The 53,061-nt window shown below is 69.4% G+C and carries 60 protein-coding genes (2 of these 60 cut by a window edge); 33 read left to right on the forward strand and 27 right to left on the reverse strand.

The genetic code is table 11. The annotated features are described in order from the left end of the window. Together ACLQ2O_RS27180 and ACLQ2O_RS27185 are read left to right on the forward strand one after the other, a co-directional pair. Positions 1-1,800 carry the 3' portion of a M4 family metallopeptidase gene (locus ACLQ2O_RS27180; protein WP_425836290.1) on the forward strand. It extends 453 nt beyond the left edge of the window, so 1,800 of the gene's 2,253 nt are visible here — the last part of the coding sequence; the start codon falls outside the window, past its left edge; its stop codon occupies positions 1,798-1,800. Positions 1,801-1,881: 81 nt separating this feature from the next. Next, positions 1,882-2,610, forward strand: a complete 729-nt coding sequence (locus tag ACLQ2O_RS27185) for an SRPBCC family protein (RefSeq protein ID WP_425836292.1) — start codon at positions 1,882-1,884, stop codon at positions 2,608-2,610. On the opposite strand, the gene ACLQ2O_RS27190 is transcribed toward ACLQ2O_RS27185, so the two are convergent. Beyond that, a complete protein-coding gene (locus ACLQ2O_RS27190; protein ID WP_425836295.1) occupies positions 2,553-4,865 on the reverse strand; it encodes an ATP-binding cassette domain-containing protein in 2,313 nt (770 codons plus the stop codon). The genes ACLQ2O_RS27185 and ACLQ2O_RS27190 overlap by 58 nt on opposite strands. Positions 4,866-4,980: 115 nt before the next feature. Between ACLQ2O_RS27190 and ACLQ2O_RS27195 the strand changes: the two genes are divergently transcribed. The 5 genes from ACLQ2O_RS27195 (at position 4,981) to ACLQ2O_RS27215 (ending at position 9,715) form a co-directional block, all read left to right on the forward strand. Then, positions 4,981-6,018: a LacI family DNA-binding transcriptional regulator gene (locus ACLQ2O_RS27195; protein ID WP_425836298.1), complete on the forward strand. Its 1,038-nt coding sequence runs from the start codon at positions 4,981-4,983 to the stop codon at positions 6,016-6,018. Positions 6,019-6,110: 92 nt separating this feature from the next. After that, positions 6,111-7,412 carry an extracellular solute-binding protein gene (locus ACLQ2O_RS27200; protein WP_425836300.1) on the forward strand — a complete coding sequence of 434 codons (1,302 nt, stop codon included), beginning with the start codon at positions 6,111-6,113 and terminating at the stop codon, positions 7,410-7,412. Between the two features lie 19 nt (positions 7,413-7,431). Further along, positions 7,432-8,373 (forward strand): carbohydrate ABC transporter permease, encoded by a 942-nt coding sequence (locus ACLQ2O_RS27205; RefSeq protein WP_425836303.1) that lies wholly within the window; start codon positions 7,432-7,434, stop codon positions 8,371-8,373. Then, a complete protein-coding gene (locus ACLQ2O_RS27210) occupies positions 8,370-9,272 on the forward strand; it encodes a carbohydrate ABC transporter permease (RefSeq protein ID WP_425836306.1) in 903 nt (300 codons plus the stop codon). Before ACLQ2O_RS27205 ends, ACLQ2O_RS27210 begins: the two co-directional genes overlap by 4 nt. A gap of 131 nt (positions 9,273-9,403) precedes the next feature. Beyond that, complete coding sequence (locus ACLQ2O_RS27215; RefSeq protein WP_425836309.1) at positions 9,404-9,715, forward strand: hypothetical protein; 312 nt, start codon at positions 9,404-9,406, stop codon at positions 9,713-9,715. Positions 9,716-9,791: 76 nt separating this feature from the next. Here ACLQ2O_RS27215 and ACLQ2O_RS27220 read toward each other — a convergent pair whose 3' ends face one another. From ACLQ2O_RS27220 to ACLQ2O_RS27250, 7 genes are all read right to left on the reverse strand, one after another. Then, positions 9,792-10,133 carry a YciI family protein gene (locus tag ACLQ2O_RS27220; protein WP_425836524.1) on the reverse strand — a complete coding sequence of 114 codons (342 nt, stop codon included), beginning with the start codon at positions 10,131-10,133 and terminating at the stop codon, positions 9,792-9,794. 83 nt (positions 10,134-10,216) lie between these two features. Further along, positions 10,217-10,999 (reverse strand): sugar phosphate isomerase/epimerase family protein, encoded by a 783-nt coding sequence (locus ACLQ2O_RS27225; protein ID WP_425836311.1) that lies wholly within the window; start codon positions 10,997-10,999, stop codon positions 10,217-10,219. 4 nt (positions 11,000-11,003) lie between these two features. Then, the gene (locus ACLQ2O_RS27230) at positions 11,004-11,858 is read right to left on the reverse strand and encodes a carbohydrate ABC transporter permease (protein ID WP_425836314.1); all 855 of its coding nucleotides are present in this window, start codon (positions 11,856-11,858) and stop codon (positions 11,004-11,006) included. Further along, positions 11,848-12,786 (reverse strand): carbohydrate ABC transporter permease, encoded by a 939-nt coding sequence (locus ACLQ2O_RS27235; RefSeq protein ID WP_425836317.1) that lies wholly within the window; start codon positions 12,784-12,786, stop codon positions 11,848-11,850. The genes ACLQ2O_RS27230 and ACLQ2O_RS27235 overlap by 11 nt, the downstream gene beginning before the upstream one ends. Positions 12,787-12,791: 5 nt before the next feature. Continuing rightward, complete coding sequence (locus tag ACLQ2O_RS27240; protein ID WP_425836320.1) at positions 12,792-14,096, reverse strand: ABC transporter substrate-binding protein; 1,305 nt, start codon at positions 14,094-14,096, stop codon at positions 12,792-12,794. 11 nt (positions 14,097-14,107) lie between these two features. Then, on the reverse strand, positions 14,108-15,250 hold the full coding sequence (locus ACLQ2O_RS27245) for a mandelate racemase/muconate lactonizing enzyme family protein (RefSeq protein ID WP_425836323.1): 1,143 nt from the start codon (positions 15,248-15,250) through the stop codon (positions 14,108-14,110). A 16-nt stretch (positions 15,251-15,266) separates the two neighbouring features. Beyond that, entirely contained in the window at positions 15,267-16,250 is a 984-nt protein-coding gene (locus ACLQ2O_RS27250) for a hydroxyacid dehydrogenase (RefSeq protein WP_425836325.1), read from the reverse strand. 114 nt (positions 16,251-16,364) lie between these two features. Here ACLQ2O_RS27250 and ACLQ2O_RS27255 point away from each other — a divergent pair, with 114 nt between their 5' ends. Both ACLQ2O_RS27255 and ACLQ2O_RS27260 read left to right on the forward strand, forming a co-directional pair. Continuing rightward, entirely contained in the window at positions 16,365-17,255 is an 891-nt protein-coding gene (locus ACLQ2O_RS27255; protein ID WP_425836328.1) for a LysR family transcriptional regulator, read from the forward strand. 9 nt (positions 17,256-17,264) lie between these two features. Beyond that, positions 17,265-18,026 carry a putative protein N(5)-glutamine methyltransferase gene (locus ACLQ2O_RS27260; protein ID WP_425836330.1) on the forward strand — a complete coding sequence of 254 codons (762 nt, stop codon included), beginning with the start codon at positions 17,265-17,267 and terminating at the stop codon, positions 18,024-18,026. Here the strand turns inward: ACLQ2O_RS27260 and sigJ are convergent. Both sigJ and ACLQ2O_RS27270 read right to left on the reverse strand, forming a co-directional pair. Further along, positions 18,019-18,879: an RNA polymerase sigma factor SigJ gene (sigJ, locus tag ACLQ2O_RS27265; protein ID WP_425836333.1), complete on the reverse strand. Its 861-nt coding sequence runs from the start codon at positions 18,877-18,879 to the stop codon at positions 18,019-18,021. The genes ACLQ2O_RS27260 and sigJ overlap by 8 nt on opposite strands. After that, positions 18,876-19,466: a carboxymuconolactone decarboxylase family protein gene (locus tag ACLQ2O_RS27270; protein ID WP_425836336.1), complete on the reverse strand. Its 591-nt coding sequence runs from the start codon at positions 19,464-19,466 to the stop codon at positions 18,876-18,878. The genes sigJ and ACLQ2O_RS27270 overlap by 4 nt, the downstream gene beginning before the upstream one ends. Before the next feature lie 79 nt (positions 19,467-19,545). On the opposite strand from ACLQ2O_RS27270, the gene ACLQ2O_RS27275 reads away from it, so the two are divergent. Continuing rightward, on the forward strand, positions 19,546-20,010 hold the full coding sequence (locus tag ACLQ2O_RS27275; protein WP_425836339.1) for a GNAT family N-acetyltransferase: 465 nt from the start codon (positions 19,546-19,548) through the stop codon (positions 20,008-20,010). 43 nt (positions 20,011-20,053) lie between these two features. Then, entirely contained in the window at positions 20,054-20,458 is a 405-nt protein-coding gene (locus ACLQ2O_RS27280) for a VOC family protein (protein ID WP_425836342.1), read from the forward strand. Here the strand turns inward: ACLQ2O_RS27280 and ACLQ2O_RS27285 are convergent, their stop codons facing one another. Beyond that, complete coding sequence (locus ACLQ2O_RS27285) at positions 20,459-20,704, reverse strand: helix-turn-helix domain-containing protein (protein ID WP_425836345.1); 246 nt, start codon at positions 20,702-20,704, stop codon at positions 20,459-20,461. It abuts the gene before it with no gap. A 50-nt stretch (positions 20,705-20,754) separates the two neighbouring features. Between ACLQ2O_RS27285 and ACLQ2O_RS27290 the strand changes: the two genes are divergently transcribed. After that, positions 20,755-21,516: an alpha/beta hydrolase gene (locus tag ACLQ2O_RS27290; RefSeq protein WP_425836526.1), complete on the forward strand. Its 762-nt coding sequence runs from the start codon at positions 20,755-20,757 to the stop codon at positions 21,514-21,516. Positions 21,517-21,621: 105 nt separating this feature from the next. Here the strand turns inward: ACLQ2O_RS27290 and ACLQ2O_RS27295 are convergent, their stop codons facing one another. After that, positions 21,622-23,613, reverse strand: coding sequence for a GTP-binding protein (locus ACLQ2O_RS27295; protein ID WP_425836347.1), 1,992 nt, complete (start codon positions 23,611-23,613; stop codon positions 21,622-21,624). A 179-nt stretch (positions 23,614-23,792) separates the two neighbouring features. Here ACLQ2O_RS27295 and ACLQ2O_RS27300 point away from each other — a divergent pair, with 179 nt between their 5' ends. Then, on the forward strand, positions 23,793-24,602 hold the full coding sequence (locus ACLQ2O_RS27300; RefSeq protein WP_425836349.1) for a phosphotransferase family protein: 810 nt from the start codon (positions 23,793-23,795) through the stop codon (positions 24,600-24,602). 4 nt (positions 24,603-24,606) lie between these two features. Here ACLQ2O_RS27300 and ACLQ2O_RS27305 read toward each other — a convergent pair whose 3' ends face one another. Further along, on the reverse strand, positions 24,607-25,242 hold the full coding sequence (locus tag ACLQ2O_RS27305; RefSeq protein WP_425836352.1) for a TetR/AcrR family transcriptional regulator C-terminal ligand-binding domain-containing protein: 636 nt from the start codon (positions 25,240-25,242) through the stop codon (positions 24,607-24,609). Between the two features lie 99 nt (positions 25,243-25,341). Between ACLQ2O_RS27305 and ACLQ2O_RS27310 the strand changes: the two genes are divergently transcribed. Both ACLQ2O_RS27310 and ACLQ2O_RS27315 read left to right on the forward strand, forming a co-directional pair. Further along, positions 25,342-25,992, forward strand: a complete 651-nt coding sequence (locus ACLQ2O_RS27310; protein WP_425836354.1) for a CatB-related O-acetyltransferase — start codon at positions 25,342-25,344, stop codon at positions 25,990-25,992. Between the two features lie 37 nt (positions 25,993-26,029). Next, positions 26,030-27,226 carry a macrolide family glycosyltransferase gene (locus ACLQ2O_RS27315; protein ID WP_425836357.1) on the forward strand — a complete coding sequence of 399 codons (1,197 nt, stop codon included), beginning with the start codon at positions 26,030-26,032 and terminating at the stop codon, positions 27,224-27,226. 67 nt (positions 27,227-27,293) lie between these two features. On the opposite strand, the gene pyrH is transcribed toward ACLQ2O_RS27315, so the two are convergent. Continuing rightward, the gene (gene pyrH, locus ACLQ2O_RS27320; protein ID WP_425836360.1) at positions 27,294-28,001 is read right to left on the reverse strand and encodes a UMP kinase; all 708 of its coding nucleotides are present in this window, start codon (positions 27,999-28,001) and stop codon (positions 27,294-27,296) included. Between the two features lie 51 nt (positions 28,002-28,052). Next, the gene (locus tag ACLQ2O_RS27325; protein WP_425836363.1) at positions 28,053-28,979 is read right to left on the reverse strand and encodes an RNA polymerase sigma-70 factor; all 927 of its coding nucleotides are present in this window, start codon (positions 28,977-28,979) and stop codon (positions 28,053-28,055) included. A 134-nt stretch (positions 28,980-29,113) separates the two neighbouring features. Between ACLQ2O_RS27325 and ACLQ2O_RS27330 the strand changes: the two genes are divergently transcribed. Beyond that, positions 29,114-29,383 (forward strand): hypothetical protein, encoded by a 270-nt coding sequence (locus tag ACLQ2O_RS27330; RefSeq protein WP_425836365.1) that lies wholly within the window; start codon positions 29,114-29,116, stop codon positions 29,381-29,383. Further along, positions 29,380-30,129, forward strand: a complete 750-nt coding sequence (locus ACLQ2O_RS27335; protein WP_425836368.1) for an SDR family oxidoreductase — start codon at positions 29,380-29,382, stop codon at positions 30,127-30,129. The genes ACLQ2O_RS27330 and ACLQ2O_RS27335 overlap by 4 nt, the downstream gene beginning before the upstream one ends. A 52-nt stretch (positions 30,130-30,181) precedes the next feature. Here the strand turns inward: ACLQ2O_RS27335 and ACLQ2O_RS27340 are convergent, their stop codons facing one another. Next, the gene (locus ACLQ2O_RS27340; protein ID WP_425836371.1) at positions 30,182-31,138 is read right to left on the reverse strand and encodes a tyrosine-type recombinase/integrase; all 957 of its coding nucleotides are present in this window, start codon (positions 31,136-31,138) and stop codon (positions 30,182-30,184) included. A gap of 60 nt (positions 31,139-31,198) precedes the next feature. Further along, positions 31,199-32,026 (reverse strand): maleylpyruvate isomerase family mycothiol-dependent enzyme, encoded by an 828-nt coding sequence (locus ACLQ2O_RS27345; protein ID WP_425836374.1) that lies wholly within the window; start codon positions 32,024-32,026, stop codon positions 31,199-31,201. Between the two features lie 518 nt (positions 32,027-32,544). Here ACLQ2O_RS27345 and ACLQ2O_RS27350 point away from each other — a divergent pair. Beyond that, entirely contained in the window at positions 32,545-33,543 is a 999-nt protein-coding gene (locus ACLQ2O_RS27350) for a TRM11 family SAM-dependent methyltransferase (RefSeq protein ID WP_425836377.1), read from the forward strand. Between the two features lie 15 nt (positions 33,544-33,558). Here ACLQ2O_RS27350 and ACLQ2O_RS27355 read toward each other — a convergent pair whose 3' ends face one another. Continuing rightward, positions 33,559-34,287: a class I SAM-dependent methyltransferase gene (locus ACLQ2O_RS27355; RefSeq protein WP_425836379.1), complete on the reverse strand. Its 729-nt coding sequence runs from the start codon at positions 34,285-34,287 to the stop codon at positions 33,559-33,561. Positions 34,288-34,400: 113 nt separating this feature from the next. On the opposite strand from ACLQ2O_RS27355, the gene ACLQ2O_RS27360 reads away from it, so the two are divergent. Beyond that, on the forward strand, positions 34,401-35,492 hold the full coding sequence (locus tag ACLQ2O_RS27360) for a phosphotransferase family protein (RefSeq protein ID WP_425836382.1): 1,092 nt from the start codon (positions 34,401-34,403) through the stop codon (positions 35,490-35,492). Here the strand turns inward: ACLQ2O_RS27360 and ACLQ2O_RS27365 are convergent. From ACLQ2O_RS27365 to ACLQ2O_RS27375, 3 genes are read right to left on the reverse strand one after another with little or no spacing between them, the layout of a single operon-like run. After that, positions 35,472-36,071 carry a GNAT family N-acetyltransferase gene (locus ACLQ2O_RS27365; protein WP_425836385.1) on the reverse strand — a complete coding sequence of 200 codons (600 nt, stop codon included), beginning with the start codon at positions 36,069-36,071 and terminating at the stop codon, positions 35,472-35,474. The genes ACLQ2O_RS27360 and ACLQ2O_RS27365 overlap by 21 nt on opposite strands. Beyond that, complete coding sequence (locus ACLQ2O_RS27370; protein WP_425836387.1) at positions 36,072-36,779, reverse strand: VOC family protein; 708 nt, start codon at positions 36,777-36,779, stop codon at positions 36,072-36,074. 11 nt (positions 36,780-36,790) lie between these two features. Continuing rightward, positions 36,791-37,510, reverse strand: a complete 720-nt coding sequence (locus tag ACLQ2O_RS27375) for a class I SAM-dependent methyltransferase (RefSeq protein WP_425836390.1) — start codon at positions 37,508-37,510, stop codon at positions 36,791-36,793. A gap of 97 nt (positions 37,511-37,607) precedes the next feature. Between ACLQ2O_RS27375 and ACLQ2O_RS27380 the strand changes: the two genes are divergently transcribed. The 8 genes from ACLQ2O_RS27380 (at position 37,608) to ACLQ2O_RS27415 (ending at position 44,536) form a co-directional block, all read left to right on the forward strand. Continuing rightward, on the forward strand, positions 37,608-38,411 hold the full coding sequence (locus tag ACLQ2O_RS27380; RefSeq protein WP_425836393.1) for an inositol monophosphatase family protein: 804 nt from the start codon (positions 37,608-37,610) through the stop codon (positions 38,409-38,411). Positions 38,412-38,540: 129 nt separating this feature from the next. Next, positions 38,541-38,741: a phosphotransferase gene (locus tag ACLQ2O_RS27385; protein WP_425836529.1), complete on the forward strand. Its 201-nt coding sequence runs from the start codon at positions 38,541-38,543 to the stop codon at positions 38,739-38,741. A 72-nt stretch (positions 38,742-38,813) separates the two neighbouring features. Beyond that, complete coding sequence (locus tag ACLQ2O_RS27390; RefSeq protein WP_425836396.1) at positions 38,814-39,362, forward strand: GNAT family N-acetyltransferase; 549 nt, start codon at positions 38,814-38,816, stop codon at positions 39,360-39,362. A 44-nt stretch (positions 39,363-39,406) separates the two neighbouring features. Then, entirely contained in the window at positions 39,407-40,090 is a 684-nt protein-coding gene (locus ACLQ2O_RS27395; protein WP_425836399.1) for a Type 1 glutamine amidotransferase-like domain-containing protein, read from the forward strand. A 1-nt stretch (position 40,091) separates the two neighbouring features. Next, the gene (locus ACLQ2O_RS27400) at positions 40,092-41,234 is read left to right on the forward strand and encodes a glycosyltransferase (protein ID WP_425836402.1); all 1,143 of its coding nucleotides are present in this window, start codon (positions 40,092-40,094) and stop codon (positions 41,232-41,234) included. 91 nt (positions 41,235-41,325) lie between these two features. Beyond that, positions 41,326-41,652 (forward strand): hypothetical protein, encoded by a 327-nt coding sequence (locus tag ACLQ2O_RS27405; RefSeq protein WP_425836404.1) that lies wholly within the window; start codon positions 41,326-41,328, stop codon positions 41,650-41,652. Between the two features lie 99 nt (positions 41,653-41,751). Continuing rightward, the gene (locus ACLQ2O_RS27410; protein ID WP_425836407.1) at positions 41,752-42,462 is read left to right on the forward strand and encodes a VOC family protein; all 711 of its coding nucleotides are present in this window, start codon (positions 41,752-41,754) and stop codon (positions 42,460-42,462) included. Positions 42,463-42,472: 10 nt separating this feature from the next. Further along, complete coding sequence (locus ACLQ2O_RS27415) at positions 42,473-44,536, forward strand: GMC family oxidoreductase (RefSeq protein ID WP_425836410.1); 2,064 nt, start codon at positions 42,473-42,475, stop codon at positions 44,534-44,536. Between the two features lie 24 nt (positions 44,537-44,560). Here ACLQ2O_RS27415 and ACLQ2O_RS27420 read toward each other — a convergent pair whose 3' ends face one another. Next, positions 44,561-45,169: a TetR/AcrR family transcriptional regulator gene (locus tag ACLQ2O_RS27420; RefSeq protein WP_425836412.1), complete on the reverse strand. Its 609-nt coding sequence runs from the start codon at positions 45,167-45,169 to the stop codon at positions 44,561-44,563. Between the two features lie 53 nt (positions 45,170-45,222). Between ACLQ2O_RS27420 and ACLQ2O_RS27425 the strand changes: the two genes are divergently transcribed. Next, positions 45,223-45,597 (forward strand): hypothetical protein, encoded by a 375-nt coding sequence (locus ACLQ2O_RS27425; protein ID WP_425836414.1) that lies wholly within the window; start codon positions 45,223-45,225, stop codon positions 45,595-45,597. A gap of 83 nt (positions 45,598-45,680) precedes the next feature. Here ACLQ2O_RS27425 and ACLQ2O_RS27430 read toward each other — a convergent pair whose 3' ends face one another. Genes ACLQ2O_RS27430 through ACLQ2O_RS27440 form a run of 3 tightly spaced genes read right to left on the reverse strand, consistent with a single transcriptional unit; the run spans position 45,681 to position 47,477 of the window. Beyond that, the gene (locus ACLQ2O_RS27430) at positions 45,681-46,229 is read right to left on the reverse strand and encodes a hypothetical protein (RefSeq protein ID WP_425836417.1); all 549 of its coding nucleotides are present in this window, start codon (positions 46,227-46,229) and stop codon (positions 45,681-45,683) included. Further along, a complete protein-coding gene (locus tag ACLQ2O_RS27435) occupies positions 46,220-46,993 on the reverse strand; it encodes a MerR family transcriptional regulator (RefSeq protein ID WP_425836420.1) in 774 nt (257 codons plus the stop codon). Before ACLQ2O_RS27435 ends, ACLQ2O_RS27430 begins: the two co-directional genes overlap by 10 nt. Positions 46,994-46,997: 4 nt before the next feature. Beyond that, positions 46,998-47,477: a VOC family protein gene (locus tag ACLQ2O_RS27440; RefSeq protein WP_425836423.1), complete on the reverse strand. Its 480-nt coding sequence runs from the start codon at positions 47,475-47,477 to the stop codon at positions 46,998-47,000. An 81-nt stretch (positions 47,478-47,558) separates the two neighbouring features. Between ACLQ2O_RS27440 and ACLQ2O_RS27445 the strand changes: the two genes are divergently transcribed. From ACLQ2O_RS27445 to ACLQ2O_RS27455, 3 genes are all read left to right on the forward strand, one after another. Beyond that, the gene (locus ACLQ2O_RS27445; protein ID WP_425836426.1) at positions 47,559-48,677 is read left to right on the forward strand and encodes a winged helix DNA-binding domain-containing protein; all 1,119 of its coding nucleotides are present in this window, start codon (positions 47,559-47,561) and stop codon (positions 48,675-48,677) included. A 42-nt stretch (positions 48,678-48,719) separates the two neighbouring features. After that, positions 48,720-49,667 carry a helix-turn-helix transcriptional regulator gene (locus ACLQ2O_RS27450; protein WP_425836429.1) on the forward strand — a complete coding sequence of 316 codons (948 nt, stop codon included), beginning with the start codon at positions 48,720-48,722 and terminating at the stop codon, positions 49,665-49,667. A 150-nt stretch (positions 49,668-49,817) separates the two neighbouring features. After that, positions 49,818-50,741 (forward strand): LppU/SCO3897 family protein, encoded by a 924-nt coding sequence (locus ACLQ2O_RS27455; protein ID WP_425836431.1) that lies wholly within the window; start codon positions 49,818-49,820, stop codon positions 50,739-50,741. Positions 50,742-50,787: 46 nt separating this feature from the next. Here ACLQ2O_RS27455 and ACLQ2O_RS27460 read toward each other — a convergent pair whose 3' ends face one another. Continuing rightward, the gene (locus tag ACLQ2O_RS27460; protein WP_425836434.1) at positions 50,788-51,210 is read right to left on the reverse strand and encodes a nucleoside deaminase; all 423 of its coding nucleotides are present in this window, start codon (positions 51,208-51,210) and stop codon (positions 50,788-50,790) included. Beyond that, positions 51,207-52,049, reverse strand: a complete 843-nt coding sequence (locus tag ACLQ2O_RS27465) for an LLM class flavin-dependent oxidoreductase (protein WP_425836437.1) — start codon at positions 52,047-52,049, stop codon at positions 51,207-51,209. Before ACLQ2O_RS27465 ends, ACLQ2O_RS27460 begins: the two co-directional genes overlap by 4 nt. Positions 52,050-52,143: 94 nt before the next feature. On the opposite strand from ACLQ2O_RS27465, the gene ACLQ2O_RS27470 reads away from it, so the two are divergent. Both ACLQ2O_RS27470 and ACLQ2O_RS27475 read left to right on the forward strand, forming a co-directional pair. Further along, a complete protein-coding gene (locus ACLQ2O_RS27470; protein ID WP_425836439.1) occupies positions 52,144-52,602 on the forward strand; it encodes an Lrp/AsnC family transcriptional regulator in 459 nt (152 codons plus the stop codon). Further along, a protein-coding gene (locus ACLQ2O_RS27475) for a hypothetical protein (RefSeq protein ID WP_425836442.1) crosses the window boundary here: on the forward strand, positions 52,599-53,061 show its 5' portion. 389 nt of this gene lie beyond the right edge of the window; the window shows 463 of its 852 coding nt (coding positions 1-463); its start codon is at positions 52,599-52,601; the stop codon falls past the right edge of the window. Before ACLQ2O_RS27470 ends, ACLQ2O_RS27475 begins: the two co-directional genes overlap by 4 nt.

Genomic DNA, 53,061 nt, shown 5'->3' on the forward strand with positions numbered 1-53,061 from the left:
TTCCCGGCGGCCGACAAGGCCGACGCCGCGAAGACCACCGCGCAGAACGCGGCCGTGCAGGCCGTCGCGACCCGCGGCAAGCTCGACGCCGGCAAGCTGACCGCGAAGCTGCAGGGACCGCGCTGGTTCGACCTCGGCCTGGTCACCCGCCAGCCGGGCTCGGTCGCGATCCCGGTCTACCTGTACGACGTGACCGGCGCCGGCGACGTCCGCTGGCAGGCCATCGTGCACGCGTCCGGCCAGACCCTGCTCGCCTGGGACATGGCCGAGAAGCTGAACCGTGTGGTCTGCGACGCCGACCACACCGTGATCCAGACCGGTAACGAGGACGTCCGCTGCGGCACCGTCTTCAAGTCCAGCCGCTCCGAGGGCGAGGCGCCGTCGGCGGTCCAGGACGTCAACCAGGTCTACGAGTACTTCGGTGACACCTCCGACACCTACGCCTCGCTGGGCACCGACCTGACCGAGCTGATCGGCGTCGACTACGGCGACGGCAAGGGCAAGGCGCTGCGCGGCACGGTCCGGATCTGCGTCGACGGCGGTTGCCCGTACGCCAACGCGTTCTGGAACGGCGAGCAGATGGCCTTCGGTGAAGGCGTCAGCACCGACGACGTGACCGGCCACGAACTGACCCACGGCGTCACGCAGAACACCTCGGGCCTGGCCTACCTGTGGGAGGCCGGCGCGATCAACGAGTCGCTGTCCGACATCCTCGGCGAGTTCGTCGACCTGACCAACGGCTCCGCGGACGACACCGCGGTCAACCGCTGGCAGATCGGTGAGGGCTCCAGCCTCGGCGTGATCCGCAGCATGTCCGACCCGACGAAGTTCGGCGACCCGGACCGGATGCGCAGCGGCAACTGGTTCGACGACGAGTTCTTCCAGGACAACGGCGGCGTGCACTTCAACTCCGGCGTCGGCAACAAGGCGGCGTACCTGATCGCCGACGGTGGCGCGTTCAACGGCCAGCGGATGCTCGGGATCGGCCTGGCCCGCTCCGAGGTGCTGTGGCACGAGACCCAGAAGGTGCTGACCTCCGGCGCCGACTACGGCGACCTGGCCGAGGGCCTGCGCGCGACCTGCACCAAGCTGGCCAAGAAGAAGAAGTCGGGCATGACCAAGGCCGACTGCGCCCAGGTCGAGCTCGGCATCAAGGCGACCGAGATGGACTTCGACCCGGCCGTCGGCAAGCCGGCCCAGGCGCCGGTCTGCGACACCACCGGCGCGAAGGCCAAGAACCTGTTCAAGACCAGCTTCGCGGAGTACCCGGACGGCAAGGTCGTCCGCGGTGAGGGCTGGGTGCTCGGCAAGGGCGAGGGCCTCGAGGGCTCGCTCGTCGACACGTCGTACTCGCAGGACGGTGACGACTCGATGCTCGGCGTCGTGACCGATCCGGAGGGCTCGATCAGCCTGCAGACCGCGAACAGCACGAAGATCAAGAACACCAAGACGTACCTGCGCTTCACGCACGCGTACAACTTCTACAACGTGTTCATCATCTTCGGCGTCCGGACCGGGGCGGCCACCCTGGAGTACTCCGACAACGGCGGCGCGACCTGGAAGGACACCTCGGCGCTGACCTGGAAGAACGGGCCGACGCTCGACCCGAACTTCACCGACGACACCGTCGCCGCGTGGCACGGCAACTCGGGCGGCTGGGAGACCAGCCGGCTGGACCTGTCGGAGTTCACCGGCAAGCAGCTGAAGTTCCGCTGGACCGGGCACGGCAAGGACTTCGCCGACCTGATCCCGGGCAACTGGTGGCTCGACAACGCCACCATCTACAACTGCTCCAAGTGAGCTGAGGCGAGGCCCGGCGGACACCACGTCGCCGGGCCTCGTTCTTGTCCTTTATATGCCTGACGCGGTATATATGGAGTCATGAGCGAATCCCTGACCAGCGTCGACGGCCGGACCCAGCTGCGGATGGAGCGCGCGCTCGCGCATCCGCCGGAGAAGGTGTGGCGGGCGCTGACCGAGCCCGGCGAGCTCGCGCACTGGTTCCCGGCCGCGGTCGAGCTGGACCTGCGGCTGGACGGGAAGATCAGCTTCGCCTTCGACGGCGAGGACGGCGGCGACGGCGTGATCCGCGCGTACGAGCCGCCGAAGCTGCTGGAGTTCACGTGGGGGAGTGAGATCCAGCGGTGGGAGGTCGAACCGACCGACGACGGTTGTCTGCTCACGCTGACCACGACGTACGACGACCGCCCGGGCTCGGCGAGCTTCACCAGCGGCTGGATCCTGTGCCTGGACGCGATGGACCAGGCGCTCGGTGGACGAGCCGTTGCCCGCGACAACTACAAGGTCCTGCACGAGCACTTCGTGAAGATCTACGGCCTGGACGCCGGCGAGCCGCAGCCCGACGGGACGGTCCGCTTCGAGCGGCAACTGACCGCACCGAAGGAGAAGGTGTGGCCCCGGCTCGCCGAGAGGTTGAACGTCGCCCCGCCCGACGGCAACGAGCTGCGGCTGGACAACGCGACCCTGACACTGCGCGACGGCAACGGCGGAGCCCGCCTGGTCCTCACCCAGACGGACTCCACCACCGGGGACTACGAGAGCTGGAGAGAGCTGATCGAGTCGATCGCCGCAGAGTCGGTGACGTACTGACGCAGGTGCTCGGCGGTCAGTGAGGCGCTCGACTCCACCAGATCGGCCGGCGTGCCCTCGAACACGATCTGGCCGCCGTCGTGACCCGCGCCAGGGCCGAGGTCGATCAGCCAGTCCGCGTGGGCCATCACGGCCTGGTGGTGCTCGATGACGATCACGGTGTTGCCGTCGTCGACCAGCTGGTCGAGCATCTTGAGCAGCTGGTCGACGTCGGCCAGGTGCAGCCCGGTGGTCGGCTCGTCGAGGATGTAGATCGACCCGCGCTTGCTCATGTTGATCGCCAGCTTCATCCGCTGCCGCTCACCACCGGACAGCGTGGTCAGCGGTTGCCCGAGGCTCAGGTACCCCAGACCGACCGAGCTGAGCCGATCGAGGATCGTCCGCGACGGGCCCTTGGGGAAGAAGTCCCGGGCCTCGGTCATCGTCATCCGCAGCACCTCGCTGATGTTCTTCCCGCGCAGCTGCAGCGCCAGCACCTCGGGCGTGAACCGGGCGCCGTTGCACTGCTCGCACACCGACGACACCTCGGCCATCATCCCGAGGTCGGTGTAGACCAGCCCGATCCCCTTGCAGGTCTGGCAGGCGCCGACCGAGTTCGCGCTGAACAGCCCCGGCTTCACCTTGTTCGCCTTCGCGAACTCGGCCCGGATCGGGTCGAGCAGACCCGTGTACGTCGCGGGGTTGCTGCGCCGCGACCCGCGGATCGGGTCCTGCCCGGCGACGATCACGCCCTCGCGATTGCCCAGCGACCCGTGGATCAGCGAGCTCTTGCCCGAGCCGGCGACCCCGGTGACGACCGTCAGTACGCCGAGCGGAACCTCCACGCTGACGTCCTGCAGGTTGTGCAGGTTCGCGCCCTCGATCCGCAGGCTGCCGGCCGGCGTACGAACGGTGTCGCGCAGCGCGACCTTGTGGTCGAGGTACCGCCCGGTCAGCGTGCCGGACTTCAGCAGGCCCTTCACGTCGCCGGCGTAGCAGAGCCGGCCGCCGGACAGGCCCGCGCCGGGGCCGAGGTCGACGACGTGGTCGGCGATCCGGATCGTCTCCGGCTTGTGCTCGACGACGAGCACGGTGTTGCCCTTGGCCTTCAGCTGGAGCAGCAGCTCGTTCATCCGCTGGATGTCGTGCGGGTGCAGGCCGACGGTCGGCTCGTCGAAGACGTAGGTGACGTCGGTGAGCGCCGAGCCGAGGTGCCGGACCAGCTTCACCCGTTGCGCCTCACCGCCGGACAGCGTCCCGGACTCGCGGTTCAGGCTGAGGTACCCGAGCCCGATGTCGACCATCGAGTCCAGCGTCGCGCGCAGCCCTTCCAGCATCGGCCCGACCGACGGGTCGTCGATGCCGCGGACGAACTGCGCCAGGTCGCTGATCTGCATCGCCGAGCACTCGGTGATCCCGACCCCGTCCACCCGTACGGCGCGAGCGGCCGCGTTCAGCCGGGCCCCGCCGCACTCCGTGCACGGTCCGAGCCTCAGCGCCCGGTCGGCGAAGGCCCGCGCGGCGTTCTGCATCCCGTCGCGGTCCTTGCCCAGGTACTGCTTCTTCACCTTCGGCACGAGCCCCTCGAAGGTGAGGTTGCTCTTGCCCACCTTCACCTTGGTCGGCGGCGAGTACAGGAACCGCTCCCAGTCCTCGGCCCGGTAGTCCCGCAGCGGCAGGTCCGCGTCGAAGACCTGCGCGAACAGCTGCCAGTACCAGGTGTCGGCCCCGAAGCCGGGCGCCTTGATCGGGTCCTGGTTCAGCGACCTGTCGCGGTCGACCAGCTCGTCCAGGTCGACCTCGGTGGACTTACCGAGCCCCTCGCAGACCAGGCACATGCCCTCGGCCCGGTTGAAGCTGAACGCCGACGGCGGTCCGGCGTACGGCGTGCCGATCCGGCTGAACAGGATCCGTAGCATGGTGTGCGCGTCGGTCGCGGTGCCGACCGTCGAGCGGGCGTTGGCGCCGATCCGTTCCTGGTCGACGATGATCGCGGCGCTCAGGTTGCGCAGCGAGTCGACGTCGGGACGGGACAGGCTGGGCATGAAGTTCTGGACGAAGGCGGTGTAGGTCTCGTTGATCAGCCGCTGCGACTCCGCGGCGATGGTGCCGAACACCAGCGAGGACTTCCCGGACCCGGAGACTCCGGTGAACACGGTCAGGCGGCGTTTGGGGATGTCCAGCGACACCCCGCCCAGGTTGTTCTCGCGGGCTCCGCGCACCTGGATGACGTCGTGGCTGTCGGCGATTTCGTCGGTCAACTCCGTAGCAGGCATCCTTCAATCCTCTCATTGAAGCGCCATTAGAGACTTTGCCGCCGACGTCAGCCCGAGGGCCCCTCCGAACCTTCAACGTCGCTGTGAAGCTTCGGGTTGATGTGAGAATGGGCCCATGCGTGCCACCGTCAAGGACGTCGCCAAGCGGGCCGGGGTGTCGCCGAAGACGGTGTCGAACGTGATCAACGGGGTCGTCTTCGTCCGGCCGGAGACCCGCGCGAAGGTCGAGCAGGCGCTCAGCGAGCTCGACTACGTGCCGAACCTGAGCGCCCGGGGGCTGCGCAACGGCCGGTCCGGGATGATCGGGCTGGCGCTGCCCGATCTGCTCCGGCCGTACTCGGCCGAGATCACCCACCTGGTCGTCGAGCTCGCGCACGAACGCGGCTGGGGAGTCCAGATCGAGCAGACCGCCGCCGAGCCCGACCGCGAGTACGACCTGCTCTCGCGGGCCCGCTCGCACCAGATCGACGGGCTGATCCTCAACCCGGTCAACCTCGACGACAGCGCGGTCATGTCGGCCGGGCCGCTGCCACCCGTCGTACTGATCGGTGATGTCGACCAGGACGTCGTCAGCCAGGTCTGCATCGACAACGTCGGCGCGGCCCGCGACATGACGCGGCACCTGGTCGACCAGGGCTACCGCCGGATCGCCGCGGTCGGCACTCCCGAGGCCCCGGGCAGCCCTGGAAGGGTCGGCGGCCGCACGGACTCAGCCGGTACGGCGGCCGCCCGCCTGCGCCTGATCGGCTACCGCGAGGTCCTCACCGCGGCCGGCCTGCACGACCCCGCGCTCGAGATCGCCCTCGACCGGTGGAGCCCCGAAGGCGCCGCGACCGTCGTCGGCCGCTACCTCGAGGACCACGAACCGCCGGACGCGATCTTCTGCTTCACCGACACCATCGCCAGCGGCACCCTGTCGGCGTTGTGGTCGGCCGGTGTCGCGGTGCCCGCGGACTGCGCGGTGGCCGGCTTCGACAACATCCTCGAGAGCCGGTACACGGTCCCGCCGCTGAGCACCGTCGACTTCGACCGGCGCAACTTCGTCCAGTCGGCCCTGGACCTGCTCGGGGAGCGGATGGCCGACCGCTCGGCGACCCCGCGCCGGATCGTCGTACCGCACCGCGTCGTACCCCGCGCCAGCACCGCACGCTAACCAACACGTTTCGACAAAATCTGACGCGCGGGCTCTTGTCAGCGCATTGCAACGATGTAATGATCGGTGCCGCCTGCGAAGGAGACACCCCCATGACATCGTTCGATCGTCAGTTCTCCCGGCGCCGCCTGCTCTCCGGAGCGGCCGCGCTGGCCGGTGGAGGCCTGCTGCTCGGCTGTTCGCCGGGTACCGCCAGCTCCGGCACCGAGCTCAACTACTGGCACCTGATGACCGGCGGCGACGGCATCGTGATGGCCGGCCTGGTCGACGCGGCGAACGGCCTGAACGCCGGGTTCCACGCCAAGCAGACCGTGCTCACGTGGGGAGCGCCGTACTACACGAAGCTGGCGATGGCCTCGGCCGGTGGCCGCGCGCCCGACCTCGCGATCATGCACGCGTCCCGGATCGCGGGCTACGCGCCCGGCGGCCTGCTGGAGCCGTGGGACCTGAACCTGCTCGCCGAGTTCGGCGTCAAGGAGAGCGACTTCCCGCCGCTGGTCTGGCAGAAGGGCCTGTACGACGGGAAGCTGTACTCGCTCGCGCTCGACACCCACCCGTTCGTGCTCTACTACAACACCGAGCACGCCGAGAAGGCCGGGGTGACCGGCCAGATCGCCTCGATGGACAGTCCCGAGGAGTTCACCGAGGTCGCGACCCGGCTGCAGAAGATCACCGGCAAGCACGGCCTGTCGTACGGGTACGTGGGCGACCCCTCGCAGATGTGGCGGCTGTTCTACACCTTCTACTGCCAGACCGGCGCGGAGATGAAGCTCGTCCCCGGGACCAAGGCCGAGGTCGACCAGGCCGCCGCGGTCAAGGCGCTCGAGTTCGTGCAGTCGTTGCTGAACGGCACGATCGCCACCAACAGCGGCGACGGCGGCACGGCGGTCAGTGAGTTCCTGCACGGCGAGAGCGGACTGTTCCTCGGTGGCGTCTGGGAGCTCCCGGTCCTCAAGGACGCCAAGATGCCGTTCGACGCGATGCCGATCCCGGCCCTGTTCGGGCAGCAGGCGGCGTACGCCGACTCGCACACGTTCGTGCTGCCGCGGCAGTCCAAGCCCGACCCGGACCGGCGCCGCTACACCTACCAGCTGGTCGCCGAGATCCTGAAGCGCTCGGTGAAGTGGGCCGGGGCCGGCCACATCCCGGCGTACCAGCCGGTGGTGAAGAGCTCCGAGTACCTGGAGCTGAAGCCGCAGTCGAACTACGTCGGGATCCCGGCGTACGTGAACTACGACCCGGACGTCTGGTTCAGCGGCGCCGGCAGCGACTTCACCAACTACTTCGCGGAGAACGTGCAGAGCGTCTACCTCGGCAGCGGGGACCCGGCGGCCGGCTTCGACGGATTCGTGCAGCGGCTGAACAAGCTGCTCGACCGCCCGCAACCGGTCTGATCGACGAAGGGAGTCCGAGATGCCGACAGCGGTCGACAGTCCTGCCGCAGACCTGGTGGTTGCGGAGGGCAACAGTACGGGCCTGGCCCGGGCCCGGCGTGGTGAGTCGCTGACCGGGTGGGCCTTCGCGGCACCGTTCGTGGTGCTGTTCGCCCTGTTCCTGGTCGTCCCGGCCGTCTACGGCCTGTACCTGAGCTTCACCGGCGAGACGCTGACCGGCGCGAACAGCGAGCTGATCGGCTTCGCGAACTTCACCGAGGCGCTCAGCGACCCGGACATGTGGAAGTCGTTCGGCAACACGTTGTGGTTCACGCTGCTCAGCACGGTCCCACTGGTGGTGCTGTCGCTGGCGTTCGCGCTGCTGGTGAACCTCGGGCTGCCCGGCCGGTGGTTGTGGCGGCTCTCGTTCTTCCTGCCCTACCTGCTCGCCTCGACGGTGGTCGTGCTGTTCTGGACCTGGATGTACAACCCCAAGCTCGGGTTGATCAACGGCGTCCTGGCCGAGTTCGGGGTCGCGCCGGTGGCGTGGCTGCAGGACCCGAACGTGGCGATGATCTCGGTCGTGATCACCACGCTGTGGTGGACGATCGGGTTCAACTTCCTGCTCTACCTGGCCGCGCTGCAGAACATCCCTGAGCAGCAGTTCGAGGCGGCCGCGATCGACGGCGCGGGCAAGTGGCGCCAGCTGTTCTCGATCGTGATCCCGCAGCTCGCGCCGACCACCGCGCTGATCCTGACGCTGCAGGTGCTCGCGTCGCTGAAGGTGTTCGACCAGATCTACATGCTCACCAACGGCGGCCCGGCCGGCACCACCCGCTCGATCGTGCAGTACATCTACGAGGCCGGCTTCACCGGTTACCGGTTCGGCTACTCCTCGGCGATCTCGTACCTCTTCTTCGCGATCATCGTGCTGATCTCGATCGCGCAGTACAAACTGATGAACCGCAGGAGCGCCCGATGAGCACCTACACGCTGTCCCGAGGCATCCAGCGCGGCAAGGCGGCGTACAAGCAGGGCCACAAGCCGGGGGAGAACCCCTGGAGCGTGTCGCGGATGGTCGCGCTGCTGATCCTGGCGTTCCTGGCCGCGACCTGGCTGGTCCCGTTCGCGTGGGCGATCCTGACGTCGCTGAAGAGCGAGGCCGACGCGGCCGCATCGACGCTGACACTCTCACCGGCCGACGGTTTCAGCCTCGACGCCTACCGCAAGGTGTTCGCGGCCGGCGACATCCCGCTGTGGGCCTGGAACAGCCTGCTCACCTCGGTGCTGATCACGGTGGTGACGGTCGCCACCTCCGCACTGGCCGGCTACGCGTTCTCCCGGATCGACTTCCGCGGCCGGCGCTGGCTGTACGGCGCGATCATCGCCGCCATCATCATTCCGCCGCAGCTGCTGATCGTTCCGCTGTTCCGCCAGATGCTCGCGTTCGACCTGGTCGACACCTACTGGGGAATCATTCTCCCGCAAGCGTTTGCGCCCGCGATGGTGCTGATCCTGAAGCGGTTCTTCGACCAGATCCCGCTCGAGCTGGAGGACGCCGCCCGGGTCGACGGCGCGAACCGGCTGCGGGTGTTCTGGTCGATCGTGCTGCCGTTGTCGCGGCCGATCCTGGCCGCGGTCGCGATCTTCGTGTTCATCGGTGCGTGGAACAACTTCCTCTGGCCGTTCATCGTCACCACCGACGCCGACCTGATGACGCTGCCGGTCGGCCTGCAGACGGTGAAGAGCGCGTACGGCCTGCAGTACGCGCAGAACATGGCCGCGGCGATCCTCGCCGCGCTGCCGCTGGTACTGGTGTTCCTCTTCTTCCAGCGCCAGATCATCAAGGGAATCGCCACCACCGGCTTCGGCGGCCAGTAATCCTCACATCCCCTTGAAAACCTCGTCACAGTCAGCAAGGCTGCTGCGATGGCTCTGTCACTGTGAGGAGTGATGGGACCTGTTGCACAACCCAACTAGTCCCTCGGGGGACCTAATGAGGAGGGGGATCTGTGTCAGCCATGAGGCGGCTCGCCGAGCAGCGCCGTGATGTGAGGAGTCACGGCACGACAACGCTCGGCAGGGCTTCGATCCAACCAGCGGTCTGCACCGGCATCCACGAGGTGAGCTCGTCGATCCACACCGGCCGGCCGCGACGTGTGGCGGTACTGACCTTGAGCAACGGTCTGACCACCACACTGCGTCTGGACGACGGTGTCTCGGCACCGGAGCCGGGCGCAACGGTGTTCGTCCAGGGTGGCCGCGGGATGGGTGATCAGCCCGCCACAGGTGGGGTCACTCTCGCGCCGGCGTACCCCAGCTAGAACACCTGGCAGCATCAGTGACTCGCCGGTCTCAGGTCAACGCCGAGCTGAGCCCGGCAAGTCGCTGGAGCAGCCTTCACTCCTCGAACGGCTGCGTGAGTGCTCGCACCTCGATCGGCGAGTACTTCGCCTCGACCAGCCGTCCGGCCAGCTCGGTCGCCCGCTCCAGGTCGCACTCGAACAGGTAGTAGCCGGCCAGCACTTCCTTGGCCTCGGTGAACGGCCCGTCCGTCACCGCCAGCGCGTTGTCGTGGACGTGGACGACCCGCGCCCGCGCGGTCGCCAGCCCGTCGCACGCGATCAGCTCGCCGCTCGCGCGGGTCTCGGCCATCACCGCGCGGTGCACGGCGAAGACGGACTCCATGCCCTCGGCCTCCAGGGCCTTCCAGGTCTCGTCGTTGCCGTAGATCAGCAGCATGTACTTCACGTGGCCTCCTCGATGGCTTTCGAGGGTACGTCGGAGCCGGTGCCGATCACTCGACACCGGCTCCTCGAGACGTTCTACCGCGCGGCGGCCTGCGCTGCCTTCAGGTCGATCTGCAGGCGGTCGCCCACCGGCACGGACGGGTCGGAGTACTGACCGGTCAGGCAGATCGGGCCGCTCCAGCCCAGGGTCTGCAGCGTCGCGAACGCGCTCGACCAGTTCGCCAGGCCCTCGGCGCCCTGCACGAACCACGGCTTCCAGGCGCCGCCGACGTCGGCGGTCGCGTCCGTGGTGATGTAGGTGACGTTCTTCAGGTTCACGATGCCGAGCCGCTCCCTGGCCAGCTCGAGCGTGATCCGCGGATCGTCACCGGCCAGTACGTCGTGCGCCGCGTCCCAGACCACCTTGAACTGCTCCGGCAGCCCGTCGAGCAGCTGCACGACGCCCAGCGTCGACGCGACGAACTTGCCATGGTGCGGCTGCACCCCGACCTGTACGCCGTACTGGGCCGCGTGCCCGGCGGCCGCTTCGAGCTGCTCGCGGTTACGCCGTACCGAAGCCGCGTAGCCGTCCGGGCCGAGCTCGGCCATGATCCGGATCATCGGGACACCGGCCGCGGCCGCCGCCGCGAACGTGGACTCGTCGAGCCCGCTGGCGATGCTGATCGGCTCGACGCCCGCGTCCCGGAGTTGCTCCGTGAACACGGGGAGCGCTTTCTCGGCGGTCGCCGGCGTCAGGTACGCGGTGTCCCGGACGGGGATCTCCGCGCCGGTGAAGCCGAGCCCCGCGACGAGCTTGCCCAGCTCGTCACCGGGCAGTTCGGCCCACGGTTTGGTGAAGACGGACCAGATGTAGTTCATGGGTTCAGCGGCCTCCGAGTCCACTCATGGTGATGCCCTTGACGAACCAGCGTTGGGTGAGGAAGAACAGCACGATCAGCGGCACGGTCGTGATGGTCGCTGCCATCAGCAACAGGTTCCACTGGGTGCCGTTGGTGTCCTGGAACACCTGCAGACCGACGGCCGCCGTACGGGTCGCGTCGCTGTTGGAGACGACCAGTGGCCAGAGCAGGTTGTTCCACTGCCCGATGAACTTGAACACCGCCAGCGTCGCGATCGCCGGGACCGCCAGCGGCACGATCACCCGCACGAACGCCTGCCACCGGTTCGCGCCGTCCAGCCGCGCGGCCTCCTCGTAGTCGCGCGGGATGCCGAGGAAGAACTGCCGCAGCAGGAACACGCCGAGCGCGGTGAACGCGTGCGGCAGGATCATGCCCGGCCAGGTGTCGATCCCGTGCAGCTTCGCGACCAGCACGAACTGCGGGATCAGCGTCACCTGCGACGGGATCATCAGGGTGGCCAGGTAGATGCCGAACAGCCAGGTCCGGCCCGGGAACTGCAGCCGGGCGAACGCGTACGCCGCCAGCGCGGCCGTCACGGTCTCCAGCAGCGTCGTACCGGCGGCGAAGATCACCGTGTTGAGCAGGTACCGGCCCAGCGGGACGAGTTCGAACGCGCGGGTCAGGTTCTCCGGGTGCCAGCTGCTCGGCCAGAACGACGGTCGCGCCGCCATCGACTCGGCATCGGACTGGAACGCCACCAGCACCATCATCACGACCGGCACCAGCGTCACCGCCGTCACGATGAAGCAGGCGAAGACAACCAGCTTGCGGGTGCCGACCGGGTTCTTCCGCAGGGGTGCGAGCACGTTAGTTGTCATAGTGGACGAGCCTCCGCTGGAGCAGGAACTGGGCCGCGGTGATCACCACGATGAAGCCGAACAGGACCAGCGACTGCGCCGCGGCGTACCCCTGGTCGTAGTTCTCGAAGCCGGTCCGGTAGATGTACATGACCAGCGTCGTCGTCCGGGACCCCGGACCGCCGTTGGTCATGATGAGCGCCTGGTCGAAGACCTGGAACGACCCGATGATCGACGTCACCACGACGAAGAACAGTGCCGGGGACAGCATCGGCAGCGTCACGCTGCGGAACGTCTGGAGTGCGTTGCTGCCGTCGACCTTCGCGGCCTCGTACAGCTGCTGCGGGATCGCCTGCAGGCCGGCGAGGAAGACGACCATGCCGAAACCGAAGCTCTTCCACACGCTCATCGCGATCAGCGCGGGCATCGCCCAGTTGTCCGAGATCAGCCACTGCGGCCCGTCGATCCCGACCAGCCCGAGCGCGGCGTTCACCAGGCCGTCGTGCGGGATGTAGAGCCAGATCCAGACGAACGCGACCGCCACCGTGATCGTTGCGTACGGCAACAGCAGCAGCGAGCGGAAGACCGCGATCCGGCGTACGCCCTCGTTCAGCAGCAGCGCCAGCGCCAGGCTGACCACGATCGTCAGCGGGACGCTGACGAAGGTGAAGTACGCCGTGTTGCCGAGCGCGGACCAGAACGTCGGGTCGGGGCCGAGCCGGGCGAAGTTCTTCAGGCCGGCCCAGGTGGGGGAGCTGAACAGGTTCCAGTTCAGCAGCGAGATCACGCCCGCCGCGACGACCGGTCCGGCGGTGAAGATCAGGAAGCCGATCAGGCTGGGCAGGATGAACAGCCACGCGGTGAGCGCCTCTTTGTTCTTCGGCTTCTTCGCGGCCCGCTGGTCCTGCCGAGGAGTTGTTGCCGTGGCAGGGAGGGTGTCGACAGCCATCGGAGTCACCCCTTCCTGGCCGTGGCCTGGCGGACGTTGTCCTGGTGCTGCTCCATCAGGACGTCCAGCCGCGGCGTCAGCCCGTCGATCGCCTCCTGGACCGAGACCTGCCCGAGGAACGTCCGCGGCAGGTCCTGGCCGAGCAGCTGCTTGACCTGGTTCCAGTTCGTGGTCACGTCGAACGGGTGACCGCCGGCGATCTTGCCGGCCAGGATCTGCTGGACGATGCCGAGGTTGTCCGGCGGCGGCTTGAACGCGCTGCCCGCCGACAACCGCGCCGGGTTGTTGCGGCCGGCCTGGGCATAGATGTCCAGGGCCCCCTTGCTGGTCAGCGTCTTCAGCAACCGCCACGCCAGGTCGAGATCGTCACCGCGGACCTTGGACGGGATCGCGAAGCTCGAACCGGACACCCGCGGCGTGCTGCCGGCGGCACCGGCCGGGAACGGCATGATGTCCCAGTCGAACTTCGCCTTGCGCACGTTCACCACCTGCCACGGGCCGTTGTGCATGAAGGCGACGTTGCCCTCCATGAAGTTGGCCAGCGAGTTCTCCGTGACCAGGTTCGCGATCGGCGGCGTCACCTTGTCCTTGACGAACAGGTCGACGACGTACTGGACGGCCTCCATCGCCTCGGGCGCGTTGAGCGCGCTCTGGTCCCAGGCCTCGTTCATGACGTTGCCGCCGGCACAGTAGATCCACGACACCAGGTCGTCGATCGACGGCGCACAGGTGAACCCGTACTGGTCGGGCCCGGTCAGCTCCTTGGCCAGGTCGCGGAACGTCGCCCACGCCATCGGCACGGTCGGCGACGGCGCCGCGATGCCCTTCTCCTCCAGCAGCGTCTTGTTGTAGTAGATCACCGTCGGCGCGACGTCGAAGCCGATCGCGTAGGTCTGGTCGTTGAACGAGCTGATGTCACGGATCGGCTGGTAGAAGTCCTCGATGTCGAAGTCGGGGTCGGCGGCGATCAGGTCGTCGAGCGGCCGGTGCGCGCCGCGGGCGGCGTACGTCGGGATCAGCCAGCCGTTCAGCGCGGTCACCAGACCCGCCGTACCGCTGACCAGTTGCAGGTCGAGCTTGGTGGGGTAACCGCCGGACGGCGTGAGGGTGGGGACGGACTCGACCTTCAGCTCGCGTTCGACGTACGCGCTGAAGTCGTCCCACACCTTGCGTTCGGCCGGGCTGCTGGACCACATGGCCCAGGCCGCGGAACCACTCGGTGGACCGGAGGAGCAGCCGGCCGCGGCCGCTCCCAGTCCGGCCAGGCCGGTCAGCTTGAGCAAGCTGCGGCGGGACAGCTGTGTCTGCATCAGGGGACTCCTCAGGTGAAGAGCAGGTCGATCGACTCGGCGCGGATCCGCTCCTCGTCGACCTCGACGCCCAGGCCAGGGGCGGTGGGGACCGTCGCGACGGCCTTGGTGATCGTCAATCCCTCGACGTACAGGTCGGACAGCAGCTCCGGCCCGTTCAGCTCGGCGGGCAGTGCCAGTTCCAGCTGGCTGAACACGTGCAGCGCGGCCGCGAAGCCGATGCCGCAGTCGGTCAGCCCGCTGGACAGAATCTCCAGACCGCCCGACAGCGCGACCTGGGCGGTCTTCAGCGCGCTGCGCAGACCGCCGGACTTGCAGATCTTCACCACGACCAGGTCGGCGGCGTCGAGCTGGATCGCCCGGGCCAGGTCCTGCGCGGTGAAGCTGCCCTCGTCGATCGCGACCGGCAGGTCGATCAGGCCACGCAGCCGGCGCATCGCCAGCAGGTCGGTGCTCGGCACGGGCTGCTCGACGCAGTGGATCGTCCGGATGTCGCGCGTCCGGTCGAGCAGCTGCTTGAGCGCGCTCGGCCGGTAGGACTGGTTCGCGTCGAGCCACAGCGGCTTGGTGCCCGCGACCTCGGCGACCGCCTCGATGATCGCGGCGTCCTGGTCGGGATCGCCGCCGATCTTCACCTTGTACGCCGTATAGTCCGACGACTGCTGCGCGTGCTCCCGCACGGTCTCCGGGGCCCCGACACCGATCGCCGAGCAGAGCGGGATCTCGTCGTGCACCTTGCCGCCGAGCAACGCGTGCACCGGTACGCCGGCCAGCTTGCCGGCCGCGTCGTGCATCGCGATGTCGATCGCGGCGCGCGCGAACGGGAAGCCGTTGGACACCGACGGGCTCAGCCGCTTGGCCGCCTGCTGGTGGAACAGCTCGACGTCGAACGGCGTCAGCTCCAGCAGGATCGGCGCCAGGTGCCGCCGGATCACCACCGCGATCGTCTCGGCGGTCTCGTAGCTCCAGGTGGGGAGCGCGCGCTGCTCTCCCCAGCCGACCACACCGTCCTCGGTGGTCAGCTTCACGAACACCACCGCGCCGGCCTGGTCCGGGCGCTGCTCCGGACTGCCGACCGCACCGCTGCCGATCACGAACTGCCGGGCGAACGGCACCGCGACGGCGAACACCTCCACCGATCTGATCCGCGACATCGGGTCTCTCCTTCCGTCAGGCCTGGATCGACCAGGACGCCGGGTCGACGTAGCTCGGGCCGTGGGTGCCGTCGTCGAGGTACGTGAGGACGTCGGCGATCACGTAGCCGGCCAGCGCGAGGTGACCCTCTTCGGTGTCACCGGCAACGTGCGGGGTGAGCAGCAGGTTCGGTGCCTCGAGCACGTTCTGCTCCAGCGTCGGCGGCTCGGGGTCGTACACGTCGAGCGCGGCGTAGATCCGTCCGTCGAGCGCGTGCTCGAGCAGCGCCTGCTGATCGATCGCGGGACCGCGCGAGGAGTTCACCACGACGGCGCCGTCCGGCAGTTGCTCGATCAGCTTGCGCGTCACCAGCCCCTTGGTCTCCGGTACGTCGGGCACGTGCAGCGACACGAACGTCGACTGCAGTGTCTCCTCCAGCTCAGCCCGCCGTACGCCGAGGGCGGCCGCGCGCTCGTCGCTCAGGTACGGGTCGTAGACGACGACGTCGCAACCGAACGGCTTGAGCAGCGTGATCAGCGCCCGGGCCGTCGAGCTCGCGCCGAGGATGCCGACCTTCGCCCCGGCCAACTCGTGACCGCGGAACGCGGTCTGCTTCCAGCCACCGGCGCGGATCGCGCCGTCGAAGCGGGGGAGCCTGCGCGCGAGCGTCAGCATCGAGGCCAGGCAGTACTCGCCGACCGACCACGCGATCCGGCCGCCGGCGGTGAAGACCGCGACGCCCTGGTCGAAGATCACCGGGTCGACCAGCTTCTTCACCGATCCGGCCGCGTGCGCGACCGCCTTCGGGCCGGCGCCGTCGGCCCAGATCGACCTGTCCAGGTGCGGCGTACCCCAGCTGGTCAGCACGGCGTCGGCCTCCCGGGAGAGCGCGATCACGGTTTCCGGGCTCGTGTCCGGCGCCCAGGTCACCTCGAACCGCTGCCCGATCAGCTCCCGGGTCTGCGGGTCGATCACGTCCTCGGCACGCTCCGGCGTCATCACCACGGCCAGCTTCGTCACTTCGGCTCCTCACCGGTCGACAGGGGTCGAAGGGCTGTCGACCTGGTCCGAAGGTAAGGGCTTTCCGTTATGCTCGTCCAAGCCCGATTCCGCATCGATCGATACCGAGGGCGCATGGACCTGTCACTGCAGCAGTTACGCGGCTTCGTCGCGGTCGCCGAGGAGCAGCACTTCGGCCGGGCCGCGCAGAAGCTGAACATGACCCAGCCGCCGCTGACCCGGCAGGTCCAGGCCCTGGAGCGCTCTCTCGGCGTGAACCTGTTCGACCGGACCGGCAGGGGAGTGCGGCTCACCGCGGCCGGCGGCGTGTTCCTCGAGCACAGCCACCGGGTGCTCGCACTGCTGGAGGTCGCGCCCGAGGCAACCCGGCGCGCGGCCGACGGGCAGACCGGGACGCTGCGGCTCGCGTTCACGGCGATCGGGGCGTACGCCGTACTGGCTGACTTCCTGGCGATGGTGAACCGGCGGATCCCGGCCGTCAGCGTCGAGCTGACCGAGCTGGTCAGCCCCGACCAGTACGAGGCGCTGGCGAACCTGGAGATCGACATCGGCCTGGTCCGGCCGCCGATCCCGGACGGGTTCGAGTCCCTGCTCGTGCACACCGAGGACCTGGTGCTCGCCGTACCGGCTGATCACAAGCTCGCCGACGGCTCGTCGCCGGTCACCTTGGCGGACGTCACCGACGAGTACATCGGCTACAGCCCCGAAGGGTCGCGCTACCTGCACGACATCTGCGCGGCGATGATCGGGATGAACCGGTACGCCGTCAGCCAGCTCGCCTCGCAGGTCCCGACGATGCTCGCGCTCGTGCGGGCGGGGCTGGGGTGTGCGCTGATCCCGCGGTCGATCATGGCGATGGGCGTCGAAGGCGTCCGCTACCGCGAACTCGACGCGGCGGACGCGCACTCGGTCACGCTGCACGCCTGCTGGAGCCCGGACAGCCCGAACCCGGCACTGCAGCGTCTGGCAGAAACCCTTCGCCAGCACCCGCAGTTGGAGGATTAGATAGTCCTCGTGCTCACCTCCGACTCGATCGTCACCACTCTGCGCGCCGCCGGCTGCGTGTTCGCCGAGGAGGAGGCCGAGCTGATCCTCTCGACCGCGGCTGATGCCGGTGAGGTCCAGCGCATGGTCACCGAGCGTGTCTCGGGACTGCCTTTGGAGCAGGTCGTCGGCTGGGCCTCGTTCCACGGTGTGAGGGTGGCGATCGACCCGGACGTGTTCGTCCCGCGCCGCCGCACCGAGCACCTGGTCGACGAGGCGATCCTCAGGTGTCGTCCGAACGCGGTCGTGGTCGACCTGTGCTGCGGTTCCGGGGCGCTCGGGTTGGCGGTTCTGACCGCCGTACCAGGAGTGGAGCTGTACGCCGCCGACCTGCACCCGGCCGCCGTACGGAATGCTCGCCGCAACCTTCCGTCCGCCCAGGTCTTCGAAGGCGACCTCTACGACGCCCTCCCCACCGACCTCCGCGGCCGCATCGACATCCTGCTCGCGAACGTCCCCTACGTACCGACCGACGACGTGCAGTTCCTGCCCGCCGAGGCGCGACTCCACGAGCCCCGCCTGACCCTCGACGGCGGCCCCGACGGCCTCGCTCTCCTCCGCCGGGTCGCCGCTGAAGCTCTTCCGTGGCTCGCTCCAGGCGGCCACCTCTTCACCGAGGCCAGCGCCGAACAAGCCCCACTCGCGGCAGAAATCCTGACCGCCGCCGGCCTGAAGACCACGATCAGCACCGACGAGGACGACTTCGGCACCACCGTCATCGGCACTACCTAGCGAGCTCCGCGGCCTCGTCCAGGCGAGTCAGCTTGTGCGGGTTGGCAATCGCGAAGATCCGGCTGATCCGCCCGTCCGCCACCTCGACGCTCACCACCGCACCGCGCCCGTCGCTCTCGAGCCGGAAGGACGGCGCACCGTTCAGCCACAGCGGCTCGGTCGAGATCGCCCCCAGCTCGGCCACCCGCGCGAGCAGCTTCGCCACCACCTCCGCACCGTGGATCGGCACCCGTGCCGCGGGGACGACACCGCCGCCGTCGGTGACCAGTACGACGTCGGGCGCCATCACCTCCATCAGCTTCAGCAGTTCGCCGTTGCGCAGCGCCTGCTGAAAGCGCTCCACCACGGTCTGCTGCTCGTCCCGGCTCACCTGCACCCGAGGCCGTTTCGCCGCGACGTGCTCACGCGCCCGCTTCGCGATCTGCCGCACGCCCGGCGTCGACTTGCCGGTCGCCTCCGCGATCTCGCCGTACGACAGATCGAACACCTCCCGCAGCACGAACACCGCCCGCTCGGTCGGCCCGAGCGTCTCCAGCACGGTCAGCATCGCGATCGACACACTCTCCGCGAGCTCCACGTCCTCCGCCACGTCCGGGCTGGTCAGCAACGGCTCGGGCAGCCACTCGCCGACGTAGTCCTCGCGGCGGCGTGAGAGGGTCCGCAGCCGGTTGAGCGCCTGCCGGCTGACCGTGCGGACGAGGTAGGCCCGTGGTTCGCTGACCTGCGACTGATCGACCTCGGACCACCGCAACCAAGACTCCTGCAGCACGTCCTCGGCGTCGGCCGCCGAGCCCAGCAGCTCGTAGGCCACTGTGAACAGAAGGTTCCGGTGCACGACGAAGGGATCGCTCATCCCTTCACCCTCGCAGCCAGCGGGATCTCGCAGGCTTCCGAGTAGCCCTGGGAAGTGATCCCCAGCGCGATGTTGCCGCGGCTCGACAGATTGGCGAAGCCGATCACACTCGTGAGCTCGACCAACGCCGCGGGACCGAGCTCGGCCAGCAGCCGCGCGACCAACTCGTCGGTGACCGTCGGCGGTGTCGTCGTCACCGCTTCGGCGTACTCCAGCACGTCTCGCTCCAGCGGTGTGAACACCTCCGACTCCCGCCAGCGCGGCACCTGGCTCGCCTTCGTCAGATCGAGCTGCAGGTTGAGCGCCTGGAAGTAGCTGACGTCGAGGCACCAGCTGCAACCGATCAGCGACGCGACCGCCATGTGCGCGAACGACTTCAGGCTCTCGTCGGCGACCGACCAGCCCGCCACCATCTGGCCCCAGCCGAAGGTGTCCTCGGCGACCTTCGGGTTGTGCGACATCACCTCGAGCGGCTCAGGGAGCGCGCCGAACTGCTCGGTCATGGTTTCGACCACTTCGGCCGGAAGCTCGGCCTTGGGAACGCGCAGTGCCATCGTCGTCTCCTCGTACGGTTGCGTTGTCGGCATCAAGACACCGGCCGGTCGTCGGACGTGACACCTGGTACGCCGTACGCTCGCCTCCTCACCGTCCGAGGAGGCCGCACCGATGACCGCAGTGACTGTCCGGACAGCGATCGCGGGGGACCTCGACGGCGTCGTCGCCTCCTGCAGCGCGCTGTTCGCCGAGGACGCGGGAACGCGCGACCCGCTCCGGAACAAGAACTGGCCGGCGACGTACGGCGGCGAGTGGGCGAGGGGCCTGCTCGCGGACCCGGAGTCCTTGGTGCTCGTGGCAACAACCGACGTCGTCGTCGGGCACTTGATCGGCAAGTTCCTGACCGCCTCCGAGATGTGGACCGCGCCGCGCGCCGAGCTGGTCAGCATGTACGTCCGCCCCGAGACGCGCGGCGGGGGAGTCGCGGGCCTGCTCATCGACGGGTTCGTCGCCTGGGCCCGTGAACGCGGCGCGGCCCGGCTCGAGGTCAACGCGTACGCCGCCAACGAAACCGCACTGCGGGTGTACGAGCGCCGCGGGTTCCGTCGGCACTCGGTGCTGCTGACCACCGATTGAGAGGCGTCCGGAACTGTCGGCCGGCGTTGGTAGCGTCTGCGCAATGAGCGGACTCAGTCTTCAGGTCACCTCGGTGACGATCATGGCGCCCGACCCGCGGGCGCTGGCCGTGTTCTACTCGCGCCTGCTCGGACGGCCGGTCACCACCAGCGAAGGACCGCGCGAGGGACACCCGGCCGCCGACGGCTGGGCCCAGATCCGCGCGGCCGAGGGCACCGGCGAGGTCACGCTGAACTTCGAGTACGAGGAGCAGTGGAAACGCCCGCGCTGGCCGGCCGAGCCCGGCGCGCAGAACGCGAGCCAGCACCTGGACATCGCGGTCGACGACCTCGACACGGCCACGCAGCACGCCATTGCCCAGGGCGCCGTTCTCGCGTCGTACCAGCCGCAGGACTCGGTGCGCGTCCTGCTCGACCCGGCGGGTCACCCGTTCTGCCTGTTCACCTGATCACTCGTCGAGCAGCCGCCAGGTGGTGAGCGCGAGCTTGGCGCGGGTCAGCCCGATCGGCTCGGTCAGCTCGATCCCGAGGGTCCTGCCGATCTGGTCGAGCCGGCGCGCGACGCTGCTGTGGTGCAGGTGCAGGAGGTCCGCGGCCCGGCGCAGGGAGCCGGTGTCGCAGTAGGCGCCGAGAGTCTTCAGGTCCTCCGGCGTACGGGCGATCCGGGCGATGGCGGCGACGTCGACGTTGTCCAAGGCAACGGCTTTCGGACCGCCGTGTCCAGGATGACTCCGACGTCGGCGAGCTGCGCTGCCTTCACCAACCGGCCCGGGCAGACCAGGACGCCGACCCGGTCCAGCGGAATCGGCGCCCGTACGGCGGCCACGCGCAACGGCAGGTCCGCGACGAACCCCAGCAGCCTCAGCGCCCGTGGGCCTCACGCCTGGCCGCCGGCTCCGGTGCCGTGGTGATCTCGGTGGCCTACCGGCTCGCTCCGGAGAACCCGTTCCCGGCGGCGTTCGACGACGCGTACGCCGTACTGCACTGGACGGCCGAGCACGCCGCCGAGCTGGGCATCGACCCCGGACGGATTGCTGTCGGCGGCCACAGCGCGGGCGCCGGGATCGCCGCGGGCGTCGCGCTCAGAGCGCGCGACGAGCAGGGGCCGGCGATCCGGTTCCAGCTGCTCAACCAGCCCAGTCTCGACGACCGGCAGGAGACCTGGTCGGCCCAGAACTTCACCGACACCCCGTGGTTCAACCGCGCCAGGGCCACGTCGGCATGGGGCCACTACCTGGACGGCACCCCCGCCACGCCGTACGCCGCACCGGCGCGCGCCACCGATCTGTCCGGCCTGCCACCGGCGTACGTCGCCTCGGCCGAGTTCTGCCCGAACCGCGACGAGGACCTCGCCTACGCGCTGCGCCTGCTGCGGTCGGGCGTGTCCGTCGAGCTGCACCAGTGGCCCGGAACGTTCCACGGGTCGCACGCGATCCTCTCCGCCGAGGTGTCGCAGCGGCAGATCGCCGAGCTCGGCGACGTTGTCCGCCGGGCACTGGCCGGATGACCACTCTCGCCGCTCCGCAGGAGGAGCACGGCGTCGCCCACCTGCTGCGCCCGTACTTCGGGAGCTTCGCCGTGGTCGTCCTCCTGCGGATCCTCGGGCCGGACGTCAGACCCTTCGGAGTACGTGGAGCAGGTACTCGCGTCGGTTCAGCGGGTCGTGGTCGGTGCGTTCCCTGCGCGGAACCGCACCGGTCACCGGCTGGTAGCGCTCGAACGCCGACTCCAGCACGCCTTCGCCGCGGGTGAGCGCAGGGAGCTGCTGCTCCAGCTGGTAGACGGCGGCCGCGGGGACCTCGCCCTCCAGCACCGACTTACCGGTGTCGAGCGCGGGGACCCGCGGGATCGCCCGCAGCTTGGCCAGCACAGCAAGCACCCCTCGAACGGTGTCGGTCGGGATCTCCAGCTGGAACCGATGCATCGGCTCGTGCACGGTCGTGCCCGCCTGGCGTAACGCGGCCGTCAGCACGAGTGGTGTGAGCAGCCGGAAGTCCCCGGCCGTGCTCGACATGCTCTTGTCGAACACGGCGTGCGCGTGGCTCTGGCGCGCCGAGTACCCCGAGTGCGTCATCACCACCCGCGCGTCCGGGATCTCCCAGCCGCACAACCCCTGCTGCAACGTCTCGCGGACCGTCTCCTCCACCGCCTTGATGAACGCGTACGGCATCGACCCGAGCTCGACCTCCAGCGCGAACGAGACACCCGCGCCGGTCGGCGCCGGCTCCACGCGGAGGCCGATGGTCGCGAGGAACGGGTTGGGGTCGACCTTGTTGAACTCGACCGCTTCACCTGGGCCGTCGACGCGCTCGATGTGGATCGTCGTGGTCTCGCGGAAGCTGACGTCCAGGCCGTACTCGGTGGCCAGCGTGGTCTGGATGACCTCCTTCTGCACCTCGCCGTACAGCGACACCGAGGTCTCCTGCCGTACGTCGTCCTGACGCAGGTTGATCAGCGGATCCTGCTCGGCCAGCTGGGAGAGCGCGCTCTGCAGGTTGCCGCGGTCGGACGCCTTCGCCGGCCGCACGACCGTCTCCAGCGTCGGGGGAGCGAAGAACACGCTCTCCCGGCGGTTCTCCTGACCATCCATCGCGCTGGTGGAGACCTCGTCGCCGATCCGCACCTCGCCGAGACCCCAGAGCTTGCCGATCTGACCGGCGGCGACACTCAACCGGGTGGCCGTCGTACCGGCCTCGAACACGCTGATCGCCGTCACCTTCGCCTCGCGATCCCCACGAAAGCGCAGCCGGTCGCGGGTGCGCAGCTCACCGCTGAACATCCGCACGTACGCGACCTTCTCGCCCGCCGGCCCCCGCTCGACCTTGAACACCGAGCCCGTGGCCGGCGCTTCCTTGTCACCGACCGGCGCCGGCAGCAGCTCGCGGATGCCCGCGATCAGGGGCTCCGTCCCGGCACCCGTGATCGCCGACCCGAAGTACACCGGGTGCACGAGCGCCCGACGGGTCTGCTCGGCCAGGCCGGACCGGAGGGCCTCGTCGGAGAGCGCGTTCTCGTTCTCCACGTACGCCGCCAGCAACTGGTCGTCGTGCTCGGCGAGCACGTCCACCAAGTTCAACGAGAACCCGGGCCCGTACGGCGTGAAGCCCGCACCGGCCGTCCCGAGGTCGCTGGTCGTGCCCATCGCCACGACGTCCGGCGACAGCTTCGCGGCCAGGTCCTTCAGCAGCGAGGCGTACCGCGCACCGGCCCGGTCGATCTTGTTGACGAAGATCACCGTCGGGATCCGCAGCCGCTGCAGCGTCCGCATCAGGATCCGCGTCTGGGCCTGCACGCCCTCGACCGCCGACACCACCAGCACGGCGCCGTCGAGCACGCCGAGCACCCGCTCCACCTCGGCGATGAAGTCCGGGTGACCGGGGGTGTCGATCAGGTTCACGGTGACGTCGCCGAGCGCGAACGAGACCACGGCCGACTTGATCGTGATCCCACGCTGCCGCTCGAGCGCGAGCGAGTCGGTCTGAGTACTGCCGTCGTCGACGCTACCGACCGCGTCGATCACGCCGGCGGCGTACAGCAGCCGCTCGGTCAGGCTGGTCTTGCCGGCGTCAACATGCGCCAGAATCCCAAGGTTGAGTCTTTTCACGCAGCTTCATGTCCCTTGCACAGAAACGGATGCAGAACGAGGTGGACAGGAAACGAGGTCGCATCTCGGCGCTCCTACTTTCTGCGGGACAGGTCGCTCCGAGTACAGCAACTACCGCCGGCCCGGGCAACCGGTTTTCCGGGTAGGGTCCTCGGTCTACCAGCTGAGGAGGCGCTCACTTGACGGTTGACCTGGAAGCACACGTCGGACCGGTCGCGGCGACGGAGCCCGTGCAAGGGTTCTTCGGGAACGAGACGTTCCGGGTGCGGACCGTCGCGGGGGAGACGTACTACTTCAAGTCCGGCCCCGGGATGCTCGCCGAGGCGCGAGCCTGCGCGCTGGCGGTCGGCGTGCCCGCGCCCCGAGTAGTTGCCTCCGGCACCAGCTCGGGCGTCGAGTACCTGATCCAGCGCGCAGTGCTCGGGTCGCCGGTCGAGTCTTCCGACACGGCAGCGCTCACCGGCGCCGGCCGCTCGCTCGTGAAGCTGCATCAGATCGCGGGCGACGGTTTCGGCCGACTGAGCGCCGCGCGACTACCGACCTGGACCGGCTGGCTGAGCGAGCAGGTCGGCTCCCTCGACGCCCTCGTCGACGCCGGCCTCCTGCCCGACGACCACCGCGCCCGGCTGATCGAACTCGTCGCCACCCGATCGACGGAGCCCGGCCGGCCGGTCCTTCTCCACGGCGATCTGCACCCGCGGCACGTTTACGCGGCCGACGGCGTACTGACGGCGATCATCGACTGGGGCGATGCCCTGTACGGCGATCCGCTCTTCGACCTCGCGCGCTTCTCGATCGCGGGCCCCGACGCGACGACCGCCGTACTGGACGGGTACGGCCTCGCCCTGACGCCCGACCTGGAACGCACCTTCGCCCTGTACCGCGCCGTCTGGTCGGCGATGGTCTGCCGGATCGAGCTCGAGGTCGGCGGCGACTGGTTCCAGGCGCACCTCGACCGCATCGCCGACGACCTGCACCGCCTCGGCTAGCGACTCACTCGTTCTCTGCGTGACCCAGCGAGAAGGCGCCCGCGGCAGCCGCCAGCACCACCGTCTGCGCGGCCCGTTCCGGCAGACGCGGGTCCGGATCGGCACGCAGCAGCACCAGTTGGTGGTAGAGCGGCGCCGTCGCCGCGATCAGCAGGCTCCGCGCGTCCGTGTGCTGTGAGGGGAGCTCGCCCCGCTCGACTGCGCGCTCGACGAGGATCTCGCATTGGGCGTACCGGTCCGTCCACAACAGTGTCTGGGCCCGGGCGGCCTGCTCGGAGTGGAACGAGGCGGCCATCAGAGCGACAGCGAAGGACGGCTGGAGGAGCAGGGAGTCCTGGATCTCCTGGTTGAGGGCCGTCAGATCGCCGCGCAGCGAGCCGGTGTCCGGCGGCTGCCAGTCGATCTCGCCGGCGGCGGCGATGACGTCGACGAGCAGGCCGCCGACATCGTGCCACCGCCGGTAGACCGTGGCGCGGTGCACGCCGGCCCGCGTGGCGACACCCTCCATCGTGAGCTTCTCGTGCCCGCCTTCGGCCAGCTCGGCGCGCACCGCCCCGAGAATCTGCGCGCGTACGCGGGCGGCGCGACCGCCCGGACGGCGGTCCGGCGGGTCCGGCGGTGGGTCCAGTGGGTCTGTCATCGGCACTCAGTATCCGGGTTGATCCAGACGGCAGGGCTGTGCCAGCATCTTAACGCGACAGTTGTCGCCCAACTTCACCGGAGAGGAACCACCTCCACGATGCTCGTTCCCGCCGACCCCACCGTGCTCCACCCGATGCCCGAGCACCCGCGAGTGGTCCTGCTCCGGCCGCTGGTGACGTCGCCGCTGGTCGAGGTCGGCGACTTCTCGTACTACGACGACCCGGACGACCCGACCGCGTTCGAGACGCGCAACGTCCTGTACCACTACGGTCCCGAGCGGCTGGTGATCGGCAAGTACTGCGCGCTGGGGACGGGCACCCGGTTCATCATGAACGGCGCCAACCACCGCATGGACGGTCCTTCCACCTTCCCGTTCCCCAGCATGGGAGGCTCCTGGGCGGAGCGCTTCGACCTGATCACCGGCCTGCCCGGCCGGGGCGACACGGTGGTCGGCAACGACGTGTGGTTCGGCCACGGCGCCACGATCATGCCCGGCGTCCGCATCGGTCACGGCGCGATCATCGCCGCCGGCGCGGTGGTCACCGGCGACGTCCCCGACTACGGCATCGTCGGCGGCAACCCGGCCCGGCTCATCCGCACCCGGTACGACGCCGCGGACGCAGCGCGGCTCCTCGCCGTGGCGTGGTGGGACTGGCCTTTGCAGCACGTCACCAAGCACGTCCGGACGATCATGGCCGGGACCGTCGACGAGCTGGAGCAGGCCGCCGCGCAGCTCGACCAGCCCTGACACCGCCCGGCCCCGCTCCAGAAACGAGTGATCACCCATGTCCCGTCGCCCGGCCCACATCGCGATGGTGGGCGTCCCCATCGTCAGCCACGTCCTCCCCAGCCTCGCGGTCATCCGCGAACTGGTCGCCCGGGGACACCGGGTCACCTACGCCAACGACCCGTTCGTGGCCGACCGGATCGAGTCCGCCGGCGCGGAGCTGGTGCCCTGTACGTCGACGCTGCCCGTGGCCACCAACGAGTGGCCTGACGATCCGATCGCCGCGGCGAGCCTCTTCCTCGACGACGCCGTCCAGGCGCTCCCGCAACTGCACGCCGCGTACGACGACGATCCGGCCGACCTGTACCTCTACGACATCGGCGCCTACGCCGCACGGGCCCTCGCCGAGACCCAGGGCCGTCCGCTCCTGCAGCTGTCCCCGACGTTCGTCAGCTGGGACGGCTACCAGGAGGAGGTCGCGGTGCACCTGCGCAAGCTGCCCGGCGCCGACGCGTACCGGGACAGGTTCGCGCGATGGCTCGTGGAGTGCGGAGCGACGACCACCGACGTGGACGCCTTCTCCGGTCCGCCCGGTCGGTCCCTCGCCCTGATCCCGAAAGCGATGCAGCCCAACGCCGATCGGGTCGACACCGACACGGTGACCTTCGTCGGCCCGTGCTTCGACACCCGGGCGGAGACCGACGGCTGGACCCGCCCGGCGACCGCGGACAAGGTGCTACTGATCTCGCTCGGCTCGGCGTACACGCGTCAGCCGGCGTTCTACCGCCAGTGCATCGAGGCCTTCGGTGACCTGCCCGGTTGGCACGTCGTACTCCAGATCGGTAAGCACACCGCCCCCGAGGAGCTCGGCACCGTCCCGCCCACCATCGAGGTGCACTCCTGGGTCCCGCAGCGAGCGATCCTGGAACAGGCCGACGCCTTCGTGACCCACGCCGGCATGGGCGGCTGCGGCGAGGGCCTCCTCGCCGGGGTCCCCATGATCGCCGTGCCGCAAGGCGCCGAGCAGTTCATGAACGCCGACCAGCTCGTGGAACTGGGCGTCGCTCGCCGGGTGGACACCGCCGACGCCACCGCCGAAACCCTCCGCACGGCCCTGACCGACCTGATCGCAGATCCGGAACGCATCGACCGGTCCCACCAACTACAGTCCGCCGCCCGAGTCGAGGGCGGCACCCCGCGCGCCGCAGACCTTATCGAGCAGACCCTGACCGCCGCCCTGCACCGCCCGGGCTAACGCCTCACCACGGCGGCTGGATTACCACCCGGCCCTGAGCATCCCGACCGCAGGCGTTCGCCGCTTGTCAGCTCACCAGCGTCCCCACCTGGTCGCCCCGGCAGATCGCTGTCGCGGCGCCGGGGGAGTCGATGTCGAAGACGTGCAGCGGCAGACGGTGGTCGCGGGCCAGGATGAACGCGGACTGGTCCATCACGCGCAACTCCCGGTCGATCACCTCCTGGTAGGTCAGCCGGTCGAAGCGCCGCGCGCCCGGCACCTTGTTCGGGTCGGCGTCGTAGATGCCGTCGGCACCGTTCTTCGCGACCAGCAGCGCGTCCGCCCCGAGTTCCACCGCGCGCTGCACCGCCGGGTAGTCGGTCGTCGTGAACGGCTGCCCGTTCCCGCACCCGAGCAGCACGATCGACCCCTTGTCCAGGTGCCGGATCGCCCGCAGCCGGATGTACGGCTCCGCCAGGTTGTCGATCGGGATCGCCGTCATCAGCCGTACGTCGCCCCCACCGAGCGCAGCGATCCGGCCACGCAGCAGCACAGCGTTGATCACCGTCCCGAGCATCCCGATGTTGTCGGCCTCGACCCGGTCGATTCCCCAGTCCTCAGCCCGGTTCCCCCGGAAGACGTTGCCTCCGCCGACGACGACGGCAACTTGTACGCCGGTCGCCTGCGCGGCGAGAACCTCCGTCGCCAGGTGGGTCAGCCGATCACTGCTGAACCCGAACTCGGCCTCACCGGCAATCGCCGCCCCCGACAGCTTGATCACCAGACGCTTGAACACAGTCACTCCTCGGCCGGCCGGCAGGTCGCCCAGCATTGTGCCCCAGGTCGGCTAGCGGCTCACCGGGGTTTCCTGGTCGAGGTGGGACAGCTTGTCGGGGTTGCGGACGTGGTAGGCGCCGGTGACGTAGCCGTTGTCGACGCGGACCGCTACGACGCCGTCGATCTTCCCGTCGACCCGGACCAGCAACCCGGGGCTGCCGTTGATCTGGACCAGCTCGACCGACCTATCCGCGTCGCGTTTCCACCAGCCGGCGGCCAGCAAGCGCGCCACGCCGGCGATCCCCACGACCGGCCGCAGCAGCGCGTGCCTGACTCCGCCGCCGTCGCTGAGGGCGACGACATCCGGCGCCAGTACGTCAAGCAGGCTCTGCAGCTCGCCGGTCTCGACCGCTCGCTGGAACGCCTCGAGCGCGGCGCGGTGCTCGGTCGGCGAACCGATACCGCGCGGCCGGCGCGCGGAGACGTGCGAGCGCGCTCGAGAGGCGATCTGGCGGACCGCGACCGCGCTCTTCCCGACGGCGGCCGCGATGTCGTCGTACGGCAGCTCGAAGACCTCCCGCAGCACGAACACCGCCCGCTCGGTCGGCCCGAGCGTCTCCAGCACCAGGAGCATCGCCATCGACACGCTGTCGGCCAGCTCCACGTCCTCGGCGACGTCCGGTGTGGTCAGCAACGGCTCGGGCAGCCACGGACCGACGTACGACTCCTTGCGCCGACCGAGTGTCCGCAGCCGTTTCAGTGCTTGCCGGGTGGCGATCTGGATCAGGTAGGCGCGCTGGTTCAGTACGGCGTCCAGGTCGACGCCGACCCAGCGCAGCCAGGTCTCCTGGAGCACGTCCTCGGCATCGGTGGCGGAACCGAGGATCTCGTAGGCGAGCGTGAACAGCAGGTTGCGATGTACGACGAACGCCTCGGTCGCCGTGTCCGTGCCACGGGTCCCCGATCGATCGAGTTGCTCGCCGCTCCCTGTTCCCATACCCCTAGGATCCCGGCGCCGGCCGATCTGTGACATCGCCGTTCGGTGGCCTGTGTCACACGCACCGGCCTGTCACATCGCACGGCCCGCCGGGATCTCTTGGACACAATCGTCCACGAGCCAGGAGGCCAAGTATGTCCACACCTTCGTCCCGCATGCCCAACCCGCTCGCGTTCCTCCCCGAGCTGGTCGAGGCGGTGCTCCGTCCGGCTCCCGCCGGGGAACGCGTCACCGACGAGCTGTACGCCAGGGCGTCCGCCCTGTACGACGACCAGGCGATGTGGTCGCTGGTGATGGCGATCGCCCACATCGGCTTCTTCACTCCCGCGGCGCTCATCGCGAAGCCGATTCCTGGCCTGCCGCCCGGGCAGAACTACAGCGAGCCGGAAAGGCGTAAGGCATGAGCGCCAAGATCGCGGTCGCGGGAGCGACCGGGCGGCTGGGGCGCCACGTTGTCGGCGTACTGACCGAGCGCGGGCACGAGGTCGTGCAGATGTCGCGGGCGACCGGCGTCGACCTCGTCACCGGCGACGGGCTCGCGGAGGCGCTCGTCGGCGTCTCGGTCGTGATCGATGTCGCGTCGTGGCACGCCTCCGAGCAGGAGGCGGCAGCCGAGTTCTTCCGTACGTCGGCCGCCCGGCTGCACGAGTACGGCCAGGCTGCCGGGGTCGCCCGGATTGCCGCGGCCTCGATCATCGGCGCGGACAGGGCCACCACCGGATTCGTCGCCGCGAAGAAGGTGCACGAGGAGTTGCTGCTGGCCGGTCCACTCCCGGTCCGGATCCTGCGGGCCGCGCAGTTCCACGAGTTCGTCGGCCAGCTGCTCGACTGGCAGCCGGGCGGCACCGCCTACATCCCGGCGCTTCCCACCCAGCTCGTCGCCTGCCGCACCGTCGCCGAGACGCTGGTCGACCTGGCGCTCGACGACACCGTTGCGGTCGGACCGATCCCCGAGATCGCCGGCCCACGGCGGGAATCCATGGCAGCCGCCGCAGCACTGCTCGGCAGCCGCCGTTGCATCGAGGTCATCAGCGTCGACGGATCGTACCTGCCGGACGCCGACCTCGCCGCCCAGGGCGCCTTCCTGCCCAGCGCCCATGCCCGGCTCGCCGGACCGACCTTCGAAGCCTGGCTCGCTACCCAACGCTGAGCACCCAGGTCGATCCTCGTCGCCCGCCCCTCGACCCCTGCTCGGCTTGCGGTCAGGGATCGAGGACCTTGTCGAGGGTTTGGTAGGTGCGGTTGCTGGCGGTGGCGGCTCGGCGTTCTCTTCCGGTGGCTTCGATGTAGTTCTGGCTGGTGGCCAGGCTGGCGTGGCCCAGGAGGGCCATGATCTCGGAGGCGGTGGCGCCGTCCTCGGCGAGGCGGGTGGCGAAGGTGTGGCGGAGGGCGTGGAGGTTGGCGCCGGTGGGGACCCGGTCGTGGAGGCCGGCCCAGCGGTAGCAGGACTTGACCAGGTACTCGAGGCCGCCGCGGCCGATCGGGGCGCCGGTGCGGTCGAGCAGGAGTTTGGTGGAGCGGCTCGTACGGCGACTCGGGAAGCGGCGGTCGCAGGAGTCGGCGTACGCCTCGATGATGCGTTCCATGATCGGCTCGACCGGGATCGAGCGGTCGCGGCTGCCCTTGCCGTGGACGTGCAGGCGCATCTCACCAGGGCGCCCCGCGAGCGAGTCCGTCGTCAGCGTGCGCATCTCGGCCGAGCGGAGACCGGCGACCAGGCCCAGGGCGATCACCAGCAGGTCCCGCTCCGGCCAGGGGTCGCGGGCGCGGCGGTCGCCGTCGGCGGCTGACTTGAGCAACCGCTCGGGCGTGTCCTCACCACGCAGCGGCTTGGGGGACAGGGGAGGGGTCTTCGGCCGCGCGACCGCGCCCATCGGGTTGCCGGCGAGCAGGCCGTCGGACACGCAGAAGGTGAGGAACTGGTTCCACGTCGACCACGCGCGCAGCACCGAGCTCTTCGCGTGGTCGTCGGCGAACGCACCGAACGCCGTACGAAGTGCTGGTGCGGTGAGCTCGTCGACCTCGAGCTGCTCGGGGTCGTCCGTCAGCAGCGCGGTGATCCCCGCGAGGTCGCGCCGGTAGGCGTCGGTGGTGTGCGGGGAGTCCTTGCGCGGCCGCCGCGCGGCGAAGAACGCGGCCTGAGCTTCGAGCACCAACATGACACCCAGTACTACCCGAGGGCACCGACAGTTTCCCGATCGGTTGCCCACGGCAACGGATCAGGCGCCGGTGGTCCAGTTCATCTGCTCGACCCAGTGCTCGAACAGGGCCCGGTCGCCGTGCACCTCGAGCGCCGGCGCATCCTCCAGCCGGCGTCGCCGGCTGATCACGAGCAGCAGGTCGACGGCCGGACCGCGGACGGCGACGTCGGCCTTGGCGTGCGTCCGCTCCAGAACGATCCGGTCCGGCTCCCTGCGCGCCACCCATTCGCCGTCCGCATCGGTCGTGTGGAGGTGCAGCGTCTGGCCGTCACCGCGCATCGCCTCGGCGTACTGCGGCTTGCTCGCCCAGTAGGTGGCCGAGGTCATCGTCTCCAGCCAGTCCTCGACGGCCGCCGCGGCGTGCTCCGGCGCCAGCTCGTACGACGTACCGAGCGTCGCGGCCGCGTCCGCGCGATGCACACAGGCCTCGCCGAACAACCGGCGCGCCCAGTACGGCGCACCCGCGATGCCGCCGTTCGGGTCCCAGGCCGGAGTGTCGTCGGTTGCCGACTCGTACGCCGCCTTCGCCTCGGCCGCCGTACCGTTCAGCCAGGCGCCCCACTCGGCCGAGTCGGCCGGGGCCGGAACGTAGGCCTCGAACGCCTTGCTCGGCTCGGTCAGCCGCTCGCCGACGATCAGCGCCACCATGCGCTGGGTCGCGCCGACGTGGTCGACCAGTTCGGCCAGCGTCCACTCCGGACAGGTCGGCACCGGAGTCTTCGCGTCCTGGCCGTTCACCCAGTCGGCGAACGTGCTCGTCTGCTCGACGACGGCGATCAAGTACGCGGACGTGTCCATCGCTGCCCCTCCGGCTGCTTCGTGGATCTCGGGTTCAAAGTACTTCATCCGGCGGCCATAGGAGCGGGCCAGGCTGGGCGCCGGTACGCCGTCGGATCTGTTGAACGACTGGCGGCCAGGCAGGGGAGTGGGGGCCTGCCGACGGGGCGCCGTGGGGAGGTCGCGGTGAGAGCACTCGCCGGTGAAGGACCGTCCGGACGGACGTCGGGCTCGGTCGTCTCCGCGGGAGAGTACTTGGAACATGCCGTGAACTGCTGTGAATCCGGCGCACCACAGGCCATTTCGCATCAGTTGCCCCAGGCAACTAAAACTCATGCATAATGGTGATTATGCATGACTCAACATGGGTCGAGAGGGGCTGAACCCTGTTGTGGGGGACCGTTTCCGAGCGCCTGGCTCCGAAAAGTCCAGGCGACCTCCGGACCATCTGTGGCAGGATCGCCCGTATGTACAGTTTCTTCCGACTGGGCTAGCTGTCCGCTAGTCAGTCCGAGGCTCCAGCCCGCGGCTAGCGAGGCGGGAACCGGCGATCTCGCCGTTCCCGACAGCTACCGGGAAGAATCGTCATGCCCTCTGCGCGCCTCGGCGCGACGGAGTCGATCAGGGTGCTCGTGCGGACCGTCACGGGCCTGGAGCAACTAGTAGCCGCCGAACTGACCACGGCCGGCCACCGGGTGATCGACCTGTCCAAACGCCAACTCGTCGTCGACGCCGGCGAATCCATCCTCAGCGAGCCGCCTCAACTGGCCGACGACCTGTTCCTGATCGCCGCCGGCGTCGAGGATCCGGGCCACACGAAGGCCGCGCTCAACACGCTCAGCAGGCAGCTCCGCAGGCACCTGACCGTTCCACTGCCGCACCGTGAGCCGTTTGCCGTCAGCGCGTCGTACGTCGGGAAACGCACCTACAACCGGTACGACGTCGAAGATCTCGTGGGCGCGATCATCACCGAACGGACCGGCGCGCGCTATCACTCACGCCGTACGGGCACGCCACCAGAACACCGGACCGACTGGCGCGTCGTCCTGGACGGCGAATCGGTCCACGTCGGGATCCGGCCGTTCCCAGCGCCTCTGCACCGACGCGACTGGCGCCGCCATACCGTCCCAGGCAGTCTGCACCCACCGGTCGCCGCCGCCATGGCCCACCTGGCCGGCATCGAACCGGGCCAAGTTGTCCTGGATCCGTTCTGCGGCGCCGGGACGATTCTCATCGAGGCCCAGCAGCTCGAACCGGACGCCGAGTACGTCGGTGTCGACCACGCCAAGGCTTCTCTGAGAGCCGCTGAGAGAAACGCCGCCGGCATCCAGTGGCAACTCGGCGACGCCCGGCGCCCGCAGATCGCCGCTGACAGAATCGTCACGAACCCGCCGTGGGACGTCCGGCTGGCGATCGGCAACCTGACGCCGTACCTGAACAGCTGGCGCGACGTCGACGCGGTCGTCGCCATCGTCAACCAGCACCAGGTCGCGACACTCACCGAACACCCGGCCTGGAGCAGCCGATCGGTGCACGATCTGAGCCTGGCAGGCCTCCATCCGAGCATCGTCGTATTGCGCCGATAATGGACATTATGTCAACTAGCGGTCGGCGCTGACGATCAGGAAGTTCGGCAATGCGACGTAGGACTCGATCGCCTCGATTCCGCTGTCCCGTGCGACCTGTGGATCAAGTCCGGGTTCGCACAGTTCAATCACGCGACACCCGAGACCGATGACCTCGTTGATGTAGGCCGACAGCGGACGGTGGAAGTCGGGTGCACGGCCCTCTGGCATCTCGTACTCGTCCAGGTACCGATCAAGTTGGTAATGACCGTGATCCCGCCACGTTGGGTAGAGATTCTCGAACGCCGGATGATTGATCGAGAACACGAACCGGCCGCCCGGCTTCAGCGCGCCGACGCACGCTGCCATCGCCGACTGCCAGGCAGGTACGGCGAGCAGCACCATGCTGCAGACCACCGCATCGAACGGCTGACCAACTTCCGGCAACGTCGAGAGATCAGCCTGCACGAACGTGATCCCCTGACGCCGCTCCTGCTCGATTTTCTGAGCGCGCGCCAGCAGACCGGTAGCCGGCTCCACACCAACCACCTCAGCTCCACCTTCCGCCAACAGCCGGCTCAAATAGCCCTCGCCACTGCCTGCATCGAGGACTTTCCGACCATCGACAGGCCCCAACATCCGGAGCAGGTTCCCATTCATCAAGTGGCGCTTGGGAAAGTCGCCCTGATCGTCGTACGCCTCAATCGCGTCAGTCGGCATCGCCGACCACGCTGCGATCGCCTCTGAGTTACTCATCGTGGACATGCGGTCACACCTCTCCGACGACAGATAGGCAGGGACAGCCATGCAACGTACCGCCTCGCCCAGCCGGCTCTGCATGCGGTTCCATCACCGGGCTGACGACCAGTGGACACGGAATGCGCACGATCGTGATACGCAGGGTGTCGGGTAGCGGGCGTCTGGTGCCTGCGGGGTCAGTGGAAAACCTGTGTCGCCACCCTCCCCTGACGCATAGGCTCGCGGTCATGACCGACGGCGACTGGCCTACCGATCCGGCGCTGCTGAGGACGTTGGCGGCCGCTGGTCTGCCGGCCGCCGGGCGTTTCGTTCCGAAGGCCGGCTGGGTCAGTCGCGTCTGGGTCGGCGACGAGTACGTCGTACGGCTGACCAAGGGACAGTTCCGCGGCGCGTATCGCCACGAGGCTGAAGTCGTCGGCCTGCTGGTCGGCAGCCAAGTCCCCCACGCCCGGCAGCTCGCCCACGGCGACGGCCCGGACGGACCGTGGTACATCTCCGAACGATTGCCCGGGCGATCCCTGCACGAAGCGTGGCCGGCGGCGGACTTGCCCACGCGTCAAACAATCATCGAGAGCCTCGGCGCAGCCTTGCGCGAGCTTCACCGCGTTGCTGTCCCCGCCGGCCTGCTGCCGCCCTGGCTGGCCGACGCGCTCGCGAGCGACAAGCCGTGGCCCGCGTTCCATCCACCCGTGGTGAGCGCGACGCTCGAGCAGGTCGAAGCCGCCCGGCGACTGCCCGGTCACGACGCGCGCCTGCTCGCGGACGTCGCCGATTGGATCCAGGAGCGGCTGCCGTTGTTCGCGGCCGACGACCTCGTGCTGGTCCATGGTGATCTCCACGGATCCAACGTGATGGTCGACCAAGGACGCGTCACCGGTCTGATCGACTTCGCGGAGGCGCTTGCGCAGCCCGCGGATGCCGAGCTCGACACCATCCTGCGCTGGTGCGCGAGGGCCCGAGAGTTCCCACCCACACCCGACGGACGAGGGCTTGACGAGACCACACTCACCGAGGCCCCCGGGTGGCTGCACGGCGCGTATCCGGAGCTGTTCGAGCGCGAGCAGCTGCGCGAGCGGTTGAACTTCTACGACATGTACAGCGAGCTCGCGCTCCACGCACACCACCCGCGGCCCGACGTACGGGAAGCGGCGCAGGACCGCATCGCTCGACTACTTGCAGGGCACAACCATCTAGACAGACTCACCTGGTAGGACCGTCTTCACCATGACGCAGTTCTTCAGCCCCTTGGGCCGGTCGTAGGTGAAGCCGAGCCGCTCGTAGAGCCGGCGCGTCCCGTTGTAGAGGAAGGACGCCGACATCTTCTTGGTCTGGTCGGTCAGGTCGTGCGGGTAGCTCTCGACCCGGCCTCCCCCGGCCTGCGCGATCAGGTCGAGTGCACCGGTGATCGCCAGCTCCGTCACGCCCTGCCGCCGGTGCCGCTTGTCGACGAAGACGCAGGTGATGCGGTAGTCGGGATCCGCGGTCTTGGTGGCGTCGTACTGCTTACGGTGGTGGAGCGTGGGCAACTCGACGGGCGTGCCGTACTCGGCCCACGCGATCGCCTCGTCGCCGTCCATTACCAGTGCCGCGTGCGCCTTGCCCTGTTCGACGTACGCCTTCTTCAGAGCCTGGTTGGCCTCGGCGCCCTGGCCGCGCTCTGGCCCGTCAGGGTGAAACCAGATGCACCAGCAGCCACCGAAGATGCCGTTGTGCCGCTGCACCAGCGCGTCGAAGGCCGGCCAGGTCTCGGGGCCGAGCGGGGCAATGGTGTACGACGAGTCGGTAGGCATTCAGTCCTGCTTCGCAGCGGACGCGTCGAAGCACACCACTCCCCTGTTGCCGTCCTGGTCGGCGATCACCGTCAGTGAGGGCGCGTTGCTGTCGTCGACGACGGTCCCGCCGGCGGCGAGGGCGGCGGCGATCCGTTGCTCGGCCACCTCGGGCGCCACGTAGACCTCGAGGTGGAACCGCTCGCGCGGGGTCTCGTCGTCGTTGGCGTCGCCGAACCACAGGTTCGGTACCCGTCCGGTGGCGTCCCGGATCTCGTCGCCCGGGGTTCCCCGGCCCTGGGCCTCGGCGCTGCCGGTCAGCAGAGCGGCCCACACCGGGGCGATGGTCGCGGAGTGGGCGGTGTCGAGTCCGAGCTCGATCTCGCTGACGGAGGCCGGGTCGGCGGCGAGCTTGTGGTCGGCAGCGAGCTCGGTGATCCGGCGCGCAAGGTCGACGTCCTGCTGGGTCACCCACTCGACGATGTACTCGGTGCCGTCGTCGTCGCGGTAGACGGCGTCTTCGGTCACCAGCTCGAGGTCGACGTACCCCTTGCCGATCGCCACGCGCGGGTGGTGGCCGAGCGTGTCCCCCGCGCCGCCCACCGCGGCGACGAACCGTGCGCCGGTGCCGAAGTCGGGGATCACGTAGCGGGCATGGAGTCCCTGGGCGAGCTTGCGCCAGTCGGCCAGGTGCGCCGCGGCGATCTGGTCGCCCGTCAGCATGTCCATGGACCGGGAGACTATCCCTGATCCCGCGCGGGAGGGAGCGCTTCGAGCACGAAGAAGAGGAAGCACAAGAACGAGGTGCGCTCCCCCAGGCCGGGCGGCAGCACTTCGCGAGGGGTCTCGGGCGAGAACGGCGGTTCGCTGATGACCGAGATCCCGAAGCCCGCGCGGGTGAACGCGTCGGTCATCGCGTGCAGCGGCCGGTGCCAGTACGTCAGCGACGCGGTCTGGCCGGCGAAGTCGTACTCCTCCGTGTACGGCGACGTCACGAAGTAGTCGTCGTCCGGGTAGGCCACCTCGCGGATGATCGGGTGGTTCACCGAGAGGATCAGCCGGCCACCCGGTTTCAGGATCCGGTGCAGCTCGGCCAGCGGGCCGGACCAGTCCTCGAAGTAGTGCAGCACCAGGGAGACCACCACATCGTCGAACTCCCCCGCCTCGAACGGCAACGGCCCGGCGAGGTCGGCCTGCAGCACCCGGGTGTCCGGCCCGAGGCGCTCTTGGGCCAGCGCCACCATCTCCCGGCTCGAGTCGAAGGCGGCGATCCGTGCGCCGCGTTCGCGCAGCGCGGCCGAGAGCGGTCCCCCGCCGCAGCCCGCGTCCAGGATGTTCCGGCCGGCCACGTCCCCGGCGAGACTGAGCATCGCGGGACGCGCGTAGTAGGCGTTGAAGAGGCTGGACTCGTTCGCCCGCACGTAGCTCTCGGCGAACGTGTCGTAGTGATCAGGTTTCATCGGCCGTCCCGTCGTGTGAGGTCACCACGGACCCTAGAACACCCCGAGGTCGGTGCGGGCGGAGTTTCCACCACCACTTCCCCACTACGGTTGGCGCGTGAAACCGACCGATGTGGACGTGGCGATCAAGGCGGCGTCAGCCGGTGCCGACGTAGTGACCAGCACGTACGGCGGAAGCTCGACCCGCTTCGCGAAGTCGCCCACCGACTTCGCCACCCAGACCGATATCGACACCGAGAAGGCCATCGTCGGGGTCCTCACCGAGCATCGACCGGACGACGCCCGTACCGGCGAGGAGCTCGGCAGCGTCGGGAATGATGCCGCCGTACGGCGATGGTTCGTCGATCCGCTGTGCGGGACGTTGAACTTCGCCGCCGGCACACCGCTCGTCGCGGTGAACGTCGCGCTCTTCGCCGGTGCCACTCCCCTGGCCGCGGCGGTCGCCGATCCGGTCGCTGGGGAACTCTTCTGGACCGACGGCACGGCTGCCTACCGCCGCTGGAAGGACGACGATCAGCTGCTCCAACCCACCTCGCGCTCCGGTCTCATCGACATCAACTGCGACGGGCCGCTGGACCGGCCGTTCGTCGGCGGCCAGCTCGTGAGCGACCCGCGGCTGCGGGCGGCGTACGGTCCGCGGGTCATCTCTTCCACGCTCGGTGTCGCCTGGGTCGCGGCCGGGCGGCGTGCGGCGTACATCTCCGACGGCGCCTTTCGGGACAACCTGCACTTCGCTGCCGGGATCGCGCTCTGCGAGGCATCCGGGTGCGTGATCAGCGACCTGGACGGGAACCCGCTCCACACGGACCGGGGGCTGGTGATCTCCGCCGACCAGGAGACTCACGACCGGGTGCTCGCGCTGGTCGAGCCCCACCTCCGAGCGGTCCGTTCGAGCGCGTGAGCCGGGCTTGGAGGACGTGGGTGAGACTGGGCGGATAGTGACTACTCCTCGCTCGGTCGTCGACTCGGCATAGTCAAGGAAGCGGTCGGGCCGGCGGAGGCCGCGGTCGTCGAGCGTGGTGCCGACTTCCTGCGGCAACAGCTGTCGAGCCGTGCGACTCCTTCGACCTCGCTGGTGCACGGCGACTTCTGCCCGAAGAATCTCCTGGTCCACGACGGGACGGTCGCCGGCTTCATCGACTGGGAGTTCGAGAAGCTCGGCTGGAGCAACCCTGCGTCGCCCGCGCAGGTCCGGCGGTGCCTCGACGTGATCGCCCGTCCCTTCGGCTAGCGACCTCGACCGCGTGCGCCGCTTCAGGAAAGTGCGTTGCGGGTGGTCCCCCACCGGTGTTGGCTTGGGCCCATGACGCTCCCCTCCCCTACGCTGCCCACCGATCGGCTTCGGCTGCGTCCCTTCGACGACGCCGACGCGGACGAGCTTTACGCGCTGAACAGCGATGCGACGGTCCTGCAGTACTGGGACTCGCCGCCGTGGACGGATCCCGCGCGCGCCGCGCGTTTCATTGCCGCGTGCAAGCAAATGGCGGTCGACGGCACCGGGGCGCGGCTGGCCGTGGACCGTGTCTCCGACGGCCGGTTCATCGGGTGGTGCACCGTGAGCCAGTGGAACCCGGACTTCCGCAGCGCGTCGATGGGCTACTGCTACACCGAGGCCTCCTGGGGCCAGGGGTACGCGACGGAGGCCGGGGCCGCCCTTCTCGGGTGGGCGTTCGACAACCTGGACCTGAATCGTGTCCAGGCCGAGGCCGACACCCGCAACCGCGGGTCCGCCCGGGTGCTGGAGAAGCTCGGATTCGTGCTCGAAGGGACGCTGCGCGAGGACTGCATCGTGAACGGCGACGTCTCCGACTCGTGGGTCTACGGGCTGCTCCGGCGTGAGTGGAAGGGCTGATCGTGAGAGGCTGCGAGCTCGAGCAACCAGCCTGAGGAGCCGGCATGAAACTTCTTCTCACGTCGTCGGGGATCGCCAACCAGACCATCTCCGACGCGCTCGTCGAGTTGCTCGGCAAGCCGATCGCCGAGTCCACCGCGCTGTTCGTGCCGACAGGGGTCTACCCGTTCGCCGGCGGGGCGGCGAGTGCGTGGGACGCGATGACCGGGAGCAGGGCCAACCGGGTCTGCGACCTGGGGTGGAAGTCGCTGGGCGTGCTGGAGCTCACCGCGCTGCCGACCATCCGGGAGGAGAACTGGAGGCCGGCGGTCAAGGAGGCCGACGCGCTGCTCGTCTGGGGCGGCGACGTGCTCTACCTGACGTACTGGCTGCGCCAGTCGGGTCTGGCCGATCTCCTGCCGTCCCTGGATTCCGTGTACGTCGGGGTGAGCGCCGGTTCGATCGCGCTGACGCCGTACAACTGTGACGCGGAGTTCGACCTGCAGTTCGTCCCCGACGGGCACGAGATGGCACTGGCCGCCGAGAGGTCGCTGGGGCTGGTGGACTTCACGCTGTACCCGCACCTCAACCACCCGGACATGGAAGACACCTCGTTGGCGAACATCGAGAAGTGGGCGTCCGGGATCCCCGCGCCGACGTACGCGATCGACGACAACACGGCGATCAAGGTGGTCGACGGAACCGTCGAGGTCGTCTCCGAGGGCGACTGGAAGCTCTTCAACGGCTGACATGCGCGCTCTGTTCTCGTTCACCGGCGGCAACGGCCACGTGCTGCCGCTGCTGCCGATCGCGCGGGCGCTCGCCGTACGGGGCCACGAGGTGCTGTTCACCTGCCAGCCGGCGATGCTCGACACCGTGCGTGCTGCCGAGTTCGACGCGGTCGAGAGCGGCGGTACGACGCTCACGGCGGCGACCTACCGCGGCCCGTTGGTGGCAGTGGACCGTGACGCCGAGGTCAACGGCATCCGTGACGCCTTCGCCGGGCGGGTTGCTCGGGAGCGCGCGCCGAGGATCGTGAAGGTCGGAGCGGAGTTCGGAGCCGATGTGGTGGTTCATGACGAGGTGGACTTCGGCGCCGGTGTGGCCGCGCAGCGCCTGGGTGTCCCCCATGCGTCGGTCACTGTGCTTGCTGCGGGCGGGATGATCACGCCGGGGCTGGTGGACGAACCGCTGCACTGTCTGCGCGCTGAGCTCGGGGTGGGGCCGGGGCTGGATGAGTTTCTCACCATCGTGCCGGTGATGCCGTCGTTCCGTGCGGCACCGTTGCCTGCGACGGCGCCGAGCATCAGGCCTGATGTTCTCGAGGGGCGCGAGAGTCCGGACGAGCCCGCCGTCGATGCGTGGCTTGCTGCTCGGCCTGGTCGGCCGCTGGTCTACTTCACGCTCGGGACGGTCTTCCACCAGGAGTCCGGTGATCTGTTCACGCGGGTGCTGGCCGGGTTGGAGAGGGTGAAGGCGAACGTCGTCGTCACGGTCGGCCGGGAGATTGATCCGGCTGAGCTCGGGCGGCGCGCTGACAACGTGCTCGTCGAGCGGTTCGTCCCGCAGCGCGCGCTGCTTCCCCGGGCCTCCGTCGTTGTGTCGCACGCGGGATCGGGGACGGTCGTGTCCGCCCTTGCGTGCGGCGTACCACTGGTGCTGCTGCCGATGGGCGCCGACCAGTCGTGGAACGCGGATCGCTGCGAGGTGCTTGGCGTTGGGCGCGTGCTTGATCCTTTGACTGTCTCCCCGGCGGACGTGGCGGTCGCTGTCGAAGAGGTGCTGGCGAACCCGGCGTACCGGTCGGCGGCGCGTGTGTTGCAGGAGGAAGCGGAGTTGTTGCCGGGCGCCGAGGTTGTCGTGGATGTGCTTGTTGAGCGGGTGCGAGGTTGATCGGGTGGATGTGAGGGGCTTTCAGCGTGGTTGTGAGGCGGCGGTACGGCGTACTGGCGGGAGGCTGGTCGAGTTTCGGATCGTCGACGGGGTGACGCCGAACTTTCATCAGGCGGTCGTGCGGTACGGCGACCGGACGGTGGCCGTGGTTTGCTCGCGCGACACGGGGGTTCTGGCGATCGCCGAGCCGCGGGGTGTTGATTTCTCCGGTGGTTTCAGGGAGTCCGGGCCGCTGACCTTCCTGGATCACGCTGAGCTGGCGGATGCGCTACGGAAGCTGACCGGAGCGAGAGTTCTCACTCGGAGCGCGTTGGGCGGGCCGTTCGAGGTTGCGGACTGGCCCGCGGTCTCGGCGGACGACGTCGCGTACTGGCAGCCTTCCACCCTGGGTGAATTGCTGTTCAACTACTGGGACTGAGCTGGGTAAGGTCTTTCGGTGATCCGGCGCCACTGCTGTACGACGTACCGCGGACGTAATCGCGTTGCGGGTGGCATGGGGGCGGCCTAGCGTGGCGGGATGACGACTCGGTTGCAGGCGCTGTGCTTCGACGCGAACGATCCCGAGCTGCTCGCGCGGTTCTGGGCCGGCGTGCTGCGGCTGGAGATCGCCGACGACCCGAGTGGTGGCAAGGTGCTGCTGCCGGCGGAGGCGCTCGGCTTCCCGCTGCGTTTCCTCCCGGTCCCCAACGACAAGTGGGGGCACAACCAGATGCACTTCGATCTGACCAGCGCGACGCCCGAGGAGCAGCGGGCGACGGTCGCTCGCGCGCTCGAGCTCGGTGGACGGCCTCACGACGTTGGCCCGGACTTCGACGAGCCTCACGTGGTGCTGGAGGATCCGGAGGGCAACGAGTTCTGCGTGATCGAGGTGGGCAACAACTTCCTGGCGAACACGGCGACCATCGGCGCGCTGTCGAGCGACGGGTCGCAGGCGGTCGGGTACTTCTGGAGCAAGGCGCTGGACTGGCCGCTGGTGTGGGACCAGGACGAGGAGACCGCGATCCAGTCGCCGCAGGGCGGCTCGAAGATCTCGTGGGGCGGTCCGCCGTACAACGAGAAGCTCGGCCGGAACCGGCTGCACCTGGACCTCGCTCCCGCGGCCGGTGGCGACGCCCGCGCGGAGGCCGACCGGCTGGCTGCGTTTGGTGCGAGGCTGGTCGGCGAGGTCGAGGGTGGGTACGAGCTGACCGATCCCGACGGCAACGAGTTCCGGGTTGTGGCCGGCTGACGGTCCGCCGATGAACACCGCCCTGCTCGACGCTGTCGTCGACACGATCATCCCCGCCGACGACTTCCCGTCCGGAGTCGCCGCGGGTGGCCTGCGGTTTCTCGACCGGTTGCTGGCCGAGCGGCCTGATTGGGCCTCGCCGGTACAGGCCGTGCTGGACACGATCGAGGCCTCCGCACTCGTGCTCTTCCAGTCGTCGTTCGAGCAGCTCCCCGGTGCGCGGCGGGTCGAGGTGCTCGACTCGCTGGCCGGCGATCCGTCGTACGGGTGGTTCGCGAAGGTCGTCAACGCGGGGTTCTACGCGGATCCGGGCAACGGCGGCAACGACGGCGCGGTGTCGTGGTCGATGATCGGCTGGCGGCCGTGGCCGGGTGAGCGGCCGGTGGTCGAGCAACCCGGTCCGCGCAACGTCGTCGAGCCCGGCACGGTGATGACCAGGTACGACGCGATCGTGGTCGGCTCGGGCGCCGGTGGTGGCGTCGCGGCCGCTGGTCTCGCGGCCGCGGGTCGCACCGTGCTGGTGATCGAGGCGGGCGGGTGGCCGGAGGTCGAGGCGCTGGCGACGGACCACCTGCGCAGTGCGCGTGCGCCCCTCGATCTCGACCCGGTGACGGGTCCGCCCGGCGTCAGCCCGCGGGTTCTGGAGCTTGGCGGGGAGAGATCGATCCACCGGCCCGGTGATCCCGCGTGGAACGGCAACGCGACGACGGCCGGTGGCGGGACCCGCGTGTACGGCGCGCAGGCGTGGCGGTTCGCGCCGGACGACTTCCGGATGGCGAGCCGGTACGGCGTACCGGACGGCAGTGCGCTCGCCGACTGGCCGTTCGGGTACGACGAGTTGGAGCCGTACTACGCACGCGCCGAATGGGAGATCGGGGTCAGCGGTGACGACCACGACGGCCGGTTCGCGGGGCCCCGGTCGCGTCCGTACCCGATGAAGCCGTTGCCGGCCGGGACCGCCGCGGACCGGCTGGCCGCGGGCGCTCGGCGGATGGGGGTGTCGACGCTGGCCGTGCCGTTGCTGGTGAACTCCACGGCGTACCAGGGACGGCCGGCGTGCGCCCAGTGCGCGATGTGCATCGCGTTCGCGTGCCCGGTGGACGCCAAGAACGGGAGTCACAACACCGTGCTGCAGCGGGCCTTCGCGACCGGGCGCTGCTCGATCATGTTGCACGCGACGGTCGAGCGGTTGCTGGTCGACTCCGGCGGGCGTGTCACCGGGGTGGCTGTTGTCGGTGAGCGTGACGGGGTGGTGTGGCGGTGCGAGGTCGCCGGTGAAGAGGTCGTGCTGGCGGCGGGGGCGATCGAGACGGCGCGGTTGCTGCTGAACAGCGGATCTTCACGAGAGCCTGATGGAGTCGGCAACAACACCGGTCAAGTAGGCCGGCACCTGCAGGGCCACCGGTACGGCGGGGCGCTCGGGATCTTCGGGGAGGTGGTCGAGGAGCTGATCGGTCCGGGCGCTTCGATCGCGACCGCGGACTACCGGTTCGGCAACGAGGGCGTCGTGGGTGGCGGGATCATCGCGAACGAGTTCGTGCCGACGCCGTCCAACACCTGGAGCTACCTGAGTGCGGCTGGGTTGATCCCGTTGCACGGTGCCGCGGCGAAGGCCGGGATGCGGGACCTGCCGGGGCGGATGGTGCGGTTGGCGGGGCCGATCCAGGAGATGACGAGCCGGGAATCGCGGGTGACGGTCGATGGTGCGGTGCGGGATCGGTTCGGCGTACCGGTGGCGACGCTGGCGGGTGGGGCGCATGCCGAGGACCTGCGGGCCTGGGACTTCCTGACGGATCGAGCGGCCGACTGGTTGCGGGCGGCGGGGGCGGAAGTCGTCGTACCGGGGATGCGTGGTGATGGTCATGGGCCGAGCGGCGGGCAGCACCAGGCGGGGACCTGCCGCATGGGCGACGACCCGGCGACGTCGGTGACCGATCCGTGGGGGCGGGTATGGGGGCACGACAACCTGCGCATCTGTGATGCGTCGCTGCACGTGACGAACGGGGGCGTGAATCCGGTGCTGACCGTGTACGCGAACGCCTACCGGATCGTCGAGCACCTGACCGGCGGCTGATCGCGCCGAGCCTTCGCCGCGGGGTCAGTCCGCAGGTTCGTTGACGAGGGTTGCGAGCGCGCGGGCGGCGTCGGCGAAGTACTGCTCGTCGGCGCTCGGGGTCAGCCCGAGCATCACACCCTGGCTCAGGCCGACGAAGAGTGCTCGCAGTGCGGTGACCAGGCGTTCGGCCTGGTACGGCGTGAGCTTGCCGCCGTCGTACGGCCGGCCGGTGAGCAGGTCGACCAGGTGGGTCTCCTGGGCCCGGATCGACTCCGCCAGCTGGGCGCCGAGCTCGGGATCGTTCAGGGCCATGTCGAGCAGGGTCAGCTGTAGTGACTGGGTGGCCCGGGCGCCGGGTGCGTCGCAGGTACGGCGGTAGTGCCGGGCGAAGGCGTCGACCGCGTCCAGGAGGTCGAGGTCGGCGGGGACTGCCTGCTCGATCTCCTCGTAGTACAGCCGGAGGTAGTCCGAGACCAACGCGACGACCAGGCCGCTCTTGCTGCCGAACAGGGAGTAGACGGCGCCGGTCGTCAGGCCCGCGCGATCGGCGATCTCGTCGAGCTTCGCGCGGTAGCCGTCGCGGGAGACGACCTCGAAGGCCGCGTCGAGCAGGGCGCGGCGGTTGCGGTCCTTGGTCTCGGCTCTCGTCATTCGCATAGTGTGATTATTCTAGTAATCAGATTATCGAATGGGAAGGGGTGCTCGTGGCGGATGTCGCGGTCAAGAGAGAGTCGGCGGGGATCGTTGCCGACGGCGCGTTCAAGGTGGTGCTCGGCGCTGTCTTCGCGGTCGGCGCCGGGTGGGCAGGTGGCGTGCTCGGCGTCCCGCCTTGGCTGATGGTGGTCGCGGGGTTGGTGCTGCTCGCGGCTGGAGGGGTCGAGATCAGGTACGTGAACCTGCGGCCGCGGGCGACGTACACGCGGTTGATGGTTGCCTACGACCTCGGGTGGGTGCTTACGGCGGTCGTCGGGGTGCTGGTTGCGTGGCAAGGGAGCAGCGCGGGCGGTGAGGTGTGGGTCGGGTACCAGGCGGTGGCGCCCGTTGCGTTCGTCGTACTGCTGCTCAGTGCTCGGCGCTGAGAGCTTCGGCGATCATGCGGTGGCCTTGCTGCTCGTAGTCCTCGCTGCCGACGCGGTAGGCCCAGCACGCCGTACCGATCGCTTCACGGATGCGGTTGCGGCGCCAGGTGGCTGGGTCGCGGGGGTCGCGTCCGTAGCCGTCGAGGAAGGCGGCCTCGAGTGCGGGTCACCAGCTCGGGCGCGATCCGGTGTGGTCCAGCAAGCCAGGCGAGTGACTTCTCGTTCTCGCTCCGCTCGAACTCCCCGTCCTCGACGCTCAACTGCTCGTGCAGCAGAGCCAGCAGTACGCCGGCCTGGCGGTAGGTCTCAGGCTGGAACTCGTCAGGAGTGCCCTCCACAAGTCCGCCCGGCAGGTAGTGCGTGACCAGCAACTTCGCGTCCGCGTCGGCATAGGCAAGCCGAGGCGCGAGACCGCGAGCTGTCCACGGCCCAAGCCACTCGCTGTGAGCCCGGAGCTCGCGAGCGATGTTGGTGTCGTCCTCGTCGCCGGCCTTCGCGATGTAGCGGACGTCGTTGTGCTCCAGCAGCAGAACGGTCGTACCGACAAGCCCCCAGCTGAGATCTTTGACGAGCTCGGCTCCTGGGAGCCACTCCCCCAGCAACCCTTGCTGGCGTACAGAAGTCATTCCCATCGGGCGGTCTTCGGATCGACGCCGTGGGTGGCGGCGTTGGCGTTGACGACGGCCTGGAACCAGGCGGTCAGGCCGGGCTCGAACGGGTCGTAGTACTCGGGGGTGAAGTTGCGGGCGAGGCAGACCTGCATCGAGTGGGTGCAGTCGAACTGTTCGGAGATGGTGGCTCGGTGGCGTTCGGCGAGGGTGTTGGCGTCCGGGGAGCCGGGCTGGGTGCCGGTGCGGAACGCGTGGGTCAGGTCGGTGTTGAGGGACTCGAACTCGGTCGCCAGGTCCTGCCAGTCGGCGGTGGTTCGGGTTGCGGCGCGTTCGGCGTACTGGGTCCACTGCGGCGTGCCGGACCAGCGGCGTTCGGCCTCGTCGACCCACTCGGTGCGCCAGGAGTCGCCGAAGATCTCCGACTGCTGCTCGGGGGTGAGCCGGATTCCCTTGCCGTCGGCATCGAGCATGCGGTCGACCGCCTTCAGCATCCCCTGGAGGCGGTCGATCTGCTCGGTCAGTTCGGCGCGCTGGCGGCGCAGGTGCTCCTGCGGGTCCGCGGACGGGTCGTCGAGGACGGCCGCGATGTCGGCGAGCGCGATGCCGAGCTCGCGGTAGACCAGGACGCGGTGGATCCGGGCGATGTCGGCGTCGGAGTACACGCGGTACCCGGCCGTCGTCCGCCCGCTCGGTACGACCAGTCCGATCGCGTCCCAGTGGTGGAGCGTGCGCACGCTGATCCCGACCAGCGACGCCGCTCCACCGATGGTGAGGCTGTCCGTCATGGGGTCAGTCTGGTACGCCGATGCCCATCGCGCGCAGATTTTCGAGGCTCCGCTCGTCGTGCTGCCGGGCGGCCGTCATCACCACGCGGGAGTTCTCGGGCGTGATCACGGTCAGCTCGAGCGAGTTCCACAGCTTGACCTCAGGGCCGGTCGTGCACCCCGGGGCCAGCTCCTCGCAGCGCTGCGCGATCTCCTCGATCTGGTACAGCACGCACGAGAAGCTCGTCGCGAAACCAGGCGCCGCGGCCGGCTGCTCACCGGGCACGAGCAGCACGTCCTGGAACGCCCACCGGCGCAGGTGCGTGACCTGACCGGGCATCGTGAACAGGTCGATGAATCCGAGCCCGCGGACCCAGAAGTCCTTGGACGCCTCCAGGTCCTCGGTCGGCACGATCGTGAACATCGGCATCGGGTAGATGGTGCGGTAGACCTCCGGCGCGACCGCGTCGGGTCCGGGCAGAGGGACTGGGCTGGTGTAGTTCATGCCCACGACGTTCCAGCCTGACGCCGCGTCAGGGTCAAGCGGTGTCTTCGCCGCGGCCCGGGCACGTGGTGGAATCTGCGGATGACGATGACGGCGCGGGCGTTGAACAGGGCGTCCCTGGTACGGCAACTGCTGGTGGAGCGGGAGCCGCTCGGGGTCGAGGACGCCGTACGGCGGATGGTGGCAGTGCAGGCGCAGCACCCGGCCTCGCCGTACGTCGGGCTGTTCAACCGCGTCGTCGGGTTCGACCCGCACGCGCTGGACGCGGCGTTCGCGGCCGGGACCGTGGTGAAGGCGACGCTGATGCGGGGAACGCTGCACGCGGTACACACCGATGAGCACCTGGACTTCCGGGCGGCGATCCTGCCGATGATGGCCGGGCCCCGGTTCGAGGCGGCGTTCGCGGCCGGCGGTTTGACGCGGGACGAGGCGCACGCGGTCGCGGTGGAGCTGGCGGCGTACGCGTCGGAGCCGCGCAGCGGTGCGGACTTCGAGGCGTGGCTCGACCAGCGGCTCGGCATGGGCGCGACGGAGCTGTGGTGGGCGATGCGCGCGGTCGCGCCGTTGCTGCACGCACCGACCGGTGGGCCGTGGTCGTTCGGGCACCGGCCCGCGTTCGTCGCGGCGCCCGGCGTACCGGCTGATCCGGAGCGTGGGCTCGAAGTGCTGACCCGGCGGTACCTGGAGGGCTTCGGGCCGGCGTCGATCGCCGACATCGCGCAGTTCATCAAGCTCCAGCGCAGCCGCGTGAAGACGGCCGTCGCGGCGCTCGACCTGGAGGAGCTCGAGGGGCCCGGCGGGCAGGTCCTGTACGACGTACCAGGTGGAGCCCGGCCCGACGAGGACCTGCCGGTGCCGCCGCGGTTGATGGCGATGTGGGACAGCGTCCTGCTCGCGTACGACGACCGAGCGCGCGTCGTACCGGCCGAGTACAAGCGGGTGATCACGCGGACCAACGGCGACCTGCTGCCGACGCTGCTGGTCGACGGGTATGTCGCTGGAGTGTGGCGGCCGGTCGAGGACGGGATCGAGGCGACCGCGTTCCGCAAGCTGCCGGCCGGGGTGTGGAAGGCGCTGAAGGGTGAGGCGCGGGACCTGTTCGCGATGGTGCGAGAGCGCGATCCGCGGGTCTACCGCCGCTACGACTACTGGTGGAAGCACCTCCCGGCGGTCGACACCCGGGTGCTGCCGGCGAAGTAAAGTGCTCAGCCGTTGAGCACTTAGCCTGCGACACTGGCAGGTATGCGCGCTGATCGGCTGGTGGCGACCCTGTTGCTGATGCAGGCCCGGGGCCGGGTGACGGCGGCCGAGCTCGCGTCGGAGCTGGAGATCTCCGTGGCGACCGCGCGGCGTGATCTCGAAGCGCTCTCCACCGCTGGGATCCCGGTCTACCCCGAGCGCGGTCGCAACGGCGGCTGGTCGCTGCTCGGCGGATCGCGGACCGACCTGAGTGGGCTGACCGCGACCGAGGCGCAGGCGTTGTTCCTGCTCGTCGGGCCGGCGGCCGCGATCGCGCCCGACGCCAAGGCCGCGCTGAGAAAGCTGGTGCGCGCTCTCCCGGAGACGTTCCGCGGTGACGCGGAGGCGGCCGCCGAGGCGGTCGTGATCGATCCCGCCGGCTGGGGCGAGAACGACAAGGCCCGGCCGGTCCTCGTCAACGATCTGCAGCATGCCGTCGTACGGCGGCTGAAGGTGCGGCTCCTGTACGGCGGCCGCCGGGGCGCGGAGCCGTCGGAGCGGCTGGTGTCGCCGCTGGGACTGATCGACAAGGACGACGTCTGGTACCTGATCGCGGGCACCGCCAAGGGGCAGCGGACGTTCCGCGTCGATCGGGTGCTGAAGGCAACGATCACCGAGGAGCCCGCCGAGCGGCCGGACGACTTCGACCTGTCGGCCGCGTGGGCGAAGGTGGTCGAGGAGATGGAGCTGAACCGGTCGCTGCTCGCGGCGACCGTGCTGGTCCAGGAGCGGCACCTGTGGGTGATGCAGGACCGGCTCGGGCGGCACTGCGAGGTGCTCGACTCCCCCGGCGACGGCTGGGTGCGGACGCGGATCACCGCGCCGACGCCGTTGATGATCGCGCAGCACCTGGCCGGCTGGGGCGGGTCGATCGAGGTGCTTGAGCCGGCGTCGGTGCAGGCCGAGCTGGCCCGGCTGGGCGCGGAGCTGGTGAGCCGCTACACCGGCTGACCGGACACGGTTCGAAGCCGGCCGGTGACCGGTGGTGGAGCTGGGGAAAAGGTTTGGTAACCGATGGAACCGCGGGGGCGGTGTTGACCGTCAGTGGTGAGTAAGGTCCAGCTGTCCCAGAACTGTCCGAGCGAGCAACAGGATGTCTTCGTGACCACGACTCCCCCTCAACCGCCCCACAACCCGTTCCCCGGCCAGCCCGGAGGCTACGGCCCCCCGCAGGAGCAGTTCCCCCAGTACGCCGGACAGCCGGGACAACCCCAGCCGGACACGGTCCCGCCGGGGCAGCCGACGCCCGGGCAGCCGGGCCAGTTCACCGAGCAGCCGCACGAGTACCAGGGCCCGCCGCCGCACCAGGCGCCGTACGGGCAGCCGCAGTTCGACCAGCAGGGCCAGCAGTTCGACCAGGGCCAGTTCGATCAGGGCCAGCAGCCGCACTTCCAGCCGAACATGGCGCCGATGGGCGCGCTGCAGTGCCGCTTCTGCGGCGCGGTTCCGGCCGTGCAGGCGACCGTGCGCGGGCACATGGGTCTGCTGATCGTGATGCGCTTCCTCCGTCTGGAGGGCCCGTTCTGCAAGACCTGCGGCACCGCGACCGTGCGCGACATGACCGCGAAGAGCCTGTGGCAGGGCTGGTGGGGCATCGGCTCGGCGATCATCAACCCGTTCACGATGCTGTCGAACATCGGCCCGTGGAAGAAGTTCCAGGCGCTGCCCGACCCGGTGCCGGGCGCGCCGGGCCGGCCGATGGATCCGGGCAAACCGCTGTTCCGGCGGCCCCAGATCCTCGGCCTGCTGCTGCCGATCGCGGTGATCGCCGCGATCGTGATCGGCAACATCGCGACCACGACGTCGTCCGAGGCCGAGGCCGGCGACTGCGTGCAGAACGCGGGCACGACCAGCGACCCGGACGTCAAGGTCGTCGACTGCAGCTCGGCCGACGCCGAGTTCAAGGTGCTCGGCCGGGTCAGCTCGTCGGTGTCCAGCACCTGCGACCTGTACCCGGAGGCGACCGTGACCTACACCGAGAAGCGCGGCTCGACCGGCTACACGCTCTGCCTCGGCCCCAACTGACCTGACAGAGGGGCCCGGCTCGAAAGCCGGGCCCCTCTGGCATTTCTCAGTGCTGGTAGTACGCCGCCGCGACCGCGCTCGCCTCGTCCGGCAGCACCGGCCCTTCCGCCGGGACCGGCGGGAAGCCGCCGCCGGGCTTGAGCGCGTTGACCTGGTCGCCGCTCATCGCGTAGACGACGCGGCCGAGCCCGGAGCGTTCGAGCGCGCCGCCGCACATCCCGCACGGCTGGCAGCTCGTGTACAGCGTCGTCTGCCCGGCGACCTCGGGCGTGAGGTTGCGGGACGCCCAGAGCGCGAGCTTCAGCTCCGGGTGGGCGGTGATGTCGTTGTCCGTCACCGAGGTGTTGTGGTCCTCGGCCAGGACGTTGCCGTCGGCATCGGCCAGCAGCGATCCGAACGGCGGGTTGCCGCTCTCGATCGCCGCCGCCGACAGCGCGATCGCGCGGCGCAGCAGTTCGTCGGGGGTCACGGTTTCTCCATTCCTGCCTTCACGGTCGCCAGGGCCTGCCAGGCGATCTCGGGGTGCTCGGTCTCGGCGGGGTCGCCGACGAAGGGATCCAGGACGACGGTCTCGGCACCGAGCAGGCGCAGTTCGTCGAGGTCGCCGAGGATCTGGTCGATCGAGCCCTCGCCCGCGTGCCGGGTCTCCTCGGGCTGCGGGCCGTCGGTGAGCCGCAGCAGGATCCGCGGCACGAAGCCCGGGTCCGGCCGGCCCAGCTCGTCGGCCTTCGCCCGCAACCGCGGGACGGCGTCACGCATCCAGCCCATCGTCTGCCGCAGCGGGTGCCACGCGGCGCCGTACCGGATCGCTCGCCGCAGGCCCGCGTCGGTCACGCCGCCGACCCAGATCGGGATGTCGTTGCTGCCGTAGTCGTCGGTGTCCTGCCAGACGGTCCGGAGGGTGTCGAGCAGCTCGTCGGTCTGTTGCCCGCGGCGCCTGAAGTCCTGGCCGAGAGCCTCGAACTCCTGGGCCGCCCAGCCGACACCGACACCGAGCACGAAGCGGCCGCCGCTGAGCTGGTGCAGGTTCGCGGCCATCCGCGCGACCAGCAGCGGGTGCCGGTACGGCGCGATCAGCACCGCCGTCCCGAGCTTGATCGTGCCGGTCTGCCCCGCCAGCCAGGCCAGCGTCGTGAACGGGTCGTAGAACGGTGCCGGGTACTGCTCGGCGACGTCGGGCGTGATCGTGACGTGGTCGGACATCAGCAGCAGGTCGTAGCCGAGGCCTTCGACGGTCCGGGCCCAGGCGAGCAGCCGGTCCGGGGTCGCGCCGGGACCGAAGTTGGGGACGTTCACACCGAGTTGCATGCTGATCAGGCTATCCAGCCCGAGGGGTGCCGCTGAACGGATTCCTCGCGGAAAACCGGCTGCCGGGCCGTGGATCCGCCGGTATGTTGGCGCGATGACCGTGGATCTCGATCTGACCGACTGGGCGATCCTCGGCGAGCTGCAGCGCGACGGGCGGATGCCGCTGACCGAGCTGGGCCGGCGGGTGAACCTGAGCGCCTCCGCGACCACCGAACGGGTCAAGCGGCTGGAGTCGACCGGGGTGATCAGCGGGTACCGGGCGCAGCTCGACCTGCCGAAGACCGGGTACGCCGTACTGGCGGTGATCCGGCTGAAGTACCCCGGCAACAAGCACGGACCGTTGCACCAGCTGCTGAAGGAACGGGACGAGATCCTGGAGTGCCTGCGGACCACCGGCGACGACTGCTACCTGCTGAAGGTCGCGGCCGGGTCGATGGCGCACCTCGAGCAGCTGGTGAACGAGCTCACCGAGTTCGGCTCGACGACGACGAACCTGGTCTACACCGAGACCCTGCCGTACCGCGGGCCCGTCGCTCCCCCGGCGGCGCCATGACCGAGGTCGCCGGGATCGCGGTCTCCGACGAGCTGCTCGATCGCTGGGTGGAGTGGCTGGCGCCTGACCGTCAGCCGTTCTACGTGACCGCACGGCAGGCGGCCGAGTGGGAGCTGCCGTTGTCCGACGAGGAGCCGGACCGGCAGCTGCGCGACACCTACCTCTCGTACGCCGTGGACGGGCGGCTGCGCTGCTCGTGGTTGTCGGAGAGCGCGTTCTCGGCGTTTCCGAAGAAGGTCCGGGCCGGGCTCGTGCGAGCGCAGGTGGTGCACGAGCGGGGCGCCGTACCGACTGTGCGGGCGTGGCGCGGCGTGCTCGGGGACGAGATCCGCGGGCAGGCCGACGGGCATCGGTTCGTCTGGTGGAAGTCGCTGCTGAGCCATCCGGTCGACGTGCTGCCGCGGCTGGTGAGCGAGTACGTCGCGGTGAGTCGGCACGGCGAGGTCCCGGCGGACGTGT

The organism is Kribbella sp. DT2, assembly GCF_049844575.1.
GTDB lineage: Bacteria > Actinomycetota > Actinomycetes > Propionibacteriales > Kribbellaceae > Kribbella.

Bases quoted from the DNA above. Each gene is read 5' to 3' on its own strand.
- ACLQ2O_RS27185 (WP_425836292.1), top strand. From the start codon at position 1,882: ATGAGCGAATCCCTGACCAGCGTCGACGGCCGGACCCAGCTGCGGATG.
- ACLQ2O_RS27190 (WP_425836295.1), bottom strand. From the start codon at position 4,865: ATGCCTGCTACGGAGTTGACCGACGAAATCGCCGACAGCCACGACGTC.
- ACLQ2O_RS27195 (WP_425836298.1), top strand. From the start codon at position 4,981: ATGCGTGCCACCGTCAAGGACGTCGCCAAGCGGGCCGGGGTGTCGCCG.
- ACLQ2O_RS27200 (WP_425836300.1), top strand. From the start codon at position 6,111: ATGACATCGTTCGATCGTCAGTTCTCCCGGCGCCGCCTGCTCTCCGGA.
- ACLQ2O_RS27205 (WP_425836303.1), top strand. From the start codon at position 7,432: ATGCCGACAGCGGTCGACAGTCCTGCCGCAGACCTGGTGGTTGCGGAG.
- ACLQ2O_RS27210 (WP_425836306.1), top strand. From the start codon at position 8,370: ATGAGCACCTACACGCTGTCCCGAGGCATCCAGCGCGGCAAGGCGGCG.
- ACLQ2O_RS27220 (WP_425836524.1), bottom strand. From the start codon at position 10,133: ATGCTGCTGATCTACGGCAACGACGAGACCTGGAAGGCCCTGGAGGCC.
- ACLQ2O_RS27225 (WP_425836311.1), bottom strand. From the start codon at position 10,999: ATGAACTACATCTGGTCCGTCTTCACCAAACCGTGGGCCGAACTGCCC.
- ACLQ2O_RS27230 (WP_425836314.1), bottom strand. From the start codon at position 11,858: ATGACAACTAACGTGCTCGCACCCCTGCGGAAGAACCCGGTCGGCACC.
- ACLQ2O_RS27235 (WP_425836317.1), bottom strand. From the start codon at position 12,786: ATGGCTGTCGACACCCTCCCTGCCACGGCAACAACTCCTCGGCAGGAC.
- ACLQ2O_RS27240 (WP_425836320.1), bottom strand. From the start codon at position 14,096: ATGCAGACACAGCTGTCCCGCCGCAGCTTGCTCAAGCTGACCGGCCTG.
- ACLQ2O_RS27245 (WP_425836323.1), bottom strand. From the start codon at position 15,250: ATGTCGCGGATCAGATCGGTGGAGGTGTTCGCCGTCGCGGTGCCGTTC.
- ACLQ2O_RS27255 (WP_425836328.1), top strand. From the start codon at position 16,365: ATGGACCTGTCACTGCAGCAGTTACGCGGCTTCGTCGCGGTCGCCGAG.
- sigJ (WP_425836333.1), bottom strand. From the start codon at position 18,879: ATGAGCGATCCCTTCGTCGTGCACCGGAACCTTCTGTTCACAGTGGCC.
- ACLQ2O_RS27270 (WP_425836336.1), bottom strand. From the start codon at position 19,466: ATGCCGACAACGCAACCGTACGAGGAGACGACGATGGCACTGCGCGTT.
- ACLQ2O_RS27275 (WP_425836339.1), top strand. From the start codon at position 19,546: ATGACCGCAGTGACTGTCCGGACAGCGATCGCGGGGGACCTCGACGGC.
- ACLQ2O_RS27280 (WP_425836342.1), top strand. From the start codon at position 20,054: ATGAGCGGACTCAGTCTTCAGGTCACCTCGGTGACGATCATGGCGCCC.
- ACLQ2O_RS27305 (WP_425836352.1), bottom strand. From the start codon at position 25,242: ATGACAGACCCACTGGACCCACCGCCGGACCCGCCGGACCGCCGTCCG.
- ACLQ2O_RS27310 (WP_425836354.1), top strand. From the start codon at position 25,342: ATGCTCGTTCCCGCCGACCCCACCGTGCTCCACCCGATGCCCGAGCAC.
- ACLQ2O_RS27315 (WP_425836357.1), top strand. From the start codon at position 26,030: ATGTCCCGTCGCCCGGCCCACATCGCGATGGTGGGCGTCCCCATCGTC.
- ACLQ2O_RS27325 (WP_425836363.1), bottom strand. From the start codon at position 28,979: ATGGGAACAGGGAGCGGCGAGCAACTCGATCGATCGGGGACCCGTGGC.
- ACLQ2O_RS27330 (WP_425836365.1), top strand. From the start codon at position 29,114: ATGTCCACACCTTCGTCCCGCATGCCCAACCCGCTCGCGTTCCTCCCC.
- ACLQ2O_RS27335 (WP_425836368.1), top strand. From the start codon at position 29,380: ATGAGCGCCAAGATCGCGGTCGCGGGAGCGACCGGGCGGCTGGGGCGC.
- ACLQ2O_RS27340 (WP_425836371.1), bottom strand. From the start codon at position 31,138: ATGTTGGTGCTCGAAGCTCAGGCCGCGTTCTTCGCCGCGCGGCGGCCG.
- ACLQ2O_RS27345 (WP_425836374.1), bottom strand. From the start codon at position 32,026: ATGAAGTACTTTGAACCCGAGATCCACGAAGCAGCCGGAGGGGCAGCG.
- ACLQ2O_RS27350 (WP_425836377.1), top strand. From the start codon at position 32,545: ATGCCCTCTGCGCGCCTCGGCGCGACGGAGTCGATCAGGGTGCTCGTG.
- ACLQ2O_RS27355 (WP_425836379.1), bottom strand. From the start codon at position 34,287: ATGTCCACGATGAGTAACTCAGAGGCGATCGCAGCGTGGTCGGCGATG.
- ACLQ2O_RS27360 (WP_425836382.1), top strand. From the start codon at position 34,401: ATGCGCACGATCGTGATACGCAGGGTGTCGGGTAGCGGGCGTCTGGTG.
- ACLQ2O_RS27365 (WP_425836385.1), bottom strand. From the start codon at position 36,071: ATGCCTACCGACTCGTCGTACACCATTGCCCCGCTCGGCCCCGAGACC.
- ACLQ2O_RS27370 (WP_425836387.1), bottom strand. From the start codon at position 36,779: ATGGACATGCTGACGGGCGACCAGATCGCCGCGGCGCACCTGGCCGAC.
- ACLQ2O_RS27375 (WP_425836390.1), bottom strand. From the start codon at position 37,510: ATGAAACCTGATCACTACGACACGTTCGCCGAGAGCTACGTGCGGGCG.
- ACLQ2O_RS27390 (WP_425836396.1), top strand. From the start codon at position 38,814: ATGACGCTCCCCTCCCCTACGCTGCCCACCGATCGGCTTCGGCTGCGT.
- ACLQ2O_RS27395 (WP_425836399.1), top strand. From the start codon at position 39,407: ATGAAACTTCTTCTCACGTCGTCGGGGATCGCCAACCAGACCATCTCC.
- ACLQ2O_RS27400 (WP_425836402.1), top strand. From the start codon at position 40,092: ATGCGCGCTCTGTTCTCGTTCACCGGCGGCAACGGCCACGTGCTGCCG.
- ACLQ2O_RS27410 (WP_425836407.1), top strand. From the start codon at position 41,752: ATGACGACTCGGTTGCAGGCGCTGTGCTTCGACGCGAACGATCCCGAG.
- ACLQ2O_RS27415 (WP_425836410.1), top strand. From the start codon at position 42,473: ATGAACACCGCCCTGCTCGACGCTGTCGTCGACACGATCATCCCCGCC.
- ACLQ2O_RS27420 (WP_425836412.1), bottom strand. From the start codon at position 45,169: ATGACGAGAGCCGAGACCAAGGACCGCAACCGCCGCGCCCTGCTCGAC.
- ACLQ2O_RS27430 (WP_425836417.1), bottom strand. From the start codon at position 46,229: ATGGGAATGACTTCTGTACGCCAGCAAGGGTTGCTGGGGGAGTGGCTC.
- ACLQ2O_RS27435 (WP_425836420.1), bottom strand. From the start codon at position 46,993: ATGACGGACAGCCTCACCATCGGTGGAGCGGCGTCGCTGGTCGGGATC.
- ACLQ2O_RS27440 (WP_425836423.1), bottom strand. From the start codon at position 47,477: ATGAACTACACCAGCCCAGTCCCTCTGCCCGGACCCGACGCGGTCGCG.
- ACLQ2O_RS27445 (WP_425836426.1), top strand. From the start codon at position 47,559: ATGACGATGACGGCGCGGGCGTTGAACAGGGCGTCCCTGGTACGGCAA.
- ACLQ2O_RS27450 (WP_425836429.1), top strand. From the start codon at position 48,720: ATGCGCGCTGATCGGCTGGTGGCGACCCTGTTGCTGATGCAGGCCCGG.
- ACLQ2O_RS27465 (WP_425836437.1), bottom strand. From the start codon at position 52,049: ATGCAACTCGGTGTGAACGTCCCCAACTTCGGTCCCGGCGCGACCCCG.
- ACLQ2O_RS27470 (WP_425836439.1), top strand. From the start codon at position 52,144: ATGACCGTGGATCTCGATCTGACCGACTGGGCGATCCTCGGCGAGCTG.